The sequence below is a fragment of the Phytopseudomonas daroniae genome (assembly GCF_004327285.1).
GTDB classification, from domain to species: domain Bacteria; phylum Pseudomonadota; class Gammaproteobacteria; order Pseudomonadales; family Pseudomonadaceae; genus Aquipseudomonas; species Aquipseudomonas daroniae.
Genome location: NZ_QJUI01000008.1, coordinates 115,344 through 172,412 on the forward strand (window position 1 = coordinate 115,344; position 57,069 = coordinate 172,412).

Annotated in this window: 47 protein-coding genes, 1 pseudogene and 1 riboswitch; of the genes and pseudogenes, 21 read left to right on the forward strand and 27 right to left on the reverse strand. The window is 62.9% G+C overall.

The genetic code is table 11. The features are described 5' to 3' along the window. Nucleotides 1–20: 20 nt before the first annotated feature. From metW to DNK06_RS10670, 7 genes are all read right to left on the reverse strand, one after another. Entirely contained in the window at nt 21–641 is a 621-nt protein-coding gene (gene metW / locus DNK06_RS10640) for a methionine biosynthesis protein MetW (protein WP_131180006.1), read from the reverse strand. 2 nt (nt 642–643) lie between these two features. Continuing rightward, complete coding sequence (gene metX / locus DNK06_RS10645) at nt 644–1,783, reverse strand: homoserine O-succinyltransferase MetX (protein WP_131180007.1); 1,140 nt, start codon at nt 1,781–1,783, stop codon at nt 644–646. A 139-nt stretch (nt 1,784–1,922) separates the two neighbouring features. After that, entirely contained in the window at nt 1,923–3,905 is a 1,983-nt protein-coding gene (locus DNK06_RS10650; RefSeq protein WP_131180008.1) for a dynamin-like GTPase family protein, read from the reverse strand. Between the two features lie 108 nt (nt 3,906–4,013). Then, nucleotides 4,014–4,310 carry a DUF167 domain-containing protein gene (locus DNK06_RS10655; protein ID WP_131180009.1) on the reverse strand — a complete coding sequence of 99 codons (297 nt, stop codon included), beginning with the start codon at nt 4,308–4,310 and terminating at the stop codon, nt 4,014–4,016. Between the two features lie 238 nt (nt 4,311–4,548). Further along, nucleotides 4,549–5,139, reverse strand: coding sequence for a YggT family protein (locus DNK06_RS10660; protein WP_131180010.1), 591 nt, complete (start codon nt 5,137–5,139; stop codon nt 4,549–4,551). A gap of 11 nt (nt 5,140–5,150) precedes the next feature. Then, nucleotides 5,151–5,969, reverse strand: coding sequence for a pyrroline-5-carboxylate reductase (gene proC / locus DNK06_RS10665; protein WP_131180011.1), 819 nt, complete (start codon nt 5,967–5,969; stop codon nt 5,151–5,153). 37 nt (nt 5,970–6,006) lie between these two features. Beyond that, nucleotides 6,007–6,693 carry a YggS family pyridoxal phosphate-dependent enzyme gene (locus tag DNK06_RS10670; RefSeq protein ID WP_131180012.1) on the reverse strand — a complete coding sequence of 229 codons (687 nt, stop codon included), beginning with the start codon at nt 6,691–6,693 and terminating at the stop codon, nt 6,007–6,009. Between the two features lie 137 nt (nt 6,694–6,830). Between DNK06_RS10670 and DNK06_RS10675 the strand changes: the two genes are divergently transcribed. Then, entirely contained in the window at nt 6,831–7,865 is a 1,035-nt protein-coding gene (locus tag DNK06_RS10675; RefSeq protein WP_131180013.1) for a type IV pilus twitching motility protein PilT, read from the forward strand. A 99-nt stretch (nt 7,866–7,964) separates the two neighbouring features. Continuing rightward, a complete protein-coding gene (locus tag DNK06_RS10680; protein ID WP_131180014.1) occupies nt 7,965–9,110 on the forward strand; it encodes a PilT/PilU family type 4a pilus ATPase in 1,146 nt (381 codons plus the stop codon). Here the strand turns inward: DNK06_RS10680 and DNK06_RS10685 are convergent. Next, on the reverse strand, nt 9,076–9,957 hold the full coding sequence (locus DNK06_RS10685) for a TIGR03915 family putative DNA repair protein (protein WP_131180015.1): 882 nt from the start codon (nt 9,955–9,957) through the stop codon (nt 9,076–9,078). The two genes, DNK06_RS10680 and DNK06_RS10685, sit on opposite strands and share 35 nt — an antisense overlap. Further along, nucleotides 9,957–11,168 carry a putative DNA modification/repair radical SAM protein gene (locus DNK06_RS10690; RefSeq protein ID WP_131180016.1) on the reverse strand — a complete coding sequence of 404 codons (1,212 nt, stop codon included), beginning with the start codon at nt 11,166–11,168 and terminating at the stop codon, nt 9,957–9,959. Before DNK06_RS10690 ends, DNK06_RS10685 begins: the two co-directional genes overlap by 1 nt. Before the next feature lie 138 nt (nt 11,169–11,306). On the opposite strand from DNK06_RS10690, the gene DNK06_RS10695 reads away from it, so the two are divergent. Continuing rightward, a complete protein-coding gene (locus DNK06_RS10695) occupies nt 11,307–11,705 on the forward strand; it encodes an NINE protein (RefSeq protein WP_131180017.1) in 399 nt (132 codons plus the stop codon). Nucleotides 11,706–11,906: 201 nt separating this feature from the next. Here the strand turns inward: DNK06_RS10695 and DNK06_RS10700 are convergent, their stop codons facing one another. The 7 genes from DNK06_RS10700 to gshB all read right to left on the reverse strand — a co-directional run bounded on the left by DNK06_RS10700 (nt 11,907) and on the right by gshB (nt 17,786). Continuing rightward, nucleotides 11,907–13,178: a dihydroorotase gene (locus DNK06_RS10700; RefSeq protein WP_131180018.1), complete on the reverse strand. Its 1,272-nt coding sequence runs from the start codon at nt 13,176–13,178 to the stop codon at nt 11,907–11,909. After that, nucleotides 13,178–14,182 (reverse strand): aspartate carbamoyltransferase catalytic subunit, encoded by a 1,005-nt coding sequence (locus DNK06_RS10705; RefSeq protein ID WP_131180019.1) that lies wholly within the window; start codon nt 14,180–14,182, stop codon nt 13,178–13,180. The genes DNK06_RS10700 and DNK06_RS10705 overlap by 1 nt, the downstream gene beginning before the upstream one ends. Continuing rightward, nucleotides 14,179–14,700, reverse strand: a complete 522-nt coding sequence (gene pyrR / locus DNK06_RS10710; protein ID WP_131180020.1) for a bifunctional pyr operon transcriptional regulator/uracil phosphoribosyltransferase PyrR — start codon at nt 14,698–14,700, stop codon at nt 14,179–14,181. Before pyrR ends, DNK06_RS10705 begins: the two co-directional genes overlap by 4 nt. Nucleotides 14,701–14,727: 27 nt before the next feature. Then, nucleotides 14,728–15,171 carry a Holliday junction resolvase RuvX gene (ruvX, locus tag DNK06_RS10715; RefSeq protein ID WP_131180021.1) on the reverse strand — a complete coding sequence of 148 codons (444 nt, stop codon included), beginning with the start codon at nt 15,169–15,171 and terminating at the stop codon, nt 14,728–14,730. Beyond that, nucleotides 15,171–15,740: a YqgE/AlgH family protein gene (locus DNK06_RS10720; RefSeq protein WP_131180022.1), complete on the reverse strand. Its 570-nt coding sequence runs from the start codon at nt 15,738–15,740 to the stop codon at nt 15,171–15,173. The genes ruvX and DNK06_RS10720 overlap by 1 nt, the downstream gene beginning before the upstream one ends. A gap of 130 nt (nt 15,741–15,870) precedes the next feature. Further along, nucleotides 15,871–16,767: an energy transducer TonB gene (locus tag DNK06_RS10725; RefSeq protein ID WP_131180023.1), complete on the reverse strand. Its 897-nt coding sequence runs from the start codon at nt 16,765–16,767 to the stop codon at nt 15,871–15,873. A gap of 56 nt (nt 16,768–16,823) precedes the next feature. Continuing rightward, complete coding sequence (gene gshB, locus DNK06_RS10730; RefSeq protein ID WP_131180024.1) at nt 16,824–17,786, reverse strand: glutathione synthase; 963 nt, start codon at nt 17,784–17,786, stop codon at nt 16,824–16,826. A 230-nt stretch (nt 17,787–18,016) separates the two neighbouring features. Between gshB and pilG the strand changes: the two genes are divergently transcribed. From pilG to DNK06_RS10775, 9 genes and pseudogenes are all read left to right on the forward strand, one after another. After that, a complete protein-coding gene (gene pilG / locus DNK06_RS10735) occupies nt 18,017–18,424 on the forward strand; it encodes a twitching motility response regulator PilG (protein ID WP_131180025.1) in 408 nt (135 codons plus the stop codon). Nucleotides 18,425–18,473: 49 nt separating this feature from the next. Continuing rightward, on the forward strand, nt 18,474–18,839 hold the full coding sequence (pilH, locus tag DNK06_RS10740; protein WP_042552451.1) for a twitching motility response regulator PilH: 366 nt from the start codon (nt 18,474–18,476) through the stop codon (nt 18,837–18,839). A 42-nt stretch (nt 18,840–18,881) separates the two neighbouring features. Next, nucleotides 18,882–19,418, forward strand: coding sequence for a chemotaxis protein CheW (locus tag DNK06_RS10745; RefSeq protein WP_131180026.1), 537 nt, complete (start codon nt 18,882–18,884; stop codon nt 19,416–19,418). Nucleotides 19,419–19,503: 85 nt separating this feature from the next. Continuing rightward, nucleotides 19,504–21,552: a methyl-accepting chemotaxis protein gene (locus tag DNK06_RS10750; RefSeq protein ID WP_131180027.1), complete on the forward strand. Its 2,049-nt coding sequence runs from the start codon at nt 19,504–19,506 to the stop codon at nt 21,550–21,552. 68 nt (nt 21,553–21,620) lie between these two features. Then, nucleotides 21,621–22,469: a CheR family methyltransferase gene (locus tag DNK06_RS10755; protein WP_131180116.1), complete on the forward strand. Its 849-nt coding sequence runs from the start codon at nt 21,621–21,623 to the stop codon at nt 22,467–22,469. Between the two features lie 14 nt (nt 22,470–22,483). After that, complete coding sequence (locus DNK06_RS10760; protein ID WP_131180028.1) at nt 22,484–29,887, forward strand: Hpt domain-containing protein; 7,404 nt, start codon at nt 22,484–22,486, stop codon at nt 29,885–29,887. Then, nucleotides 29,884–30,903 (forward strand): chemotaxis protein CheB, encoded by a 1,020-nt coding sequence (locus DNK06_RS10765; RefSeq protein ID WP_131180029.1) that lies wholly within the window; start codon nt 29,884–29,886, stop codon nt 30,901–30,903. The genes DNK06_RS10760 and DNK06_RS10765 overlap by 4 nt, the downstream gene beginning before the upstream one ends. Before the next feature lie 46 nt (nt 30,904–30,949). Beyond that, nucleotides 30,950–31,420: a chemotaxis protein CheW gene (locus tag DNK06_RS10770; RefSeq protein ID WP_131180030.1), complete on the forward strand. Its 471-nt coding sequence runs from the start codon at nt 30,950–30,952 to the stop codon at nt 31,418–31,420. A gap of 184 nt (nt 31,421–31,604) precedes the next feature. Further along, a pseudogene (locus DNK06_RS10775) lies at nt 31,605–31,964 on the forward strand (ferritin-like domain-containing protein); the annotation flags it as partial. Between the two features lie 81 nt (nt 31,965–32,045). Here DNK06_RS10775 and DNK06_RS10780 read toward each other — a convergent pair. From DNK06_RS10780 to DNK06_RS10790, 3 genes are all read right to left on the reverse strand, one after another. Further along, the gene (locus DNK06_RS10780) at nt 32,046–32,765 is read right to left on the reverse strand and encodes a 16S rRNA (uracil(1498)-N(3))-methyltransferase (protein ID WP_131180031.1); all 720 of its coding nucleotides are present in this window, start codon (nt 32,763–32,765) and stop codon (nt 32,046–32,048) included. Nucleotides 32,766–32,894: 129 nt separating this feature from the next. Beyond that, nucleotides 32,895–34,199 carry an OprD family porin gene (locus DNK06_RS10785; RefSeq protein WP_131180032.1) on the reverse strand — a complete coding sequence of 435 codons (1,305 nt, stop codon included), beginning with the start codon at nt 34,197–34,199 and terminating at the stop codon, nt 32,895–32,897. 300 nt (nt 34,200–34,499) lie between these two features. Further along, nucleotides 34,500–35,906: an adenosylmethionine--8-amino-7-oxononanoate transaminase gene (locus DNK06_RS10790; protein ID WP_131180033.1), complete on the reverse strand. Its 1,407-nt coding sequence runs from the start codon at nt 35,904–35,906 to the stop codon at nt 34,500–34,502. 263 nt (nt 35,907–36,169) lie between these two features. Here DNK06_RS10790 and DNK06_RS10795 point away from each other — a divergent pair, with 263 nt between their 5' ends. Both DNK06_RS10795 and DNK06_RS10800 read left to right on the forward strand, forming a co-directional pair. Continuing rightward, complete coding sequence (locus DNK06_RS10795; protein ID WP_131180034.1) at nt 36,170–36,715, forward strand: cytochrome b; 546 nt, start codon at nt 36,170–36,172, stop codon at nt 36,713–36,715. Nucleotides 36,716–36,776: 61 nt separating this feature from the next. After that, nucleotides 36,777–37,355: a YceI family protein gene (locus tag DNK06_RS10800; protein ID WP_131180035.1), complete on the forward strand. Its 579-nt coding sequence runs from the start codon at nt 36,777–36,779 to the stop codon at nt 37,353–37,355. A gap of 332 nt (nt 37,356–37,687) precedes the next feature. Here the strand turns inward: DNK06_RS10800 and rhlE2 are convergent, their stop codons facing one another. Continuing rightward, the gene (gene rhlE2, locus DNK06_RS10805) at nt 37,688–39,532 is read right to left on the reverse strand and encodes an RNA helicase RhlE2 (RefSeq protein ID WP_131180036.1); all 1,845 of its coding nucleotides are present in this window, start codon (nt 39,530–39,532) and stop codon (nt 37,688–37,690) included. A gap of 252 nt (nt 39,533–39,784) precedes the next feature. Continuing rightward, nucleotides 39,785–40,531 (reverse strand): siderophore-interacting protein, encoded by a 747-nt coding sequence (locus DNK06_RS10810; protein WP_131180037.1) that lies wholly within the window; start codon nt 40,529–40,531, stop codon nt 39,785–39,787. 93 nt (nt 40,532–40,624) lie between these two features. Between DNK06_RS10810 and DNK06_RS10815 the strand changes: the two genes are divergently transcribed. The 3 genes from DNK06_RS10815 (at nt 40,625) to DNK06_RS10825 (ending at nt 44,567) form a co-directional block, all read left to right on the forward strand. Then, nucleotides 40,625–41,125 carry a sigma-70 family RNA polymerase sigma factor gene (locus DNK06_RS10815; protein WP_131180038.1) on the forward strand — a complete coding sequence of 167 codons (501 nt, stop codon included), beginning with the start codon at nt 40,625–40,627 and terminating at the stop codon, nt 41,123–41,125. A 2-nt stretch (nt 41,126–41,127) separates the two neighbouring features. Next, entirely contained in the window at nt 41,128–42,075 is a 948-nt protein-coding gene (locus tag DNK06_RS10820; protein ID WP_131180039.1) for a FecR domain-containing protein, read from the forward strand. A gap of 95 nt (nt 42,076–42,170) precedes the next feature. Continuing rightward, the gene (locus DNK06_RS10825) at nt 42,171–44,567 is read left to right on the forward strand and encodes a TonB-dependent siderophore receptor (protein ID WP_131180040.1); all 2,397 of its coding nucleotides are present in this window, start codon (nt 42,171–42,173) and stop codon (nt 44,565–44,567) included. A 119-nt stretch (nt 44,568–44,686) separates the two neighbouring features. On the opposite strand, the gene ppnN is transcribed toward DNK06_RS10825, so the two are convergent. The 3 genes from ppnN to ahcY form a co-directional block, all read right to left on the reverse strand. Next, nucleotides 44,687–46,060 (reverse strand): nucleotide 5'-monophosphate nucleosidase PpnN, encoded by a 1,374-nt coding sequence (ppnN, locus tag DNK06_RS10830; RefSeq protein WP_131180041.1) that lies wholly within the window; start codon nt 46,058–46,060, stop codon nt 44,687–44,689. Nucleotides 46,061–46,465: 405 nt separating this feature from the next. Then, nucleotides 46,466–47,308: a methylenetetrahydrofolate reductase [NAD(P)H] gene (gene metF / locus DNK06_RS10840; RefSeq protein ID WP_131180042.1), complete on the reverse strand. Its 843-nt coding sequence runs from the start codon at nt 47,306–47,308 to the stop codon at nt 46,466–46,468. Between the two features lie 97 nt (nt 47,309–47,405). Then, nucleotides 47,406–48,800: an adenosylhomocysteinase gene (ahcY, locus tag DNK06_RS10845; RefSeq protein ID WP_131180043.1), complete on the reverse strand. Its 1,395-nt coding sequence runs from the start codon at nt 48,798–48,800 to the stop codon at nt 47,406–47,408. Between the two features lie 22 nt (nt 48,801–48,822). Next, nucleotides 48,823–48,905, reverse strand: a riboswitch (S-adenosyl-L-homocysteine riboswitch). A 157-nt stretch (nt 48,906–49,062) separates the two neighbouring features. Here ahcY and DNK06_RS10850 point away from each other — a divergent pair. Continuing rightward, nucleotides 49,063–49,449: an MAPEG family protein gene (locus DNK06_RS10850; RefSeq protein ID WP_131180044.1), complete on the forward strand. Its 387-nt coding sequence runs from the start codon at nt 49,063–49,065 to the stop codon at nt 49,447–49,449. Between the two features lie 119 nt (nt 49,450–49,568). After that, nucleotides 49,569–49,958, forward strand: coding sequence for an acyl-CoA thioesterase (locus DNK06_RS10855; protein WP_131180045.1), 390 nt, complete (start codon nt 49,569–49,571; stop codon nt 49,956–49,958). 229 nt (nt 49,959–50,187) lie between these two features. Here DNK06_RS10855 and ligB read toward each other — a convergent pair whose 3' ends face one another. Next, nucleotides 50,188–51,855 carry an NAD-dependent DNA ligase LigB gene (gene ligB, locus DNK06_RS10860; RefSeq protein WP_131180046.1) on the reverse strand — a complete coding sequence of 556 codons (1,668 nt, stop codon included), beginning with the start codon at nt 51,853–51,855 and terminating at the stop codon, nt 50,188–50,190. 231 nt (nt 51,856–52,086) lie between these two features. Here ligB and DNK06_RS10865 point away from each other — a divergent pair, with 231 nt between their 5' ends. Next, nucleotides 52,087–52,419, forward strand: coding sequence for a hypothetical protein (locus DNK06_RS10865; protein ID WP_131180047.1), 333 nt, complete (start codon nt 52,087–52,089; stop codon nt 52,417–52,419). Between the two features lie 99 nt (nt 52,420–52,518). Here the strand turns inward: DNK06_RS10865 and metK are convergent, their stop codons facing one another. Both metK and DNK06_RS10875 read right to left on the reverse strand, forming a co-directional pair. Next, nucleotides 52,519–53,709 carry a methionine adenosyltransferase gene (metK, locus tag DNK06_RS10870; RefSeq protein WP_131180048.1) on the reverse strand — a complete coding sequence of 397 codons (1,191 nt, stop codon included), beginning with the start codon at nt 53,707–53,709 and terminating at the stop codon, nt 52,519–52,521. After that, nucleotides 53,706–54,734: an ArsR/SmtB family transcription factor gene (locus tag DNK06_RS10875; RefSeq protein ID WP_131180049.1), complete on the reverse strand. Its 1,029-nt coding sequence runs from the start codon at nt 54,732–54,734 to the stop codon at nt 53,706–53,708. Before DNK06_RS10875 ends, metK begins: the two co-directional genes overlap by 4 nt. A 270-nt stretch (nt 54,735–55,004) precedes the next feature. Between DNK06_RS10875 and tkt the strand changes: the two genes are divergently transcribed. Further along, nucleotides 55,005–57,002, forward strand: a complete 1,998-nt coding sequence (gene tkt / locus DNK06_RS10880) for a transketolase (RefSeq protein ID WP_131180050.1) — start codon at nt 55,005–55,007, stop codon at nt 57,000–57,002. Nucleotides 57,003–57,069 lie beyond the last annotated feature (67 nt).

A 57,069-nucleotide genomic window follows, 5' to 3' on the forward strand; every position in this document is an offset into this window, starting at 1 on the left:
CGCATGGGCGGCTCCGCTGCTCAGTTGGCGATGCGCACGTCGCGCGCATTGTGCCCGCTGATGCGGTAGATGCCGATCTCGCCCAGCAGGTTGGGCCAGGCGCGGCTGGCCCAGCCATGCCGGTGTTCATGGTCGACCGCCAGGCGCTCGAGTACCCGGGCGCTCTGCTGATGGCACAGGCGCTCGAAGTCCTCGAAGGTGCAGAAGTGGATGTTCGGCGTGTTGTACCAGGTGTAGGGCAGGAAGTCCGACACCGGCATGCGGCCTTTGCTGGCCAGGTACCAGCGGCAGCGCCAGTGGCCGAAGTTGGGGAAAGTGATGATGCAGGTCTTGCCGACGCGCAGCATCTCCGCCAGTACCTTGTCGGGGAAATGCAGCGCCTGCAGCGACTGGGTCATGACCACCACGTCGAAGCTGTCGCTGGCGAAGTTGCCGAGGCCTTCGTCGAGGTTCTGCTCGATGACGTTGACCCCCTTGACGATGCACTGGGCGATCTTTTCCGGGTCGATTTCCAGGCCATAACCGCTGACCTGCTTGTTGGCGCTCAGCCAGGCCAGCAACTCGCCATCGCCGCAACCAAGGTCGAGGACGCGGCTACCGGCGGGAATCCATTCCTGGATGATCTCTAGGTCGGCTCGCATGCTTACACCTCGATCCGTTTCATGTAGCTGCCGAAACCCTGCAGGTAGCGCGGAATCGGCATGAGGAAGGCATCGTGGCCCTGGGGCGCGTCGATTTCCAGGTAACAGACGTTCTTGCGTGCGGCGAGCAGGGCATCGACGATTTCTCGCGAGCGTGCCGGCGAGAAGCGCCAGTCGGTGGTGAACGAGATCACGCAGAAGTCCGCCTTGACCTGGCCAAGGGTCTTGGCCAGGTCGCCATCGTGCTCGGCGGCCGGGTCGAAATAGTCCAGCGCCTTGGTCATCAGCAGATAGGTGTTGGCATCGAAACGCCCGGAGAACTCCTCGCCCTGATAGCGCAGGTAGCTCTCGACCTGGAATTCCACGCTGTGGAAGTCGTAGTTGAGCTTCTCGTTCTTCAGGCCGCGGCCGAATTTCTCGCCCATGGCGTCATCGGACAGGTAGGTGATGTGGCCGACCATGCGCGCCAGCATCAGGCCGCGCTTGGGGATCACGCCCTGATCCTGGAAGTGCCCGCCGTGGAATTCCGGGTCGGTGAGGATGGCCTGCCGGGCGACCTCGTTGAAGGCGATGTTCTGCGCCGAGAGCTTGGGTGCCGAGGCGATGGCCAGGCAGTGCCGCACGCGCTCCGGGTAGCTGATCGTCCACTGCATGGCCTGCATGCCGCCAAGGCTGCCGCCGACCACCGCGGCCCATTGCTGGATGCCCAGCAGATCGGCCAGACGTGCCTGGCTGTTGACCCAGTCTTCCACGGTCATCACCGGGAAGTCGGCGCCGAAGGGCTTGCCGGTCGCCGGGTTGATGTCGGACGGGCCGGTCGAGCCGTTGCAGCCACCCAGGTTGTTGAGGCTGACGACGAAGAAGCGGTTGGTGTCCAGCGGCTTGCCGGGGCCGATGCAGCTATCCCACCAGCCCGGCTTGCGGTCGTCCACGCTGTGGTAACCGGCGGCGTGATGGTGGCCGGACAGCGCGTGGCAGATCAGCACCGCGTTGCTGGCGCTGGCATTCAGCTCACCATAGGTTTCGTAGGTCAGTTGGTAGTCGGCCAGGCTGCGCCCGCAGGCCAGGGCCAGGGGCTCGGCGAAATGGGCGATCTGCGGCGTGACCAGGCCAACGGAGTCTTGAGGAAAAACAGTCGGCATCGATCCTGCTCGGATAATGAAAGGTACGTAGGAAAGTGCAGCAGTCTAAAGAGCGCGCTGGTCAGCGGCAAGGAAAGCGCACGCCGCGATGCCCAGGCATCGCGTTATGTGGCGATTCTTGCTGAGCGCGAGTTACTGCCTAGTCTGCGTTGCCTTGCGGGCGCGGCATGGCGGACAGCGCCACCACCTTGCCCTGACGCTGGATCGGCGCGGGGCGGCGCATGCTGCGCAGCATGTCGCTGGCCTGAGCCAGTTGCTGTTTCAGCTCCTCGCCATACTGCGCCAGTTGCTGGCGGCGTTGGCGGCCGTGCTGGGTGTCCTGTGCCAGGGTCTTGAGGCGCAGCATGTGGCCTTCCAGTAACTGCTTGTGCTCCAGGGTGTGCTGCATCAGCGGCATCAGGGCTTCGTCGGCCCACTGCTCGGCGTCACGCCGCAGGCGGCGGTGCATGCCGATGACTTCCTGCACCAGAGTGGCGAAGAAGCGCCGGCTGAGGCTGCGTTGCTCGGTCAGCAGGGTCTTGAGACGCAGGCGGAAGCGATCGGCCTTTTTCTGCAGATGGCGCAGCTCGCGTATATAGCGCGCCAGCTCGAAGCTCGGCGCGTCGACGGCCTGCAGCGGATTCTCTTCATTGTGCCGACGGTAAATGGCGTCGACCATGCGGTTGGCCATTTCTGCATCGTGGGACAGGCTGTGCAGGTCGTCCTCGACGGCAGTGAAGAACTGCAGGATGGACTGGTTGATGCCCAACGTCGTCCAACTGCCGTTGAGCTGGCGGCGTAGCAGGTTGAGGTGAACGTCGAGTTTCTCTGGCTTCGCTGCGGCCTTCAGGCGTTCGCCCTGGTTGCGCATCAGGCGCTGGTTGGTTTTCAGGGCAACCAGGCGCTTGTGATGCACGCTGTGGTCTTCCTTGGTACGGGCGGTCAGCTCCAGCAGCATCTGTCCGTTGTCCTGGCGGCGTTCGTCGAGCAGCTCCAGCTGTTCGTTGACCTTGCTCAGGCGCAGGCCGAGCACGTGCTGGCTGTTGTTGAGCATGGTCAGCACCTGGTGTACCACGCGCTCTTCGAGCAGGCGTTCCTTCTGCGCCACGATGCGCTCGCAGAGCAGCGACTCCAGGCTGGCCATCTGGCTGCGGGCGAGCAATGCAGGATCCTTGCGCACCTTGGCGAGCAGCGCCTGCTTGGCCGAGAGCGGCAGAATGTCTTCGCTGTCGATGCCCAGGTGGCAGGCTGCCTGCATACGCACCCGCTCGATGGCGGTGGCGACGAAGGCATCGCCGGCAAGGTCGTCCCAGAGCACATCGATCTTGTTCAGCACGGCGAACAGGCAGCTCTGGGTTTCTTCGTCGAGGGGCTGGATGTGCTGTTGCCAGATGTCCAGGTCGCTGGCGGTGACCCCGGTGTCGGCGGACAGCAGAAAGATGATCGCCTGGGCGTTGGGTAGCATCGACAGGGTCAGTTCCGGCTCGCAACCCAGGGCGTTCAGGCCCGGCGTGTCGAGGATGCGCAGGCCCTGGCGCAGCAGCGGGTGATCGAAGCTGACGATGGCATGGCGCCAGGCCGGCACCAACACCTGGCCGGACGTGTCGGTGGACTCCAGGTTGTCCGGGTGAAACCCCAGGCCGATGGCTTTCTCCACCGCCATGGTCTTGCTGGCCGCCACCTGGGCGAAGGCCTTGGCCATGTTGTCCGGGTCGCTGGTGTCCAGCGGGATATTCACCCAATGGCGGGGCGTGCGTTTGAACTGTGCCACGCTGGCCTCGGCGATGCGCGTCTCGATCGGCAGCAGGCGGATGTAGGGGCGTTCGGCGCCTGGATCGAAAAGGATTTCCGTGGGGCACATGGTGGTGCGCCCGGCCTGGGAGGGCAGCATGCGCTGGCCGTATTCGGAGAAGAACAGGCTGTTGATCAGCTCGGTCTTGCCGCGGGAAAACTCGCCGACGAAGGCCAGGGTGATGTGGTCGGTGCGCAGCAGGCGCAGTGCCCGTTCCAGGCGCGCTTCGACGCCTTCACTGCTCAGCCGGTTGTGGGCCAGCCAACTGCGGTAGCGGGTGATCTCGAGAACCAGTTCGCGCTTCCAGGCGACGTAGGCATCTACCTGTTCACTGAGGCGTTCCATGCTCATGGGGGATTCCCTGACAGGGCATCGGGCGACGATGCGGGCTGCAGAGCATTATGCGAAGGGTGGTGTCGGCGTCAATGGGACGCGCGTGGCGATGGTACTGATGGTCGCTCAGGTGGGGCGAACGGTCAGATCGAGCTCGGTTGGCAGCCGCTTGGGAGCCTGGATGCGCACACGCTTCTGGCGGCTCTGCTGGCCGCTTTCCAGGGTGACCTGGCTCTTGGCGACGCCGAAGGCATCGGCCAGGAAGGCCAGCAGGTGCGCATTGGCCTTGCCGTCCACCGGCGGGGCGGTGAGGCGGATTTTCAGGCGCTCACCGTGCAGCCCGGCGAAGGCATCGTTGCTCGCCTTGGGCTGAAGATGACAGTCGAGGATCAGCGCGTCGCCGTCCCAGCGATGGAAACCCATGGGCTTAGAACCTGTTCACTATCTGCCGCGCGTCGCATGCAGACGTATCAAGGCGGTAGCAGCCGTAGGGTGGATCGGGGCGCGTAGCTGACGCTCTTTTCATCCACCATCGCGATTGCAGCCCGTAGGATGGGTGCAACCCATCAATTGCCGATGGGTTGCACCCATCCTACTGCTTCTGCCTTGTAGCGGTCTGTCAGGCAACCTTTGACTCTGGCTCGCTAGATCGTGAATAGGCTCAGATCGCCAGGCTCAGGCCGCTGAACATGCCGGTGCTGACCGCCAGGTTGCGGATTACCAGCATGTCGATCAGGTTGAGGATCAGGAACGCCACGATGGGCGACAGATCCAGGCCACCGAGGTTGGGCAGGATGCGGCGGATCGGCATCAGCAGTGGTTCGCAGATCTGATTGACCAGCAGGGCGGCGGGGTTGTGGCTGCCTTGTGCGACCCAGGAGAGGATCACGCTGATGATCAGGGCGAAGAAGAACACCTTGAGCAGCAGGGCGGTAACGCCAATGATCGACCAGACCAGAATCAGCAGCGGATCGCCGACGCCCACGCCCATCAGCATCAGGGTCAGCGCCATGAGCACGAACTGCACGATCAGCGCCAGCACCAGCGACGCCAGGTCGAGGCCGCCGAGGCTGGGGATTATGCGGCGCAGCGGTTTGAGCAGCGGATGGGTGGCGCGCACGATGAACTGGCTGAGCGGGTTGTAGAAGTCTGCTCGTACCAGTTGCAGGATGAAGCGCAGCAGCACGATCAGCAGGTAGAAGCTGCCGATGGTCTGCAGGATGTAAACGGCTGCGGTGTTCAGGCCGATCATTGATTGTCTCCTTATTGACCCAGTTGTTCGGCCAGTTCGGCCGAGCGGTGGTCGGCGGCCTTGACGGCCTGCTCGACCAGCGCTTCGAAGCCGCCGGCCTGGAATGTCTTGATGGCCGCTTCGGTGGTGCCAGCCGGTGAGGTCACGCGGCGGCGCAGCTCGGTGGCGTCCACATCGCTGTTCAGCGCCATTTGCGCGGCGCCCAGGGCCGTCTGCAACGTCAGTTTGGCGGCGACCTCGCGGGGCAGGCCGAGCTTTTCGCCGCTGGCGGTCATCGCCTCGATCAGCAGGAAGAAATAGGCCGGGCCGCTGCCGGATACGGCGGTCACCGCATCGATCAGTTTTTCCTCGTCCAGCCACACGGCCAGGCCGACGGCGCTGAGCAGTCGTTCAGCCTGCTGGCGCTGTTCGGCGCTGACTCGCGGGTTGGCGTACAGGCCGCTGGCGCCCAGGCGCAGCAGCGACGGCGTGTTGGGCATGCAGCGCACCACGGCGCGCGGGCCGAGCCAGCTTTCCAGGCTGGTGCTGGTGATGCCGGCGGCGATGGACACGATCAACTGACCGGACTGCAGGTGCGGCGCCAGGTCGAGGCACACGTCCTTCATCACCTGGGGTTTGACCGCCAGGACGATCACGTCGGCATCGCGGCAGGCCTCGGCATTGCTGGCCAGTACGTCGATGCCATGTTCCCGGGTGATCTTCTCGCGCTGCTCGGCGCCGCGGTCGCTGGCGCGGATCGCGCTGGCCGGCAGCCCCTGGGCGAGCATGCCGCCGATCAGGCTGGCAGCCATGTTGCCGGCACCGATAAAGGCGATGCGGGGAGTGGTCATGGTGAGGTTCCTATCTAGAGAGTCGAGATCGGGTGATTCAGGTCTTGCTGTAGTCACGTTCGCCGAACAGCGCCGTACCGATGCGCACCCAGGTCGCGCCTTCGGCGATGGCCGCTTCCAGGTCGTGGCTCATGCCCATGGACAGGGTGTCGAGATCGAGGTTCAGGCCGTCCCGCAGCGCGCGCAAGCGGGCGAATGCCGCACGCTGCTCGCTGGCATCATCGGTTGGCTCGGGAATTGTCATCAATCCGCGCAAACGCAGGTTGGGCAGTTGTGTAACCGCCTGTGCCAGTGCCGCCAGTTCGTCGGGCTGGCAGCCGGACTTGCTGTCCTCACCGCTGATATTGACCTGCAGGCAGATGTTCAGCGGTGGCAGATCGGGCGGGCGCTGGTCGCTCAGGCGTTCGGCGATCTTCAGACGATCCACCGAATGCACCCAGGCGAAGTGCTCGGCGATGGGACGGGTCTTGTTCGATTGGATGGGACCGATGAAATGCCAGGTCAGCGGCAGGTCGGCCAACTGCACCTGCTTGTCGAGAGCTTCCTGCAGATAGTTCTCGCCGAAATCATGCAGGCCGGCCGCCTGGGCCTCGCGGATGGCGTCGGCAGGCTTGGTCTTGCTCACCGCCAACAGGCCTATAGTGGCGAAATCTCGCTGCGAGGCTTGCGCCGCCTCACGGATACGCACACCGACCTTTGCAATATTCTCTACTATCGTGGACATTACCTGCGCCTGCCGCCTGAGCGTTTCTTGCGGGCTTGACGGTGGTCTCCAAAGGGCGTGCTCACGCAGCCGTATGGTGATCCCCCAAGACCCCCTATCCTGAGTTACGCGGCATTCTACCGTCATTAGGGAGTCCCATGGATATCACCGAGCTGCTTGCCTTCAGCGCCAAGCAAGGCGCGTCGGATCTGCACCTCTCGGCAGGCCTGCCGCCGATGATTCGGGTCGACGGCGATGTGCGCCGGATCAATTTGCCAGCCCTGGATCACAAACAGGTGCACGCGTTGATCTACGACATCATGAACGACAAGCAGCGCAAGGATTTCGAGGAATTCCTCGAGACCGACTTTTCGTTCGAAGTGCCTGGCGTGGCGCGTTTCCGGGTCAACGCCTTCAACCAGAACCGTGGCAGCGGTGCGGTGTTCCGTACCATTCCGTCCAAGGTGCTGAGCATGGAAGACCTGGGCATGGGCGAGATCTTCAAGAAGGTCTCCGACGTGCCACGTGGGCTGGTGCTGGTGACCGGGCCGACCGGTTCGGGCAAGTCGACCACCCTGGCGGCGATGCTCGACTACATCAACAGCAACAAGTACCACCACATTCTCACCGTCGAAGACCCTATCGAATTCGTTCACGAATCGAAGAAGTGCCTGATCAACCAGCGTGAGGTGCACCGCGACACCCTGGGCTTCTCCGAGGCCCTGCGCTCCGCGCTGCGGGAAGACCCGGACATCATCCTGGTGGGCGAGATGCGTGACCTGGAAACCATCCGCCTGGCGCTGACCGCCGCGGAAACCGGTCACCTGGTGTTCGGCACCCTGCACACCACCTCGGCGGCCAAGACCATCGACCGTGTGGTCGACGTGTTCCCCGCGGAGGAGAAGTCCATGGTGCGATCGATGCTTTCCGAGTCGTTGCAGGCGGTCATTTCCCAGACCCTGCTGAAGAAGATCGGCGGCGGTCGCGTGGCGGCCCACGAAATCATGATCGGCACCCCGGCGATTCGTAACCTGATCCGTGAGGACAAGGTGGCGCAAATGTACTCGGCCATCCAGACCGGCGGCGCACTGGGCATGCAAACCCTGGATTCGTGCCTGAAAACGCTCGTCTCCAAAGGGCTGGTCAGCCGCGAAAGTGCCCGAGAGAAGGCCAAGACACCTGAAAACTTCTGAGTCATGCCGGGCGATCCGTCGATCGCCCGTGCTCCTGGTCACCGGCGAAACACTCGCCTGGTAGCTGAACGTCGCTCCAGCGCATGTAGGTAGGCACCCATGGAATTTGAAAAACTGTTGCGCCTGATGGTCGAAAAAGGCGGCTCCGATCTGTTCATCACCGCTGGTGTGCCGCCGTCGATGAAGGTCAATGGCAAGATCATGCCGGTGACCAAGACGCCGCTATCGCCGGAGATGACCCGCGAAACCGTGCACGCGGTGATGACCGAGCAGCAACGCCGGGATTTCGCCGAGAACCACGAGTGCAACTTCGCCATCAGTGCCCGGGGTATCGGTCGCTTCCGCGTCAGCGCCTTCTACCAGCGCAACCTGGCTGGCATGGTGCTGCGCCGTATCGAGACCAACATCCCGACGCTGGATGACCTCAAGCTGCCGGAGATCCTCAAGAAGCTGGCGTTGACCAAGCGCGGCCTGGTGTTGTTCGTGGGCGCTACGGGTACCGGTAAATCCACCTCGCTGGCGGCGATGATCGGCTACCGCAACAAGAACAGCAGTGGTCATATCATCTCCATCGAAGACCCGATCGAGTACATCCACCAGCACCAGAGCTGCATCGTTACCCAGCGTGAAGTGGGCATCGACACCGACTCCTTCGAGGTGGCGCTGAAGAACACCCTGCGCCAGGCGCCGGACGTGATTCTGATCGGTGAGGTGCGAACCCGCGAAACCATGGATCACGCCGTGGCCTTCGCGGAAACCGGTCACCTGTGCCTGGCCACCCTGCACGCCAACAACGCCAACCAGGCGCTGGATCGGATCATCAACTTCTTCCCGGCGGATCGGCAGAATCAGGTGTGGATGGATCTGTCGCTGAACCTCAAGGCCATCGTCGCCCAGCAACTGATCCCCACGCCGGACGGCAAGGGTCGCCGCGCGGTAATCGAGGTACTGATCAATACCCCGCTGGCTGCCGACCTGATTCGCAAGGGCGAGGTGCACGAGCTCAAGAGCCTGATGAAACGCTCCACCGAGCATGGCATGCAGACCTTCGACCAGGCGCTGTACAACCTCTACAGTCAGGGCGAGATCACCTACGAAGACGCCTTGCTGTACGCCGACTCGGCGAACGACCTGCGCCTGATGATCAAGCTTGGCTCGGAAACCGATGGCGAGCATCTGACCAGCATGTCCCAGGGCCTGGCTCTGGAAATCACCGACGAGGATCCGGGCCGGCGCTTACTCTGACCTCATCCTGGCGAAGCGGTGGGCGCTGAATGCGCTTGCCGCTTTTCGCCGCCACCGCCTGGGCCTGCCCATCGGCCTGGGCACCTGCCCTGGCCTGGCTCATCAGCCTTGGAATCAACGGGCCTTCCGGCAGGTTGCGCCAGAAGCGTACCGGCATATTGGTTTCCAGCACGCTGCGATTGAGCCGCGCCGGGTTGAAGGTGCTGCCGTAATACGCCAGCCACATCGCTTCGTTGCGATCATCGGTGTCCTGCGCCAGTTGCTGCCATTCAGGCGGGCAGGGGTTGGCGTAATGCAGCTTGTCGCCATCCCAATATACGCCATCGTCGGGGGTCGCGATCATCCAGGTCTGCCGGCCCAGGCGCTCGGCGAAGTGCATGCTGGCACTGGCCAGGATGTCGTGCGCCGGCTCGTGCCAGGCTACCAGCTGCGGGCCTCCGGCAGCCGCATCCCGAGGTTTGAAGCGCAGGAACGCATGCAGGTGATGGGCTTCCCGGCGTACCGCCTTGAGGCGCATATGCAGCTCGCTGCCATCGATATCACCCGCCAGCATGGCGGCCTGATCGCCCTGGGCGACGCGCCAGAGAATACGGTACAGCAGCGCCCAGCGCTGAGCGCAGCGAAAGCGCGCGGCGCTTTCCAGCTGATCGAGCAGGACACGGGGCACGCGTACCGGGCGATCGGCGGTCGCGGCCGGTTGAGGCGCATCCAGTTGAGCGAACAGATCCTGATTTTCCTGGCTGTCCTGCACCCAGCTCAGTTGGTGCGGTGCCAGGCCGCGCTGCAGTTGCGCACGGGCGGCGTCGCGCCAGCCAGCGAAGCTGCCATCGAAGCGAACCTGGTGCATCACCACAGCCCCATCTGCCGGGGCGCATCGCTCAGTTGCTGGCGCAGCAGCAAGGATTCGCGAGTGGCCTGAAGTGGGCGGTAATCCTGGGTGACGATAAAAGGCTTGGCTTTCTCCAGGGCACAACGCAGGCGGCCGACATCCTCGAAACGGATGCGTTTCTGCCGACGCAAGGCGACCAGGCGCTGGGCGCTGAGCACGCCGATGCCGGGGATGCGGGCGATCAGGGTCACGTCGGCGCGATTCAGGTCGACGGGAAAGTGCTGGCGGTTGTTCAGGGCCCAGGCCAGCTTGGGGTCGATATCCAGGGCCAGGTTGCCGGGGCCATCGAGCAGTTCGGCGGCTTTGAAACCGTAACCGCGCATCAGGAAGTCCGCCTGGTACAAGCGGTGCTCGCGCAGCAGTGGCGGCGCCTCGAAGGGCACGCTCTTGGGGCTCTGTGGAATCGGACTGAACGCCGAGTAGTAGACGCGCTTGAGGCGGAAATCGCCATACAGCGACTGGGCGGTGTGCAGGATGGTGCTGTCGTCGGTGGCGTCGGCGCCGACGATCATCTGCGTGCTTTGTCCGGCCGGGGCAAAGGCTGGCGCACGTTTTTCGCTGTCCGCCTCCTCGACGCCGTCACGAATGGTGCCCATGGCCTGTTTGATCGGCGCCACGCTTTTCTCCGGCGCGAGGCGGATCAGGCTGCTTTCGGTGGGCAGCTCGATATTGACGCTGAGACGGTCGGCGTAGCGGCCTGCCTCGGCGATCAGTTCCGGCGACGCATCAGGAATGGTCTTGAGGTGGATGTAGCCGCGAAACTCGTGTTCTTCGCGCAGCAGCTTGGCCACCCGTACCAGTTGCTCCATGGTGTAGTCGGCCGAGCGGATGATGCCGGAACTGAGAAACAGCCCGCTGATGCAGTTGCGCCGGTAGAAATCCAGGGTCAGCGTGACCACTTCCTCGGGTGTGAAGCGCGCGCGGGGTACGTCGCTGGAGCGGCGATTGACGCAGTACTGGCAGTCGTACAGACAGAAGTTGGTCAGCAGCACCTTCAGCAGGGCGACACAGCGCCCGTCCGGCGTGAAGCTGTGACAGATGCCCATGCCGTCCGTGGCGCCCATGCCGCTCTGGCCTTTGGAGCTGCGCTTGGGCGCGCCGCTACTGGCGCAGGAAACATCATATTTGGCGGCGTCGGCGAGTACCGTAAGCTTGTCGATCAGTTCCATGGGCAGGATTCGATAACTGTATTTATGTACAGTATTCGACATGCTTGATTTGCATGCAAGATCGTCTCGTCGCTGTTTTGGGAAACCTGTGGCGTCGTTATTGATCCAAGCACTTGGAGCATTTCTCTGGAGGCCTCGATGCAGCGCCCTGACACTCACAGCAAGATCATCGGCTACCTGTTATGGATTTTCGGTTTTCTCGGCGCTCACCGTTTCTATTACGGTAAGCCGGTAACCGGCACCATCTGGTTTTTTACCCTGGGTCTGCTGTTCATTGGCTGGATCATCGACCTGTTCCTGATCCCGGCCATGGATCGTGAAGCGGATCTGCGTTTCACCGCGGGCAAGACCGATTTCAATATCGCCTGGATCCTGCTGACCTTCCTCGGCATCTTCGGTGTGCACCGCATGTACCAGGGCAAGTGGATCACCGGCATCCTGTATCTGTTTACCGGCGGGCTGTTTCTGGTCGGCGTGCTTTACGATTTCTGGACGCTGAATAACCAGGTATCGATCAAGAATGCGCGGGAGGGCTAGATCAGGGGGCGCTACAAGGCAGTAGCGGACGGTCGTAGGATGGGTGAAACCCATCGGAAATTGATGGGTTTCACCCATCCTACGGGCTGGTGGATGAAAAGAGCGTCAGCTACGCGCCCCGATCCACCCTATGTCCGCTAACGCCTTGCAGCCGTCGCTCGCGATCGCGACTCGGTAGGCTCAGGCGTCAGGCGTGGGGGCTCAGCCCTCGTAACTGATATGCCCATCGACCAGTGTGTAGCGCACCTGGCCTGGCAGGCAGTGACCGAGGAAGGGGCTGTTGCGGCCCTTGGAGTGCCAGGTTTCGCCGGCCATGGTGGAGGCCTGGGGATCGAAGAGCAGGATATCCGCAGCGCCGCCGACCTGCAGTTGGCCAACTGGCAGGCGCAGGGCCTGGGCCGGGCCGCTGCTGAGGCGAGCGAGCAGGGTGGGCAGGTCGAGCAGGCCGTCCTGCACCAGGGTCATGGCCAGCGGCAGTAGCAATTGCACGCCACTCATGCCGGGCTCGGTCTCGCCGAAAGGCGCCAGCTTGGCGTCGCGCTCGTGGGGCTGGTGATGGCTGGAGATGGCGCTGATCACCCCGCTCTTCACCGCTTCGCGCAGGCCGTCGCGATCAAAGCGGGTACGCAGCGGTGGTTGCACGTGGTAGAGGCTGGAGAAGTCGATCAGGGCTTCATCGGTGAGAATCAACTGATACAGCGCCACATCGGCAGTGACCGGCAAGCCACGCGCCTGCGCGTCGGCGATCAGTTGTGCGCCACGCGCGCTGGTGAGCTGGCTGAAGTGGGCGCGGACGCCGCTCTGCTCGACCAGCAGCAGATCACGGGCCAGGGCCACCGTCTCGGCGGTTTCCGGAATGCCCGACAGGCCAAGGAAGCTGGCCGTGGCGCCTTCGTGGGCCAGGCCGCCTTCGGCGAGGTCATGATCCTGGGAGTGAATGATTACCGTGAGGTCGAAGGTCGCCGCGTATTCAAGCGCGCGGCGCAGGGTGCGTGCGTTGCGGAAGTTGTTCAGGCCGTTGCCGAACGCCACGCAGCCGGCATCGCGCAGCGCGACCAGCTCTGCAAGCTGTTCGCCATCGAGCCCCTTGCTCAGAGCACCGATGGGAAACACCTTGGTATGGCCTGCCTCGCGGGCGCGGTCGAGGATCAACTCGGCAACCGCCGAAGTATCCAGCACCGGTTTGGTGATCGGTGGGCAGCACAGGCTGGTGACACCGCCGGCAGCGGCCGCCAGGGTTTCACTGGCGATGCTGCCTTTGCGGCTGTAGCCGGGCTCGCGCAGGGCGACGGACAGGTCGACCAGGCCGGGCGCGGCGATCAGGCCCTGGGCATCCAGCGTCTGGTCGGCCTCGAAGCCCGCAGGCGCTTGGCCGATGGCGCTCAGCTTGCCGCCTTGCACATAGAGATCCGCGACCTGATCGAAACCGCTGTTCGGGTCGATGACGCGGGCGCCGAGGATACGGGTACGCATCAGTTCTGCTCCTCGGAGTTGAGTTGTCGTTGCGCGTTCTGGCCGCTCATGGCCATGGACAGCACGGCCATGCGGATGGCGATGCCGTAGGTGACCTGATTGAGGATCACCGATTGCGGCCCGTCAGCGACGGCCGACTCGATCTCGACCCCGCGGTTGATCGGCCCCGGATGCATGACCAGGGCATCCGGCTTGGCCAGCTTGAGGCGTTGCTCGGTCAGGCCGAACAGGCGATAGAACTCACCTTCGCTGGGCAGCAGGCCGCCCGTCATGCGTTCGCGCTGCAGACGCAGCATGATCACCACATCGACATCCTTGAGGCCTTCGCTCATGTCGCTGTAGACCTTCACGCCGTATTGCTCGATCCCCACGGGCAGCAGGGTTTTCGGTGCGATCACGCGGATGTCCGGGCAGCCGAGGGTCTTCAGCGCGAGCATGTTCGAGCGCGCCACTCGCGAATGCAGGATGTCGCCGACGATGGCCACCGAGAGGTTCTCGAAGCCGCCCTTGTGGCGGCGGATGGTGAGCATGTCGAGCATGCCCTGGGTCGGATGTGCATGGCGGCCGTCGCCACCGTTGATGATCGCCAGGTTGGGGCACACGTGCTCGGCGATGAAATGCGCGGCGCCGGAATCGGCGTGGCGCACCACGAAGATGTCGGCGGCCATGGCTTCCAGGTTGCGCAGGGTGTCGAACAGCGTCTCGCCCTTGCTGGTCGAGCTGGTCGACACGTTCAGGCTGATCACGTCGGCCGACAGGCGCTGGGCGGCCAGTTCGAAGGTGGTGCGGGTGCGCGTGGAGTTCTCGAAGAACACGTTGCACACCGTCTTGCCGCGCAGCAGCGGGACTTTCTTCACCGCCCGGGCGCCGACTTCGAGAAAGGAATCGGCGGTATCGAGGATTTCCGTCAGCAGCTCGCGGGGCAGGCCGTCGAGGGACAGGAAGTGGCGCAATTGGCCTTGGTCGTTCAGTTGCAGCGGGCGCTTGGCATCGATTGGGGTCATTGCGGACGGCCTTGGTCGGAAAGCGTCTGAAGTTCGAGGGTGAAGGGGGCGGGGCCGGACAATTTTACCCGCTGATCGGCCGCCAGCGACAGGGTCGCGCCGACTACATCCGGGCGGATCGGCAGTTCGCGGGCATCCAGATCGAGCAGGCTGACCAGGGTCACGCTGGCCGGACGGCCGTAGTCGAACAATTCGTTGAGGGCGGCGCGGATGGTGCGCCCGCTCATCAGCACGTCGTCGATCAGCACCAGGTGCTGGCCTTCGATCTCGAACGGCAGCTCGGAGGGCTGTACCTGCGGGTGCAGACCGTTCTGGGTGAAGTCGTCGCGATAGAAGGAAACGTCGAGGATGCCCAGTGGCTCGTCGCGGCCCAGTTGTTCCAGCAGTGCCTGGGCGACCCATACGCCGCCGGTGCGGATGCCGATGAAGCGCGGCGTGAGGATCTGCCGCCGGTTCAGGTGGCTGATCAGCGAGGACGCCATCTGCGGCAGCAGCTCGGCGGGGTTGGGTAGGCTCATCGAAAGCTCCTTGTGGCCGTGGCTGGGTCAGCCCGGGCTGTTTTCTTCCAGCCAGCCCTGCAACAGCAAGGCGGCGGCCAGGGCGTCTACCGGGCGCTGGCGATAACCGCCGGTCTGGCCCTGTTGCAGGCGTTCGCCCTTGGCGGCGTAGGTGGTCAGGCGTTCGTCGTGGGTGAAAACCGGCAGGTTGAAGCGGCCGTTCAGGCGGCGGGCGAACTTCTCCGCGCGCTCGCTCATGTCGCTGGGCGTACCGTCCATGTTCAGCGGCAGGCCGACGACCAGGGCGTCAGGCTGCCACTCGCGGATCAGCGCTTCGACCTTCTGCCAGTCCGGCACGCCGTTCTGTGCCTTGAGGATGCACAGCTCGCGGGCCGAACCGATGATGGGCTGGCCCACGGCGACGCCGATCTGTTTGGTGCCGTAATCGAAACCGAGCAGCAGGCGCAGCGGTTTGCTGCTCGCCTCGGCCATCAGGCGTGCCCCGCCTGGGCGGTGAGCAGGTTGAGGTTGACCCCGAGCAGCGCGGCGGCGGCGCCAAGGCGCTGGTCGTACGGCGTTTCGAAGAGGATCGCCTGATCCGCCGGGCAGGTCAGCCAGACGTTGTCGGCCAGTTCTTCTTCCAGTTGGCCGGCACCCCAGCCGGCATAACCGAGGGCGATCAGGTGTCGGGCCGGGCCTTCGCCTTGCGAGATGGCGAACAGCACATCCTGAGAGGTTGACAGACCCAGGTCGCCCAGGTCGAGGGTCGCCTGGAACTGCGGGCCACTGGGGTGCAGCACGAAGCCGCGATCCGTCTGCACCGGGCCACCGCTGAAGATCGGCAGGCTCTGGCAGAGCACGGAAGGCTCGCTGTCGGGACGCAACTGTTCGAGCACATCGGCCAGGTTCAAGCCGTTGGGACGGTTGATAACCAACCCCATGGCGCCCTGATCGTTATGCTCGATCAGATAGATTACGGTGTGCGCGAAGTTCGGATCGGCCATATGCGGCATGGCGATCAAAAAGTGATGCTTGAGGATGCTCGGGGTAGCGTCTTTCATGGACGCTAGTTTGAAGCTGCAAGGCTCAAGCTACAAGCTGCAAGTGAGAGCGAAACGCGATTGATCGTCCGCTCGCCTCACCGGCCGAATTCTTGAGGCTTGAGGCTTGAGGCTTGAGGCTTGAGGCACTTCAGTTGCTCGACAGGCGGTCGCCGCGCTCGAAGCGCCAGGTACGGATGATTTCCAGGCGGTCGATGTCCGCCAGGTCGCCGGCGAATGGCGCGTAGGGCGCGGCCAGGCGGACGATGCGCATGGCGGCCTGGTCGAGCACCTGCTCGCCAGACGATTCCAGCACCAGTACTTCGTACAGGCTGCCGTCACGGTTGATCGATACCAGCAGCCTCAGGCTGCCGTAGATCTGTCGGCGTCGCGCATCGTCCGGGTAGTTGAGGTTGCCGATGCGTTCGACCTTCTTGCGCCACTCGTCCTTGTACCAGGCACCCTTGTCGCGCATGGTCGAGGCGGCGTTGAGGCGATGGATCTTCGGCCTTTTGGCGTACTGCTGCACCTCATTGGCCAGCTCCGCTTCCAGGCTGGCGATCTCGGCGGACAGCTGAGCGCTGTCGAAGGTGGGTGCTGCGGGGGCCGGTGGCGTGGGTTTGGTTTCCTCGGGCTTGGCCGGCGCCTTCTGGGCCTGGGGCGCTTTGCTGGTGACGACCGCCTTGGGCGCTTCCGGCTTGACCGCGGGCGGTGGCGGAGCGGCCGCTGGCGTCACCTTGCGCACTTCGGTGTCCTGGAACGGCGCCTGTTCGGTGGTGGTCGGCGCTGCCTTCTTTTCCAGGGTGCCGCTGCCCTGCTGGTTGTCCTGGGCAAGGAAGTCCGCCTCCTTGGGCTTTTCATCGCTCTTGAAGGTGGACAGGGTGATTTCCAGGGTTTTGCTGATCTGCCCGGGCTCGACGAACGTGAAGCCCAGGCCGAGGATCAGCGCGGCATGCAGCGCCGCCGCGAGGAACAGGGTAAACCCCAGGCGATCCGCCGGACGAACGCCGGAGGATGTGATATCGGGTGGGGTGGTTGCTGCGTTCATCGCGATTCTGTCGGTTCAGGATTGCCGCGCAGTCTGCCGAGGCGTCCGCGAAAAGTCTATGAAGCACTCCGCGCATTGAGCTTTTCGGCAATCTTGTCCATCAACTGTTCGCCGATGCGCGTATCGAAGGCCGCATCGATCTCGCGGATGCAGGTAGGGCTGGTGACGTTGATCTCGGTGAGGTGGTCGCCGATCACGTCGAGGCCGACGAACAGCAGGCCGCGTTCGCGCAGGCTGGGGCCGACCGCTGCGGCGATCTCGCGATCCCGATCGGTGAGTGGACGGGCTTCGCCGCGGCCACCGGCGGCCAGGTTGCCACGGGTTTCGCCGATGGCGGGAATGCGCGCCAGGCAATACGGTACCGGCTCGCCGTCGATCATCAGGATGCGCTTGTCACCATCGAGGATGGCCGGCAGGTAGCGTTGCGCCATGATCTGTCGGCTGCCATGAATGGTCAGGGCTTCGAGAATCACCGAGAGATTCGGGTCGCCTTCACGGTGACGAAAGATCATCGAGCCGCCCATGCCATCGAGGGGTTTGAGAATGATGTCACGGTGCTGTCGCGCAAAATCACGCAGAATGTCAGGTCTTCGGCTGACAATCGTCTCCGGCGTAAGCGTCGGGAAGCGGGTGGCGAAGAGTTTCTCGTTGCAGTCGCGCAGGCTTTGCGGTCGGTTGACCACCAGTGTGCCGGCTTCTTCGGCCTGCTCGAGCAGGTAAGTTGAGTAGACGAATTCGTTATCGAAGGGCGGATCCTTGCGCATCAGGATCACATCCAGTTCGGCCAGTGGCAGATCCTGCTCCTCGCCGAGCTCGAACCAGCGCTGCGGATCGGCAAATACCTGAAGGGCGCGCGTGCGGCCCCGGGCAACACCAGCGGCTTGGTAGAGATCCTTCTGTTCCATATAGAAGAGGCTCCAGCCGCGAGCCTGGGCAGCCAGCAGCATGGCCAGCGAGCTGTCCTTCTTGTAGGCGATCTGCGCGATGGGATCCATGACGATGCCGAGCCGAACGCTCATTGAGGTATCTCCGTGAAGGGCGGTAGAAAAAACCGCCGCAAAGGTAGCGGGGGTGGGCGCCAAGGTTGGCGCTGACAGGGCCGGTGGTCAAGGGGAACCGGGCCGATGGCTTGCATGAGGAGAGTGTGCTAAAAAGGCCCAGCGATGGGCCGGGCCCATTGATCTTAGGGCTTCCGGCACACTGGAAATGGCGTAACACAACGACTCACCGAAGTGGTGGCAGGGCAGACATGGAACAACATTCCGAAGGTTTGAGGGTGATGGTGATCGACGATTCGAAAACGATTCGTCGTACAGCGGAAACCTTGCTGAAAAAGGTGGGTTGCGAGGTGATCACTGCGGTGGACGGCTTCGATGCCCTGGCGAAGATCGCCGACACCCATCCGAACATCATTTTCGTCGACATCATGATGCCGCGTCTCGATGGCTATCAGACCTGCGCCCTGATCAAGAACAACAGTGCCTTCAAGTCCACGCCAGTTATCATGCTGTCGTCCAAGGATGGCCTGTTCGACAAGGCCAAGGGGCGCATCGTTGGTTCTGATCAATACCTGACCAAACCCTTCAGCAAGGAAGAGCTGCTCGGCGCGATCAAGGCCCACGTACCGGATTTCTCTCCGGTCGAGCAAGCATCCTGACGTCCGGCTGACGCCACTAACGCCTCTTCTTTATGTATTGGGAAACATCATGGCTCGAATTCTGATTGTTGATGACTCGCCGACCGAAATGTACAAACTGACCGCAATGCTGGAAAAGCACGGGCATCAGGTACTCAAGGCCGAAAACGGTGCTGATGGTGTTGCCCTGGCGCGCCAGGAAAAGCCCGATGCGGTATTGATGGACATCGTCATGCCTGGCCTCAACGGCTTCCAGGCAACCCGGCAACTGACCAAGGATGCCGAGACCAACCACATTCCGGTGATCATCGTCACCACCAAGGATCAGGAAACCGACAAGGTCTGGGGCAAACGCCAGGGCGCGAAGGATTACCTGACCAAACCGGTGGACGAAGCCACTCTGCTGAAAACCCTGAACGCGGTGCTGGCCGGCTGAACCCGGACAGCGCGCGACATACAGAAGAAGGTCACGGCAGGCATGTCTGAGACACGCACTCCTTTTCAGATTCTTCTCGGCATCGAGCAACGTTGTCGTGCGGTGGCGGCTGGCCTGCCATCGCAGCAGGTGGCGGTGCAGACCTGGAGCGGTATTGGTTTTCGCATGGGCGAACGGCTGTTCGTCGCACCGATGGGAGAGGTCGGTGAAGTACTGCACGAACCACGGCACACCTTGCTGCCCGGCGTGAAGAGCTGGGTAAAGGGCGTGGCCAACGTGCGCGGGCGATTGCTGCCGGTGATGGATCTGTGCGGCTTCTTCGGTAGCGAGCTGTCGCCGCTGCGCAAGCAACGGCGCGTGCTGGTAGTCGACCATCAGGATGTCTTCGCCGGCCTCACGGTCGACGAGGTGTTCGGTATGCAGCACTTCGCGGTGGATACCTTCTCCGAGCAGTTGCCACCGCTCGAAGCGTCCATCCAGCCGTTCATTCATGGTGTGTTCCAGCGCGAGCAGCCCTGGTTGGTGTTCAGCCCACACGCGCTGGCACAGGCTCCTGGGTTTATCGACGTTGCGTATTGAGAGCTTTTCGGTGGAGGCGGCGTAGCCAGCCTTCTGACGTTATATGGAATTCGAAGTGCGGTAGGGTCCAGGCGGGGGCCAGATAATGAAAAAAGTAACCTCAAACAATGTGCTGGCGGGGACACGTATTGGCGCCCTCGTAGCAGGGCTGTTCGTTGTCCTGATCATCTCGATCGTGATGCTGTTCGCCAACTTTGCGTACGTTAATACGCAAAGTAACTACGACACCGAGTACATCGGTCACGCGGGCGAGCTGCGCGTACTGTCCCAGCGTATCGCCAAGGATGCCACTGAAGCCGCCACGGGCACGCCCGCCGCCTTCGCCCTGCTGCGCGACGCGCGTAACGACTTCCAGGAGCGCTGGGCCTACCTGACCGATGGTAACGAGCAAAGCGGCCTGCCCGCAGCGCCTGCAGCGGTTCAGGCACAGATTGCTGCCGTGCAGCAAGACTGGGACGGCCTGCGGCAGAACGCCGATGCGATCCTGGCCGCCGAGCAGACCGTTCTGTCGCTGCACCAGGTTGCTGCCACGCTGGCGGAAACCATCCCGCAGCTGCAGGTCGAGTACGAAGAAGTGGTCGACATTCTGCTGGAAAGCGGTGCGCCGGCAGCCCAGGTTTCGGTTGCCCAGCGGCAGTCGCTGCTTGCCGAGCGGATTCTCGGTTCGGTGAACAAGGTTCTGGCCGGTGACCAGGATTCGGTACAGGCCGCCGACATGTTCGGTCGTGACGCCAGCCTGTTCGGTCGCGTACTGAGCGCCATGCAGGAAGGTAATGCGGCGATGGAAATCGCCAGGGTAAGCGACCCGGAAGCGCTCGAGCGTCTGGCGGAAATTTCCGAACTGTTCGAATTCGTTTCCGGTTCCGTGGACGAAATCCTCGAAACCTCGCCGGAACTGTTCCAGGTTCGTGAATCGGCCAACACCATCTTCACCCTGTCGCAAACCCTGCTGGACAAAGCCTCCGCCCTGTCCGAGGGTTTCGAAGACCTGGCTGCCGGTCGTGCGTTGAACACCATCGCCGGTTACGTGCTGGGTGCGTTGGCGCTGGGTTCGATTCTGATCATCGGCCTGGTGATGGTGCGCGAGACCAACCGCCGTCTCGCCGAAACCGCCGAGAAGAACGAACGTAACCAGACCGCGATTCTGCGTCTGCTCGATGAGATCGCCGACCTCGCCGACGGTGACTTGACCGTGGCCGCGACGGTAACCGAGGACTTCACCGGTGCCATCGCCGACTCCATCAACTACTCCATCGACCAGCTGCGTGACCTGGTAGCCACGATCAACCTGACCGCCGTTCAGGTAGCGGGCGCGGCCCAGGAAACCCAGGCCACGGCGATGCACCTGGCCGAGGCTTCCGAGCACCAGGCCCAGGAAATCGCCGGCGCCTCCGCGGCGATCAACGAAATGGCCGTGTCGATCGATCAGGTATCGGCGAACGCCTCGGAGTCCTCCGCGGTAGCGGAACGTTCCGTAGCCATCGCCAACAAGGGCAACGAAGTCGTACACAACACCATCACCGGCATGGATAACATCCGTGAGCAGATCCAGGACACCTCGAAGCGGATCAAACGCCTCGGTGAATCGTCCCAGGAGATCGGTGACATCGTAAGCCTCATCAACGACATCGCCGACCAGACCAACATCCTCGCACTGAACGCCGCGATCCAGGCCTCCATGGCCGGTGACGCAGGCCGAGGCTTCGCCGTGGTAGCGGACGAGGTACAGCGCCTCGCGGAACGTTCCTCGGGCGCGACCAAGCAGATCGAGGCACTGGTAAAAACCATTCAGACCGACACCAACGAAGCCGTTATCTCCATGGAACAGACCACCTCCGAGGTGGTACGTGGTGCTCGACTGGCCCAGGATGCGGGGGTGGCACTGGAAGAGATCGAGAAGGTATCGAAGACCCTCGCGGCGCTCATCCAGAACATTTCCAACGCTGCACGTCAGCAGGCGTCGTCCGCGGGTCACATCTCCAACACCATGAACGTGATTCAGGAGATCACCTCGCAGACCTCGTCCGGTACCACGGCCACCGCCAAGAGCATTGGTACCCTGGCCAAGATGGCCAGTGAAATGCGTCATTCGGTATCCGGTTTTACCCTGCCACAAGACGGCGAGCAGGCCTGACCGGCTGCCGGGCGGCGCATTGAACGATGTGCTGCGTGGCAGACGCAGGCGTGAGCGAGGTGCACGACATGCAGTCAGGCGTCTGGGCCCTGCAACCGCTGGCGGACATGTCCGCCACGGAGTTCCGCGACTGGCAGCAGTTGCTGGAGTCGCGGCTCGGCATGGTGCTCAACGAGCAGCGCCGGATTTTCCTGCAGACCAACCTCAGCGCCCGCATGCGCGAATTGGGTGTCGGTGATTACGCCAGTTATTACCGGCAGGTCACCGACGGCCCGCGCGGGGCGGTGGAGTGGGCGAATCTGCTGGATCGACTGACGGTACAGGAAACTCGCTTTTACCGGCATCCGCCATCGTTCGAGGTTTATCAGGCCTATGTCGCCCGTCGTGGCGAACAGGGACTGGACGAGCCTCTGGCGATATGGAGCGTGGGTTGCTCCAGCGGCGAGGAACCCTACTCGCTGGCCATTGGTGCCAGTGAAGTGCTGGGCTCTGAAGGGCTGTTCGGCGTCACCGGCACCGATATCAGCCGCAGTGCCCTGAGCAAGGCGCGTGACGGTCTGTATGACGTGCGCCGGTTGCAACAGATGGATGAAAGCCTGCGCGAACGTTACTTCCTGCAGCAGGCCGATGGACGGTTCAAGGTGGTACCAGGGCTTGCCGCGCGAGTGTGTTGCGCCAAGCTCAATGTGCTGGAGTTGGACAAAGCGCCAATGACCGGCATGGACGTTATTTTTTGCCAGAACTTGCTGATTTATTTTCGCCGCTGGCGGCGCCGCGAGATCCTCAACCGCCTGGCCGAGTGCCTGGCGCCTGGTGGCTTGCTGGTGGTCGGAGTGGGCGAGGTGGTCGGTTGGCAGCACCCGGATATGCTTCCGGTGGCCGATGAGCGAGTGCTGGCGTATACCCGCAAGGGCTAAGAGACGGAGTGTGTATGGGTGATCGGCACGACTATGTCGCCCTGGAGTGGGTCAAGGGTGAAATCGCAGAAACCCTGAAGCAGGCGCGACAGGCTCTGGAGGCGTTCGTCGAGAATCCGCAGGATTCGACACGCATGCGCTTCTGCCAGACCTATGTGCATCAGGTTCATGGCACTCTGCAGATGGTCGAATTCTTCGGCGCGGCATTGCTTGCCGAGGAAATGGAGCACCTGTCCCAGGCGCTGATCGACGGTCGTGTGGCCAACCAGGGCGAAGCGCTGGAAGTGCTGATGCAGGCGATCCTGCAACTGCCGGTCTACCTGGATCGCATCCAGACCGCCCGCCGCGACCTGCCGATGGTGGTACTGCCGCTGCTCAACGACCTGCGCGCCGCGCGGGGCGAGAAGTTGCTGTCGGAAACCAGCCTGTTCTCTCCTGATCTGTCCGCCCGAGCTGACGCCCTGTCGCCGGAGTCGCTGACCCAGTTGCGCACCGCCGAGCTGCCCGTTTTGTTGCGCAAGCTGCGGCAGATGCTCCAGGTCGCGCTGGTTGGCGTGATCCGCCAGCAGGATCTGGGCACCAACCTTGGCTACATGGCGCGGGTTTTCGCGCGCCTGGAAACCTTGTGCAAGGACTCGCCGCTGGAGTCGCTCTGGCAGATCGCCTCGGGCATGGTCGAAGGGCTGTCCAATGGCAGCGTGGCCAACGGTACGTCCGTGCGCACGTTGTTGCGCCAGGTCGACAAGGAACTCAAACGCCTGACCGAACAGGGCGCCGACGGCATCAACCAGCCCGCGCCGGACGAACTCACCAAGAACCTGCTGTTCTACGTCGCCAAGGCATCGGCGCAGTCGCCGCGCAATCGCGTGCTGCGCGACCGCTACAGCCTTGACGAGGCGCTGCCTGACCACGATGTCGTCGATGAGGAGCGCGCCCGTCTGGCCGGTCCGGATCGCGATGCGATGCGCTCGGTAGTCGGCGCCCTGTGCGAGGAGCTGGTACGGGTCAAGGACAGCCTCGATCTGTTCGTGCGCAGTGATCGTACCCAGGTCGCAGATATGGAAGCCCTGCTGGTACCGCTCAAGCAGATCGCTGACACCCTCGCCGTGCTCGGTTTCGCTCAGCCGCGCAAGGTCATCGTCGACCAGCTCGACGTGGTGCGCGCCCTGGCTCAAGGTACTCAGGAACCCAGCGATGCGGTGTTGATGGATGTCGCCGGCGCACTGCTGTACGTCGAAGCGACGCTGACCGGCATGGTCGGCCAGAACGACAACGCCAGGCGCGAGGAAAGCCACCTGCCCACCACCGATGTGGGGCAGATTCACCAACTGGTGATCAAGGAAGCGCGCAATGGCCTGGAACAGGCCAAGGACGCGATCATCGAATTCATCGCCTCGCAGTGGAATCACGAGCACCTGGCCCGTGTGCCGGGGCTGCTGACCCAAGTGCGTGGCGGGCTGGCGATGATCCCTCTGGATCGCGCCGCCGCACTGCTCAATGCCTGCAACAGCTACATCCAGGAGCAACTGCTGGCCCGCAAGGCTGTACCCAACTGGCAGAACCTCGACACCCTGGCCGATGCCATCACCAGCGTCGAATATTACCTGGAGCGCCTCTCCGAGGATCACGCGACCCAGGGCGACCTGATTCTCGATGTCGCCGAAGAAAGCCTCGCTGCGCTTGGCTATCCGCTGCAGGAAAAACCATCGATTCTCGATGCCGCGCCGGTCGACGAAAAACCGGCACCGCTGGACGATCCGCTGCACGATATCGACGTGCTGTCCGCGCCCGCTCTCGCTAGTGCTGTCGAAACCGAATCCGTAGAGCCGCCGAGCATCGAGGCGCAGCCATCTGGCGAGACGCGACTCGAACTCAGTGAATCCGATACCAGCTTTCAGACCGAGGACAGCTGGCCGCAGGCTGATGACGAGCAGCCGCAAGCGCTCCTTCACGCAGAGCCCGAGGCGTCGCCGTCATCCATTCCAGAAGTCATCGACCTTGGCGAGCTGAGCGGTGACCCCTACGCCGATGCGAGCGCATCGGTAGCAGACGACAGCTGGACGCTGGACGACAGTGATCTGCCCGCCGACAAACCCGATACCTTCGAGCCGCTGGCGCTGGATGACTCATCGCCGTCCTCAGCCGAACCCCTCGACCTTGGCCAGCTCGACGCGCCCACCGTAGCGGAGCAGGCACCCTCGCAGGCCGATGACGACTGGTCATTCGATCTCGACGCTGAACCTGCGGGTGCATCGCAAGCGTCCGATCCGGAGCAGTCGCAAGGCGCTGAAGATGACACTCTGTGGTCGCTCGAGGAGCTGGAACCCCGTCTCGACCTGGTTGATATCGAGCGTCCGGCGAGCGAATTGCCGCCTCTGGATCTACCTGCCGAGGGCTTTGAAAACCAGCCCGGGCAGCTGGAGTCCCTGAACTTCGATGCAGACAGCGACGTGCAGTGGGACGAGATCGACCTGACCGATCTGCAACTGCCGGAAGTCGAATTGCCCGGCATGCCCGAGCCAGCTGTGCTTGAAGAGCCGGCTGCCGAGAAAGCCATTTCCATGGCCGACGTGATGGCCGCTCCGGTGCAGGCGATCAATCCGCCAGCGCTGGACGTACCACCTAGCCTGCTGCCGCCTCCTGCCGACGAAGAACCGATCGACGAAGAACTGCGTGAAGTCTTTATCGAAGAAGCAGGCGAAGTGCTGGAAACCATCGCCGAATTCCTGCCGCGCTGGTGCGCCGATACCGAGGACAAGGACGCGCTGACCGAAGTGCGCCGCGCCTTCCACACCCTCAAGGGCAGTGGTCGCATGGTGCGCGCGCTGGTTATCGGCGAGCTGGCCTGGTCGATCGAGAACATGCTCAACCGCGTGCTCGACCGCAGCATCCAGCCGGATGCCGAGGTACAGCAGGTAATCGAGCAGGTCGTCGCCCTGATGCCGGAGCTGGTCGATGAGTTCGCCGCTCAGGCTCAACGCCAGCGTGATGACGTCGACCACCTTGCCGCCGACGCGCATGCGCTGGCCAAGGGGCTGAGTCTCCCAAAGCATGACGCCCCGGCTGCCGCGGTAGCCGAGCCCGCGGGCGAGATCGAGGCTGCCGCGCCCGTTGCCGAAGAGAGCGAGGGGCTGGATCCGCAGTTGCTGGAGATTTTCCGCAACGAAGCGGAAACCCACCTCGAGACCCTGTCCGCCTTTCTCGATGACTGCGCCCGGGAACTGCCGCAACCGGTGACCGACGACTTGCAGCGCGCCCTGCACACGCTCAAGGGCAGTGCCTATATGGCCGGCATCCTGCCGATGGCCGAGGTCGCTGCGCCGCTGGAGAAGATGGTCAAGGAGTTCAAGGCCAACCTGCTACCGCTGGATCTGGCCGAGGCCGAAGTGCTGGTCGAAGCCCAGGCGCTGTTCCGTCAGGGCCTGGCGCAACTGGAAAGCGATCCGTTGCAGCCGCTTCCCGGTGCCGATGAGTACCTGGAGCGCGTGCAACAGCTGCATGACAAGCGCCTCGAACATGCGGAGAGCCAGCGCCAGGATGTACAGGGCGAAAGCCGCGACCCGCAGTTGATCAGCATCTTCCTCGCCGAAGGCATGGACATCCTGCTGGACGCCGAAGACCTGCTGCACCGCTGGCGCGAGCATCCGTCCGAACGCCAGGAACTCAGCGCACTGCTGGAAGAGTTGACGACCCTGGGCCGCGGTGCGGAGATGGCCGAATTACCGCAGATCGACGAGCTGTGCGAAGTATTGCTCGATCTCTACGGCGCGGTGGAAGAGGGTCGCCTGGCTGTCAGCGAGCGTTTCTTCGATGAGGCCGAACAGGCCCATGAAGCGCTGGTCAGCATGATGGATCAGGTCGCTGCCGGCCTGGAAGTCAGTGCCAGTGCCGAGCGAGTCGCCGCGCTGCGCGCGCTGCTGGACGAAGCACTGGATCCTGCCAAGTTGGCACTGCTGTCGGGTGACGTGCCTGGCCTGCAAGTGGTCGACCTGGATGAAGCGACCCGTACCCTGGAGCAGTCGCTGGTCGCTGACGCGGCCAATGACGATGCCAGCCAATCCGCACAACCTGTAGACGCAGCCGACGACGAACTGGTGTCCATCTTCCTCGAAGAGGCCGTGGACATTCTCGACAGCGCCGGCCTCGCCCTGGAGCGCTGGTTGGCGGAGCCGGACAACCGTACCGCGCTGTCCTCGCTGCAACGTGACCTGCACACCCTCAAGGGCGGTGCGAACATGGCCGGGATCGCTCCGATCAGCGAGCTGGCTCATGAGCTGGAAGCGCTTTACGAAGGCCTGATGGATCGTCGTTACGACGTATCCTCCTTCGTCACCGGCAGCCTGCAGCAGGGCCATGCTCTTCTGGTGGCCATGCTCAACAGCCTGCAGGGTCGTCAGCCCGCACAACGTGCGGATGAGCTGGTCGCGACGATTCGCCTGTTCCGCCAGCGTGGTGGACAGGATGAGCAGCCCGTAGAAGCGGATGCTCCGCAGCCCGCCGAGTTGCCCGAGGTAACGGAGCCACAGCCGGACAGCGCTCCGCTGGCTGAAGTAGCGTCTTTTGAAGAGCCGCTCGTCGAACCGCTGAGTGTGAGCGAATACACCACGCCGACCCAACTGCAGCAACAGGCGCCGGTGGACGATGACCGTGATCCCGAGCTGGTGGAAATCTTCCTCGAAGAAGGTTTCGACATCATCGACAGTGCCGGTGCGGCGCTATCTCACTGGATGGATGACGTCGACAACAGCCTCGATCTGGAGTCGCTGCAGCGCGATCTGCACACCCTCAAGGGTGGCGCGCGGATGGCCGAGATCCGTGAGATCGGCGACCTGGCTCACGAACTGGAATTCCTCTACGAGGATCTCGGCAACGGCCGTCTGCGCGCCAGCCCGATGCTGTTCGAATTGCTCCAGGCTTGCCACGATCGCTTGGCGGAGATGCTCGATGCGGTGCGCGCCCATCGTCCAGTACCCGGCGGCGACGAACTGATCGAAACCATTCGCCGGCTGCGCGCCAACCCCGACGAACAACTGAGCATGCCCACGGCTGTTCCGCTGCGTGCCGTGCACGAAGAGGCGTTCGACGCCGAGGCGGATATTCTCGATATCTTCCTCGAAGAAGCCGACGATCTGCTCGAGACCATGGAAGCCGGCATTGGCCGCTGGGAAGAGCGTCGTGACGACGTCGGTGCCATCGATGAGCTGCTGCGCGTGCTGCATACCCTGAAGGGCGGTGCACGTCTGGCAGGTCAGAAACACCTGGGTGACCAGAGCCACGATCTGGAGCAGCACCTGACTGAAGCTCAGGCGCAGGGCGCACCCTGGCCAGAAAGCCTGTACCTCGACGTGCAGTCCGGTTTCGAAGGTTTGCAGAAGAGTGTCGACGAGTTGCGTCAGCGCCTGCAGCAACAGCCGCTGGACGAGCGTCCGGTCGAGCCGGAGCAGGTTCCCGTTCGTGCGGTCACCTCCATCGTCGCCGCCAGCGAGCAGCCGGCCGTGCAAGCGCAGCACCGTGTGCTGCCTTTCGTACAGCGCGCCGAGGTGGCCGCTGAAGAGGCCGCTGCCCGCCGTGCGCCGCAAGAGCTGGTCAAGGTGCCGGCGGATCTGCTCGAGGGCCTGGTCAACCTGGCGGGTGAAACCTCGATTTTCCGCGGTCGCGTCGAGCAACAGGTCAGCGATTTCGGTTTCACCCTGAGCGAGATGGAAGCCACCATCGACCGGGTGCGCGATCAGTTGCGGCGTCTCGATACCGAGACCCAGGCGCAGATCCTCAGCCGCTATCAGGCCGAGGCCGAGCGCGCCGGCTATGAGGACTTCGACCCGCTGGAGATGGATCGCCATTCGCAGCTGCAGCAGCTGTCGCGTGCGCTCTTCGAGTCGGCTTCCGACTTGCTGGATCTGAAGGAAACCCTGGCCTCGCGTAACCGCGATGCGGAAACCCTGCTGCTGCAACAGGCGCGGGTCAACACCGAGCTGCAAGAAGGCCTGATGCGTACGCGCATGGTGCCTTTCGATCGTCTGGTACCACGCCTGCGTCGTATCGTTCGGCAGGTCGCCAGCGAGCTGGGCAAGCAGGTCGAATTCATCGTCGGCAACGCTGACGGCGAGATGGATCGTACGGTGCTCGAACGTATCGTCGCGCCGCTCGAACACATGCTGCGCAACGCCGTCGACCACGGCATCGAAGGTAGCGCCGCACGCCGTGAGGCCGGCAAGCCGGAGCAGGGCAGCATCCGCCTGGGTCTGGCCCGCGAAGGCGGCGACATCGTACTGACCCTCAGCGACGACGGTGCCGGGATAAACCTGGACGCAGTCCGTCGCAAGGCCATCGAGCGTGGCCTGATGGATGCCGGTGCCGACCTCAGCGAGCACGAAATTCTGCAGTTCATCCTCGAGGCCGGTTTCTCCACGGCCGAGAAGGTTACGCAAATTTCCGGGCGTGGCGTCGGTATGGACGTGGTCAACGCCGAGGTCAAGCAGCTCGGCGGCTCCATGAGCATCGATTCCACCGCTGGCCAGGGCACCACGTTCCGCATCCGTCTGCCATTCACCGTGTCGGTCAACCGCGCGTTGATGGTGCTCTCCGGCGAGGATCTGTACGCCATCCCGCTGAACACCATCGAAGGCATCGTGCGGGTTTCGCCTTACGAGCTGGAGGAATACTACGGGCCGGACGCGCCGCGCTTCGAGTACGCCGGCCAGGTCTACGAGCTGCGTTACCTGGGGGATCTGCTGAACAACGGCCAGCATCCCAAACTGGTTGGCCAGAGCCTGCCGCTGCCAGTGATCCTGGTGCGTTCCAGCGAACACGCGATGGCCGTGCAGGTGGATTCCCTGGCCGGCTCGCGGGAGATCGTGGTGAAGAGCCTGGGGCCGCAGTTCGCCGCGGTGCATGGTATTTCCGGTGCGACCATCCTTGGCGACGGTCGCGTGGTGGTGATTCTCGATCTGCTGGCGACCATCCGCGAGCTGCATGCGCATCTGCAGTATCAGGTTCGGCCACGGCTGTCCGCCGACGCTGGCGCGGCGCCTGAAGTCGAGGTCGAGCGCCCGACGCTGGTCATGGTGGTCGACGACTCGGTGACCGTACGCAAGGTCACCAGTCGCCTGCTGGAGCGCAACGGCATGAACGTGCTGACCGCCAAGGACGGGGTCGACGCTATCGCGCAACTTCAGGAGCATCGCCCCGATATCATGTTGCTGGATATCGAGATGCCACGGATGGACGGCTTCGAGGTTGCCAACCTGATCCGCCACGACGAGGGCCTGAAGGATCTGCCGATCATCATGATTACCTCGCGTACCGGTGAGAAGCACCGTGAACGTGCGATGAGCATCGGCGTCAACGAATACCTCGGCAAGCCTTATCAGGAATCGCTGCTGCTGAGCGCCATCGAAAAGTGGACGAAGCGGCCATGAGCGAGCGCGGCGCGGCGCGTATCGCGGTGATCGCCGACACCTCGCTGCAGCGCCATGTGCTGCAGCAGGCGCTGAGCAGCAATGGTTATCAGGTGGTGCTCAACAGTGATCCGGCGCGGCTCGACGATGCGGCGCTGCAGGCCTGCGAGGCCGAGCTGTGGCTGGTCGACCTGGTGCAGTCCGATGATTTGCCGTTGATCGATGCGCTGATGGAGGATTCCAGGGTGCCGGTGCTGTTTGGCGAGGGGCATGCGCCCGAGCGCAGTTCCGAGAACTACCCGCGCTGGGAGCGACGCCTGGTCGGCAAACTGAAAAAACTGGTGGGTGATCCCGCTTTGGCAGTGGGTGCCGGCCTGGATGGTCTGCTCGCCGAAGTTCAGCGCCCTGGGCGCGTCGAGTTGCCTGCGGTGCTGGCCAATACGCCACTGCAAGCGGGCGAGCCGGCGAGGCAGATCTGGCTGCTGGCGGCGTCCCTTGGCGGTCCGGCGGCGGTGAAGGCCTTTCTCGATGCCTTGCCCGGCGGCCTGCCGGTAGGTTTCATTTACGCGCAGCATATCGACCCCAGCTTCGAGACGACGTTGCCCCAGGCAGTCGGCCGTCACAGTCAGTGGCGTGTTGGCACGGTGCGCGATGGCGACAGCGTGCGCTGCGGTGAGGTGGTCGTGGTGCCGGTCAGCAACGAGCTGGCCTTCAGCGATGACGGTGCCATGCAGGTCACTGCCCGACCCTGGCCAGAACCCTACAGCCCATCGATCGACCAGATGATGCTCAATCTGGCGCAGCGCTTTGCGGAGGGTAGTGGCGTTATCGCCTTCAGCGGCATGGGCAGCGATGGCAGCGCGGCAGCCGCCTATGTGAAGCGCCAGGGCGGCATGATCTGGACACAGCGCGCTGACAGCTGCGTCTGCTCGAGCATGCCCGACAGCCTGCGCGAGGGCGGCTACAGCAGCTTCAGTGCCGACCCGCGAGAGCTGGCTGCTGCACTGGTCGACCATCTTGCCGAGCAGTGCCGATAGGCCGCGGCTTCCCTTCATTGATTTCGCTGCATAACAGGACTTTTTCATGAGCCAAGCCGTCGTTACCCAGAACAGCGTCAGCAGCCTGACCGGTCTGGTCGTGCCGCTGGCCGATCGCACGTTGCTGCTGCCCAACGTGGCCGTGGCCGAGCTGATTCCCTATCGCGCCCCGCCAGCAATGCCTGGCCTGCCCGACTGGTTTCTCGGTCAGGTGGCCTGGCGTGACCTGAGCCTGCCCCTGCTGTCGTTCGAGGCCGCGTCCGGTGGCCAGGCGGTAGCTGGTGATGGCGCCCGTATCGCCATTCTCAATGCCCTAGGCGGGCGCCCGAACGTCAAGTTCATTGCCTTGCTGGTACAGGGCATTCCGCGTTCTCTGCGGGTCGCCGAGGATCTGCCGCGAGCCGATGTGCCGTTGGCGTCTTTGGAGCTGGCCGCGGTGAAGGTGGATGACACAGTGCTGCGCATCCCTGATCTGGAAGGGCTGGAGCAACTGCTTGCCGATGCCGAGCTGATCTGAACCTGCTCGCCTTCGGGCGGGCCTGGCCTGGTAGCATCTTGTAACAGGCCAAGCTTTTCTCTTTCGCCATGACTCCCAACTGAGTGTCGCCGGTCGCTAGAACCAGCGCATTCAACCGTTAGCCGATGGAGAAAAGACATGGCCACCCCGCTCACCGATATCAGCATTCTGCGTCAACGTGCCCTGGCATATGGCGAACGGGCTCAAGGCGAGCGTCGCGTCCGCTGAGTTTCTCGAACACGCTCAGCAGGAGTTGTAGCATTCGGATCAACTGGCCGAGCGCATCACCCAGCTCGGTGGCGAACCCGATTTCGACCCGTCCACGCTGACAGCGCGCTCCCACGCCGAATACGTCACCGGTGCGTCACTCAAGGAAATGGTCACCGAGAATCTGGTGGCCGAGCGCATCGCCATCGACAGCTACCGCGAGATCATCGCCTTTATCGGCAACGACGATCCCACTACTCGGCGAATCTTCGAAGAGATCCTCGCCCAGGAAGAAGAACACGCCAACGATATGGCCGATATTCGCGAAGACCTTTAGGTGCTCGGCTGGGCTAGGTTGTCGAAGAAGCAGCCGGCTTTCGATGGATTTCTGAAGTGAACGCGTTTACTGAGTCAGTGCTCAGAAATCGCCCCAGAGGTGCTGCGCGATCGCCAGCCCTGCCACGGGTGCCGTTTCCGTACGCAGCACCCGCGGCCCGAGACGCGCAGCATGGAAGCCGGCGGCTTGAGCCTGTTCGACTTCAGCATCGCTGAGGCCGCCTTCCGGGCCGATCAGAAAGGCCAGCGATTGCGGTTTGGCGTGGCTGGTCAGCGGTTCGGCAACCGGGTGCAGCACCAGCTTCAGCTCGGCTTCGCTCTGTTGCAGCCAGTCGTCCAGGGTGATGGGCGCGTGGATCATCGGGATCACCGAGCGCCCGCATTGTTCGCAGGCGCTGATCGCTACCTGGCGCCAGTGTGCCATGCGCTTGTCGGCGCGTTCATCCTTCAGGCGTACCTCGCAGCGAGCGCTGACGATCGGGCTGATGACCTGGGCTCCGAGCTCGGTGGCTTTCTGGATCGCCCAATCCATGCGTTCGCCGCGGGAAAGCCCCTGGCCAAGGTGAATGTGCAGGGGCGATTCGGCCTGACCGTCGAACTGCTCGCGCAACTCGACGCGCACCGCTTTCTTGCCGACTTCGATCAACTCGCCGCGAAATTCCTGCCCGCTGCCATCGAACAGCTGCACCACGTCGCCCGCGGCATGCCGCAGCACACGGCCGATGTAATGGGCCTGGGCTTCCGGCAACTGGTGCTGGCCGAGGGACAGAGGGGCGTCGATAAAGAAACGGGAGAGGCGCATGGCGGTAACGGGTATGACTTAGGACTTAGGGTTGGCAAGCATAACCGCGTGGTGTTTTTTCTGCAGGGCTGCCGCCGTTTACAGTGCTGTTGCCGTGTGGCTGGCCGGGATGCCCCCGGCCAGGTCGTATCAGAAGATATTCAGTGGGTATTCGACGATCAGGCGAACCTGGTCGGAGGAAACGTCCGACTTGCCATTGCCGATGCGGTGAGTGGCCTGGCGCAGACGCACCGACAGATCCTTGACCGAACCGCTCTGCACGACATAGCCAACGGCGAGGTCGCGCTCCCAGTGGTCTTCGCCGTCGGCGTAATAGGCATAGGGGCTGTTCTGATCCATCTTGCTGCCATCGACGTCGGTACCGCGGATATAGCGTGCGTGGAAGCTCAGGCCGGGTACCCCGTAGCTGGTGAAATCGAGGTCGTAGAACAGACCCCAGGACTTCTCGTTCGGGCCGTTGAAATCGACCAGTTGCGAGGAGTTGGCCAGGTAGATGGAGTCATGGTAGGTGCCCGGGCCCATTCCCAGGTAGTCGAACGGCTGGTCGCCGTCGATTTGCTGGTGAGTCAGTTTGAAGGTGTGCGCGCCGATGGTATAGGCCGCGGCGAACGACCAGGCCGTGACATCGATTTCACCAGCCAACTTGCGGCCTTCGTCATCCGAGCGATAGATGTTGAAGTCGAAGTTCAGGCTCTGCTCGTCGGTCAGTGCGTAGGTGTAGTTGGCGTTGGCATAGTACTGGCGCCAGATGTCCTTGTACTCGGCGCCGTAGAGGCTGACGCTGAGGTTGTCGTTGATCGTGTAATTGCCGCCGACGAAGTCCACCGTGTCGGTACTCACGCCCGCGTAAGCCGCGTAGAAGTCGTCGTCGTTGTTGGTGCTGTTAAAGTCCTTGGCTGCGGTGAAGTGGCCCGCTTCCAGAGCTAGGCCTTCCAGTTCGCTGCTCGTCAGCCAGAAGCCGGTGGCGGTACTGGGTACCAGGCGGGCGTCGGCCGGCGCGAATACCGGGTTGTAGGGACGCAGGTTGTTGCCATATTTCAATTCGGTGTTGGATAGGCGCATCTTCACCGCCGCCCCCGCCGAGCTGGCCTCGTCACGGCTACCCTCGCCGTCCGGCACCAGTACCCCGGCTCTGCCCGAGTAGCCTCGGCCGCCATCCAGCTTGATCAGCGCATAGGTACTCAGATCCACGCCAAAACCCACGGTGCCCTGGGTGTAGCCGGATGTGTAATCGAGGCGAAAGCCCTGGCCCCACTCTCGGTTGTCGGCACCGCCACCATGGCCGTCATGGTGCCAGTACAGGTTGCGGGTCAGGAAGTCCAGATGGCTGTCTTCGATAAAGCCCTGGCTTTCGGCCTGACTGGCCATGACCATAGGGGAGCCCGTAGTCGCAGCTATGGCTAGTGCCAGAAATGATTTTTTGCTGAATGACATTGCTTGCTCTCCATTTGCTTTTAGCTATCGTTGGCGGCAGAAAAAGAGTGTCGTTCCTTATTTAATGATTCAGGCGGGCTTGTCCGCTGGTTAAAAGTTGCGAGCCCTGGCCCAGCGAGACCATGCCTCAGCCTATGGTAAGGGCGCGTGGATATGGATGATAAGTGAGAGCGACAATCAGGCGTCTGAATCCGACCGATTCAGTGAGCAAACACGATCAGCAGCAACATGCTGACGTTGTTCCGGCTTGATGGATATCTGTTGTGCACCGGCGTGTTGGGCATCCTTGCCGCCACGCACTCAGCCCGGATCGCGAAAGCCTGGGTAGCGGTTATCACCGGTGGCCACGCTGATCGATGTACGGGTGGCCAGATCGATGCCCTCGCTGGCGACTTCGGCGAGAAAATCGATCTGTTCCTCGGTGATCACGTAGGGCGGCAGGAAATACACCACGCTGCCCAGCGGGCGCAGCAACGCGCCGCGAGTCAGGGCGTGCTGGTACACCTGCAGGCCGCGTCGCTCCTGCCAGGGGTAGGCGACCTTGCCGGCCTTGTCCTGCACCATCTCGATGGCCAGGGCCATGCCGGTCTGGCGCACCTCGGCCACGTGCGGATGATCCGTCAAGTGTGCGGTGGCGCTGGCCATGCGGCTGGCGAGTGCCTTGTTGGCCTCGATCACGCCGTCTTCCTCGAAGATATCCAGGGTCGCCAGGGCCGCCGCGCAGGCCAGCGGGTTGCCGGTGTAGGTATGCGAGTGAAGGAAGGCGCGCAGGGTGGCGTAATCGTCGTAGAAGGCGCTGTAGACATCGTCGGTGGTCAGTACCGCGGCCATCGGCAAGTAGCCTCCGGTGAGTGCCTTCGACAGCACCAGAAAATCCGGCGTGATGCCGGCCTGCTCACAGGCGAACATCGTTCCGGTGCGGCCAAAGCCAACGGCGATCTCGTCATGGATCAGGTGCACGCCATAGCGATCGCAGGCTTCGCGCAGCAGGGTCAGGTAGATCGGGTGGTACATGCGCATGCCGCCAGCGCCCTGGATCAGTGGTTCGACGATCACGGCTGCGACTTCGTGATGGTGTTCGGCCAGGGTCTGTTCCATCAGGGCGAACAGGGTGCGCGAGTGGTCTTCCCAGGTCACGCCGTCCGGGCGCAGGTAGCAATCCGGGCTGGGTACCTTGAGGGTGTCGAGCAGCAATGCCTTGTAGGTGTCGGTGAACAGCGCCACGTCGCCTACCGACATCGCTGCCACGGTTTCGCCGTGGTAGCTGTTGCTCAGGGTGATGAAGCGCTTTTTCGCCGCTTTTCCGCTATTGAGCCAGTAGTGGAAGCTCATCTTCAGCGCCACCTCGATGCCCGAGGAGCCGTTGTCGGCGTAGAACACCCGGTTCAGCCCTGGCGGGGTGATACGCACCAGGCGCTCGGACAGCTCGACCACCGGCTGATGGCTGAAGCCGGCCAGCATCACGTGTTCGAGCGTATCGACCTGCTCCTTGATGCGCTCGCCGATACGCGGGTTGGCATGGCCGAAGACGTTGACCCACCAGGAGCTGACCGCATCGAGGTAGCGCTTGCCTTCGAAGTCTTCCAGCCAGACGCCTTCGCCGCGGCGGATTGGAATCAGCGGCAGGCGCTCGTGATCCTTCATCTGTGTACAAGGGTGCCAGAGGACTTCCAGGTCACGCTGCATCCAGTGGTGGTTCAGGCTCATCAAGGTGTTCTCCCAATCATCAGCGGGCAAGCCTATCAGATGAACCGGGTCTTCGTTTTGTGATCGCGCCTTCCGCTGATCCATTGAAATCGACCGCTTACGACGAGCCGTTGAACTCTGTGATGGCAGATTTCACTAATGCGATTTGGCTGCAATATGCCATTCGAGATATCGTTTTTCTCGATATTTCAAAGCAGTAATTTCTGCTTTTAGTCGATAGGTTTGTTGCTAATCTCTCTCCACTCACTTTCCGGGATCAGGCCATGCAGTGGCGTAATTCGGCGTTTCGTTACGGTTTTGTCAGCATTTCCCTGCATTGGCTGGTCGCCATTGCCGTATTCGGTCTGTTCGGCCTCGGCTACTGGATGGTCGGGTTGAGCTACTACAGCGGCTGGTACCAGACCGCGCCGAACATCCACAAAAGCATCGGCATCCTGCTGTTCATTGTCATGGCAGCCCGTTTGCTGTGGCGCTGGATCAGCCCGCCGCCGCCAGCGCTGCCTGAGCATGGCCGGCTGACGCGGATCGCCAGCAAGCTGGGCCACGGCTTTCTCTACCTCGGCCTGTTCGTGCTGATGATCTCCGGTTACCTGATCTCCACGGCCGATGGCCGGGCCATCAGCGTTTTCGGTCTGTTCGACGTGCCGGCAAGCGTGACCAGTATTCCCAACCAGAGCGATGTCGCCGGCTTGATCCATGAGTACCTGGCCTGGGCTATCGTGATTTTTGCCGTCCTGCATGGTCTGGCTGCACTGAAGCACCATTTCATCGACCGTGATCGTACTCTGGTGCGTATCTTCGGGCGTTGATCCTCCAGCTGTTTCGGCGTTGCACCGCTACGCCGTCCATTTCATCTCACAAGGAGTTCCCATGTTGAAGAAGACTTTCGCTGCACTGGCGCTGGGTACCGCACTGCTGAGTGCAGGCAATGCAATGGCTGCCGATTACGCTATCGACAAGCAAGGCCAGCACGCCTTCGTCAATTTCAAGATCAGCCATCTGGGCTATAGCTGGCTGTACGGTACGTTCAAGGATTTCGACGGCAGCTTCAGCTTCGATGAGAAGAACCCGGAGGCCAGCAAGGTCAACGTTACCCTGAAGACCGAAAGCGTCGATACCAACCACGCCGAGCGCGACAAACACATCCGTAGCGCCGACTTCCTCAACGTCAGCAAGAACCCGACCGCGACCTTCGAGTCGACCGCGGTCAAGTCCACCGGTGAAGGCGCAGCAGACATCACCGGCAACCTGACCCTCAATGGCGTGACCAATCCGGTGGTGATCGCTGCCAAGTTCATTGGTCAGGGCGACGACCCGTGGGGCGGTTATCGCGCTGGTTTCGAAGGCAGCACCAAGCTGAAGCTGAAAGACTTCGGCATCGAGAAGGATCTGGGCCCTGCTGCGCAGGAAGTCGAGCTGATCATCTCCGTGGAAGGTGTGCGCAAGTAAGCCTGACGCGAGTTACGACAACGCCGGCTCCCAGCCGGCGTTGTCGTTTCCGGGCTTCGCACATGAAAACGCCGGCACTTGGCCTAATGCCAGTCAGTTAAGCGTTTGGCCCGCAAAACGGCGGTTTGTCCTGGCCCTGTAGGAGCCGCGACCCCGCGGCGAATAGTGAGCACGCCGCGGATTTTGCAGGATGGCCACCATCGTATCGCGCCGAGGACGACGCTCCTACACGGGCGGCGGTTTGCCGCTCATCTGTAGGTGCCCCCGGCTCCATACAAAACCTTATCTGATCGGCATCAGGCACTTGGCCGGCGTTTTCAATGAGCCAATGCTCAGCTGTCGCGGTTGCGCGTCAGCAGGGCTGGCTTCTCGCCGCGTGGGCGGCTGCTTTGTAGCTGATCGAGCTGCTCAGGCGTCGGCAGGCGGTCGCTGCGCGAAGTCTTGTGCACGATGACCGGCTGCTTGTCGCGGTTGCTGCGTACGGCAGGTTCCTGACGCGGCAGTTCATCACGGTTGAGCGAGGTAGTGGTATCGCGCTGCTGGCCGCGACCACGGCTGCCCGCACCGCCACGACCCTTGCCAGCGCCCTGGCCTTGGCCCTGACGTTTGCCCGCACCTGCACCGCCGCTACGCGGGCCTTTACCCTGACCACGAGGGCCCTGGCCAACACCGTTGCTGGCGCTTGGGCCGCTACCGGCGGTACCGGGACGACGACCACGGCCCTGACCATTGTTCTGGTTCGGGCTTACGTAGTCGACACGGTTACCGAAATTGTCGATCTCGTCATCGCGGAACTCGTCCGGCGCGCGATCCGGAGGCAACGTAGGCACGGTTGGCGCGTTGGCACTGGCCGAACCACGCGGTTGTTGTTCACGAGCGGGCCTGGCTTTGCTCTGGGTCTTGGCTTTGCCGCCATCCTTGCCCTTGTCCTTGCGGCCGCCGCCGTGGCGTTCGCCATCCGGCTTGGCGCCGCGTGGCGGGCGTGGTTTCTGCGGCTCGCGCACTTCAGGGCGCTCGGCCTCGACCTTGCTGGCATCGAAGCCCAGCAGATCGCCGTCCTGGATCTTCTGCTTGGTCATCCGCTCGATGCCCTTGAGCAGCTTCTCCTCGTCCGGCGCGACCAGGGAAATCGCCTCACCGCTGCGCCCGGCACGGCCGGTACGGCCGATACGGTGCACGTAGTCTTCCTCGATGTTGGGCAACTCGAAGTTGACCACGTGTGGCAACTGGTCGATGTCCAGGCCGCGGGCGGCGATATCGGTGGCGACCAGGATGCGCACCTTGTTCGCCTTGAAGTCGGCCAGGGCCTTGGTACGGGCGTTCTGGCTCTTGTTGCCATGAATCGCCACGGCCGGCAGGCCATGCTTGTCCAGGTACTCGGCCAGGCGGTTGGCGCCGTGCTTGGTACGGGTGAACACCAATACCTGTTCCCAGGCGCCGGCGGTGATCAGGTGTGCGAGCAGGGCGCGCTTGTGACTGGCCTGCAGGCGGAATACGCGCTGCTCGATGCGCTCGACCGTGGTGTTCGGCGGCGTGACTTCGATGCGTTCCGGATTGTGCAACAGCTTGCCGGCCAGATCGGTGATGTCTTTCGAGAAGGTTGCCGAGAACAGCAGGTTCTGCCGTTTGGAGGGCAGTTTGGCGAGCACCTTCTTCACGTCATGGATAAAGCCCATGTCGAGCATGCGGTCGGCTTCGTCGAGCACGAGGATTTCCACGTGCGAGAGGTCGATGGCGCGCTGGTTGGCCAGGTCGAGCAGGCGGCCCGGGCATGCCACCAGCACGTCGACACCCTTGGCCAGGGCTTGTATCTGCGGGTTCATGCCAACGCCGCCGAAGATGCAGGCGCTGACGAATTTCAAATCGCGGGCATACAGCTTGAAGCTGTCGTGCACCTGGGCGGCGAGTTCGCGGGTGGGCGTAAGCACCAGCACGCGTGGCTGTTTCGGGCCGTGGCGCTGTTCGCGATCCGGGTGACCGTTGGGGAACAGTCGCTCGAGAATCGGCAGGGCGAAACCGCCTGTCTTACCTGTACCCGTCTGGGCCGCCACCATCAGGTCGCGACCTTGCAACGCGGCGGGGATGGCCCGCTGTTGCACCGGAGTGGGCTGGGTGTAGCCGGCGGCTTCGACCGCGCGGACCAAAGCCTCGGAGAGACCGAGGGAGGCAAAGGACATGTGCAATCCTGTCTGGTGAGGGCGTGGCCCTATAGGTGTAGTGCCTGGCTTGAATCGCACGTGGGGCGCGCAATCCCGTCCGGTACTGCTGGCCTCTGGGGGCAGCATCCGGGCGCAAGCCTGGCGGGAAGGCCCGAGTGTAACAGGATTGCGGGCAATGGGCACAACTTGCCGCCGACCGGCTTCCGTACGCCTCGGCCACCTGCCTGGATACGGGTATCCGCCGGTATCCAGAGTGAGTGGCGATATGGGTCATTCGCCCAGGGCGTCGGCATCCTCGCGTTTGGCCAGTTTGTGCTGATCTTCGCTGCTGCCGAGCTTCCAGTAGCTGGAGATATACAGGCTCTTGCGCTCGACCTGGCGCTCCTCCCTGAAATGCTGACGCAGGGCACGCATGGCAGTGAACTCGCAGGCGGCCCAGATGCTTGGCTGGCCCGGTAGCCAGTCCAGTTGGCGTACCTGGTTGACCAGTAACTGGCTGTCTTCGCCGGGGTGCGGGTTGACCAGCCAGTGCAGGCGGACTCCATCCGGGTGGCGTAGCGGCTGGATGTCGTGTTCGTCGATCACCTCGATCACGGCATGGCCGCGGGCGTCGGCCGGCAATTGTTCGAGGTTGACGCTGATTGCCGGCAGTGCGGTCATGTCGCCGACGACGAGGAACCAGTCGGCACTGTTGTCCACCAGCTTCTTCGGGCCGGGGCCGCCAACCACGATGCTGTCGCCCGGCCTGGCGTTCTTCGCCCATTCGGCAGCGGGGCCAGCGTCATGGTGCAGCACGAAGTCGACGTCGAACTGGTCAGAGCGTTGGTGGCGCACGGTGTAGGTGCGCATCAGTGTCCTGTCGCTGTCCGGGGCGGGGAAGATCAGTTTGATGTAGGCGCTTTCCTGATCGGCGGGGAAACTGTCTATTTCCGTGCCGCCCAGGGTGATGCGCAGCATGTGCGGGGTGACTGGAGCGGATGAAATGACCCGCAGGGTGCGGGGAGCAGGGCGTGGCATTGAATTCTCCTGTTGCGACGGCAGTGATCGCTGCCGATTGATGTGAGAATTATTATCACTTAATGTCTTCGCCTTCCAGCATGGGGGTAACGGATGAGCGACGACATCGTGGGCGGGTTGTACCGCGAGCACAGTTCCTGGCTGCAGGGCTGGCTGTACCGGCGAGTCGGCAATTCCAGCCAGGCTGCCGATTTTGCCCAGGACGTGTTCGTGCGCCTGCTCAGCGTCCAGCACAAGGCTGGTGCACTGCCGGATTTGCAGCGCCCGCGCGCTTATCTGGCGACCATCGGTCGCCATCTGGTACATGATCATTTTCGCCGCCAGTCGCTGGAGCGCGCCTACCTGGAGGCCCTGGCCGCCTGGCCTGAAGAGGTGGCGCTGTCCGCCGAGGAGCTGGTGCTGATTCAGGAAACCCTGGAGCAGGTCGACCGACTGCTCGCCCGTTTGCGCCCGCTGGTGCGCCAGGTGTTCCTGCTGTCCCAGCTCGAAGGCCTGAACTACGCGCAGATCGCCCGGCGCCTGGACATTGGCGAGCGCTCGGTCAAGCGCTACATGGCCCAGGCCTTCGAGGCCTGTGTGCTGTACGTGGAGTGAGCATGGACGCCGGAATCGATCGCGAGGTCGCTCGCCAGGCCGCACACTGGTTGATGCTTCTGCACAGTGGCGAAGCGGCCGAGCAGCAACTGCGCGACTGTGAGCGCTGGCGCCAGGCCAACCCCGAGCATGAGCGGGCCTGGCAGCGCGTGCGCCAGGTCCAGAACCGGCTCGGCCTGCTGCCACCCGCGCTGGCGATGAACACCCTGGGTCGTGAACGGCGTCGGGCGCTGAAGAGCCTGCTGTTGCTGGCGGCGGCTGCGCCGCTCGGCTATGCCTCCTATCGGTTGAGTGATCGCCAGCCATGGCTCGCCGACCAGCGTACCGGCGTCGGCGAGCGTCGCCGTCTGGTGCTGGAGGACGGCAGTCAGGTTCACCTCAACAGCGGCAGCGCCATCGATGTACGTTTCGACCGGGAGCAGCGACTGATCGTATTGCGCCAGGGTGAGGTTCTCGTCGACAGCGGTGCCGATGCGCAGCATGTCAGCTTTCGACCGCTGCGCGTCGAAACCGACCAGGGGATGATGCAGGCGCTCGGCACACGTTTCTCCGTTCGGCGCCTGGAGGAGCAGGGTCTGACCCGGCTCGCGGTGTTCGACGGTGTGGTACGCATCGACCAGCAGCGAGGAGGCAGCCTGACGCTCACTGCCGGGCAGCAGGTGAGCTTCGGTGGGCAAGGCCCTGGCCTGATCAGCGCAGTCAACGAAGATGCCGTCGGCTGGACGCGTGGGCAATTGATCGCCGATGACATGCCACTGGAGGATTTTCTCGGCGAACTGAATCGCCACCGCTCCGGCTGGCTGCGTCATGCGCCCGAGGTGGCGAATCTGCGCATCAGCGGCACTTTCCAGCTGAGCAATATCGACGCCATTCTCGCTGCCTTGCCGCACACGTTGCCGGTGCGGGTCGAGCAGCGCACGCGTTACTGGGTAACGGTAAGCGCCCGCTGAGCATCTCGATGCGAATACGAAACATTGTTGGCCCCTTTTTTCGTCTCGTCAGTCCTGAACAGATAAATCTGCTCACAACACAGGATGTCGATGCGATGAAACACACCAAAGGAGCCCGGCAGTTGCTGGCGCTTTCCCTGCTGGCCGCCGCCCTGGGCGCTCACTCATCGAGTGCGCTCTCCCAGCAGCCAGCTCATTATCAGATCGAGGCAGGCAGCCTGACCCAGGCGCTCAACCGTTTCGCTGCCGAAGCCGGTGTGACCCTGCAGTTCGCGCCCGAACTGACCCGAGGCCTGAGTGCCCCAGGGTTACATGGCCAGTTCAGCATCGAGGAAGGGCTTGCCGCCTTGCTGGCCGGTTCCGGTCTGCAGGCGCTGCGACATGGTGATGGCATCTACGTGCTGAGCCCTCGGGCAGAGAGCGGTGCACTGGAGCTGGGGGCGACGAATGTCAGCAGCACCTCGATCCATGATTCCTCGACCGAAGGCACCGGCAGCTACACCCAGGTAGGCCCGAGTAGCACCGCCACCGGCCTGAACCTCAGCCTGCGCGAAACACCGCAGTCGGTCACCGTGATGACGCGCCAACGGATGGACGACTTCAAGCTGGAGACCCTGGCCGACGTGATGGCGCAAACGCCAGGTGTGACGGTGGAGCGCCAGGCCGAGATGACCAACTTCACTGTGCGTGGCTCCAGCGTCAACCTGCAGACCGACGGCAATCGTCAGCTCACCAGCGGCTGGGGCTGGAACAGCCACATCATGTATTCCCTGGACGACATGGCGGAAATCGACCGTATCGAGGTGCTCAAGGGCTCGTCCGGGCTGATCAATGGTGACGGTGCCTATGGCGCCACGATCAACCTGATCCGCAAGCGACCGACCGCTGATTTCCAGGCCAACGTGCGGGCTGGCGCTGGCAGCTGGGATACCTATCGCAGCGACGCCGATGTGTCCGGCCCGCTGAGTGCCGATGGTAGCCTGCGTGGACGCATGGTCGCCGCTTACAAGGATGGCAACAGCTTCCTCGACCACCGTACGAACCGCAATTCGCTGTTCTACGGTACGCTGGAGTACGATCTCACGCCCGATACTCTGCTCGGCGTAAGCGTCACCTACAAACAGCGCGAGCTGCGCGGCGCGGCCGGCACCACGCCAATCCAGGCCTTCGACGGCAACGGTAACGCGGTGCCACGTATGTCGCGATCCTTCAACATCGGGGCGCCCTGGGCCGGTTACGAACAGGATTCGCTGAACCTGTTCGCGCGCCTGGAGCACAGTTTCGCCAATGGCTGGACGGCCAAGCTGCAGGTCGCTCAAGAGCGCATCGAGACGCCCGAGATGCTCATCGGCTCGCTGCGCTTCGCCTTGCCCGGCCAGGTTCAGTACGGCGCCTACAAGGACATCGAGGATCGCAACGAGAGCGTCAGCCTCGATCTGCAGGGGCCGTTCCAGCTGTTCGGCCGTGAGCATGACCTGCTGGTGGGTGCTGGCCTGTCGAAGAACCGCACGACCCTGCTGCGCGGTGCGGGCAGCAACGTGTCGCTCGGTGCGCTTGGCATCGAATATGCCCAGGGCGGCGGCGCCATTCCGCAGATCGACTGGGGCAGCCTGACCTATTCGGATGACCGGTTCAGCCGCAAACGCCGCTATGCCTACAGTGCCGCCCGTTTCAGCCTGGCCGACCCGGTCAAGCTGATCGTCGGTGTGCGCACCACCGACTACCAGCAGAAGGATGTCACCGATATCAGCTGGTACAACTACGACATGCGTGAAACCGGCGTGGTGACACCCTACGCCGGTCTGGTCGTGGATGTCAGCCCCCATGTTTCCCTCTATGCCAGCTACGCCAGCATCTTCGAGGCGCAAAGCAGCAAGGACATGAACGAAAGCTCGTTGCCGCCCAAGGAGGGGCTGACCTACGAGGTCGGCGCCAAGGGCGAGTTCTTCGACAGGCGTTTGAATGCCAGTATCGCCCACTTCTGGATGCGGGTGGACAACGAAGCCGAAGTGGTGGGTCTGACGCCCTCTGGCGAAACCGCCTACCGCGCCGTGGCCGGCGCCATAACGCGCGGCTACGAGGTGGAGTTGTCCGGGGAGCTGGCACCCGGCTGGCAGGCGCAGGGCAGCTACGTGATGAACAGCAGCACGCTGGATAGCGCCAGCAGCAATCCACAGCACCAGTTCAAGCTGGGTAACACCTATGCCTTCGAAGATGGTGCCCTGCAGGGGCTGACCGTCGGCGCCGCGACTCGCTGGCAGAGCGGCATTTCCACCAGCCGAGACCAGGCCAGGCTGCAGCAGGAGGCCTACTGGTTGTTCGATCTGATGAGTCGTTACCAGGTCAGCGAGCAACTGAGTGTCAGCGCCAACGTCAACAACCTCTTCGACAAGCAGTACTTCTCCGGCGTGACCAACTTCAACGCTCAGGGGCTGTTCTATACCTGGGGTGAGCCGCGCAATTTCAACCTGAGTGCGCGCTACGACTTCTGAGCTCGATCGCGCGCGGTTTTCGGCTTGGAGTAACGTTTCGTTCATCCAGGTTACGGGCTGGCTGACCGCTCAGCGGTGGACAAGCTTCGCGTTGTCCACCCTACGGTCTTATGCCGCTGTCAGCTGACTACCCGATAGCACGGCTCGTAGGCAGTGCCGCCGGGCAGTTTCATGCGGTGCTGCTCGACGAAGGACTGCAGCAGGCGATCCAGAGGCTGCATGATGCTTTTTTCACCGCGCAGTTCGTAGGGTCCATGCTCCTCGATCAGGCGGATGCCCTTGTCCTTGACGTTGCCCGCGACGATGCCGGAGAAGGCGCGGCGCAGGTTGGCGGCCAGCTCGTGTACCGGCTGCTCGCGGGTCAGGTTGAGGCTGGCCATGGCTTCGTGGGTCGGCTCGAAGGGGTGCTGGAAGCTCTCATCGATCTTCAGCAGCCAGTTGAAGTGGAAGGCATCGTTACGCTCGCGGCGGAACTGCTCCACCGCCTTGATGCCAGCCGCCATATGGCGGGCCACTTCAGTTGGGTCGTTGGGGATCAGCACGTAGCGGTTCTGCGCCTCGACACCGAGGGTCTCGCCAATGAAGGCATGCAGCTGCTGCAGGTAGGGCTCGGCGCTCTTCGGCCCGGTCAGCACGAGCGGGAAGGGCAGCTCGGCGTTGTCCGGATGCATGAGGATGCCGAGCAGGTAAAGAAACTCTTCGGCCGTGCCCGCGCCACCGGGGAAGATGATGATGCCGTGGCCGACGCGGACGAAGGCCTCCAGGCGCTTTTCGATATCCGGCAGAATCACCAGTTCGTTGACGATCGGGTTCGGTGCTTCGGCGGCGATAATGCCCGGCTCGGTCAGGCCCAGGTAGCGGGCGCCGATGATGCGCTGTTTGGCGTGAGAAATAGTGGCGCCTTTCATCGGCCCTTTCATTACGCCCGGGCCGCAGCCGGTGCACACGTCCAGGGCGCGCAGGCCCAGCTCGTGGCCGACCTTCTTGGTGTACTTGTATTCTTCGGTGCTGATCGAGTGGCCGCCCCAGCACACCACCATCTTCGGCTCGGCGCCGGCACGCAGGGTGCGAGCATTGCGCAGCAGGTGGAAGACGTAGTCGGTCAGGCCGCTGGAGCTGTCCACGTCGACACGTTTGTTTTCCAGCTCGCTCTGGGTGTAGACGATGTCGCGCAGGGCGCTGAACAGCATCTCGCGGGTACTGGCGATCATCTCCCCGTCGACGAAAGCATCGGCCGGAGCGTTGATCAGCTCCAGGCGAATGCCGCGATCCTGCTGGTGGATCTTCACTTCGAAGTCCGGGTAGGCCTCGAGGATGGTCTTGGCGTTGTCGCTGTGCGAGCCGGTGTTGAGAATCGCCAGGGCGCACTGGCGGAACAAGGCGTAGACGCTACCGGATCCGGTTTCGCGAAGTTGCTGGACTTCACGCTGGGAGAGGGTTTCCAGGCTGCCTTTGGGCGAGACCGAGGCGTTGATTTTCTGGCGAGTGAGCATGCAGGCATCCCGTGGTAGCGCGACAACTCGAGCCGATCCTGGCTGATCGCGCGGTAAAGAATTCAGTCCCGGTAATAGTGACCCATTATGGGGCGTCCGGATAATGGCGCTGTACTGTCGACCAGCGGAGGACTCCGGGTCAACGGGTACCGAGTTAACAGGCTGTTGAAAGCGATGGCGTTGCCGCTGCCTCGCCCGAGTTTTCAGCAGACTGTTAGAACCTGTTTACGATCTAGCGAGCTAGAGTCATGCAAGGCAAAAACAGGCGAGGAAGCGGAGTTTACTGATGTAAATGAGCATTCCGAGCCTGTTTTTAACGCAGCAGGGCCGACGCGCAGCAGATTGTGAACAGGTTCTTGGGAAAGACGCGGGCCGCGAAAGTTCTAACATTCGCGGCCCTGGCAATCAGCCTTGCAGGTTCTTCCACACCGCCAGGCTGGGGGCGGCCTGGTTGAGGGTATAGAAGTGCAGGCCCGGTGCGCCGCCTTCGAGCAGGCGTTCGCACATGCCGGTGATCATCTCTTCACCGAAGCGCTGGATGCTGTCGGTGTCGTCACCATAAGCCTCCAGTTGCTTGCGTACCCAGCGTGGCAGCTCGGCGCCGCAGGCGTCGGAGAAGCGCGCCAGTTTGCTGTAGTTGGTGATCGGCATGATGCCCGGTATCACCGGGATGTCGACGCCCAGTTTGCGCACACGTTCGACGAAGTAGAAGTAGCAGTCGGCGTTGAAGAAATACTGAGTGATCGCACTGCTGGCGCCGGCCTTGGCCTTGCGCACGAAGTTGGCGATATCGTCTTCGAAGTTGCGTGCCTGTGGGTGCATCTCCGGGTAGGCAGCCACTTCGATATGGAAGTGATCACCGGTTTCGTGACGGATCAGCTCGACCAGGTCATTGGCATGGCGCAGTTCGCCGCTGGACATGCCCATGCCCGAAGGCAGGTCGCCACGCAGGGCGACGATACGGGTGATGCCCTTGCTCTTGTACAGATTGAGCAGCTCGATCAGCTCGGCCTTGCTGTCGCCGACACAGGACAGGTGCGGTGCGGTCGGCACCTTCACTTCGCCGTCGAGTTGCAGCACGGTATTCAGCGTTCGGTCGCGGGTGGAGCCGCCTGCGCCGTAGGTGCAGGAGAAGAAGTCCGGGTTGTAGCCGGCCAGCTCCCGAGCGGTATTCAGCAGTTTTTCGTGTCCGGCATCGGTCTTCGTCGGGAAGAACTCGAAACTGACATTGGTTTTTTTCTGGGTCATGGAGAAGGTTCCCTTCTCAGCGGCAAGCCTCAAGCCTCAAGCTGCAAGTGGAGTCGGCTCCCTCTTGCAGCTTGTAGCTTGTGGCTTGTAGCTGTGGTTAGTAGCGGTAGCTGTCCGGCTTGAACGGGCCTTCGACGGTGACACCGATGTACTCGGCTTGCTTGGGAGTCAGTTGGGTAACCACGCCACCGAAGCCTTTCACCATTTCCAGCGCCACTTCCTCGTCCAGCTTCTTCGGCAGTACTTCGACGGTGATGCGCGAAGGTTTGTCGCCAGCCGGCAGCCTGGCGAACTTGCCGTTGAACAGGTGGATCTGCGCCAGCACCTGGTTGGCGAAGGAACCGTCCATGATGCGGCTCGGGTGGCCCGTGGCGTTGCCCAGGTTCACCAGACGGCCTTCGGCCAGTAGGATCAGGTAGTTGTCATTGCGCGGGTCGAACTGGCCGGCGCCGGTGCGGTGGATCTTGTGCACCTGCGGTTTGACCTCTTCCCACGCCCAGTTCTTGCGCATGAAGGCAGTGTCGATCTCGTTGTCGAAGTGGCCGATGTTGCAGACCACGGCGCGCGCTTTCAGCGCCTTGAGCATGCCGGCGTCGCAGACGTTGGCGTTGCCGGTGGTGGTGACGATCAGGTCGATCTTGCCCAGCAGGGCCTTGTCGATGCTGGCGTCGGTGCCGTCATTGCAGCCGTCGATGTATGGCGAAACGAGTTCATAACCATCCATGCAGGCCTGCATGGCGCAGATCGGGTCGATCTCGGAAACCTTGACGATCATGCCTTCCTGACGCAGCGAAGCAGCCGAGCCCTTGCCCACGTCGCCGTAGCCGATGACCAGCGCCTGCTTGCCCGACAGCAGATGGTCGGTGCCGCGCTTGATGGCATCGTTGAGGCTGTGACGGCAGCCGTACTTGTTGTCGTTCTTGCTCTTGGTGACCGCGTCGTTGACGTTGATCGCCGGGACTTTCAGGGTGCCGGCCTTGAGCATGTCGAGCAGGCGGTGCACGCCGGTGGTGGTTTCCTCGGTGATGCCGTGGACGTTCTCCAGCACCTGTGGGTACTTGTCATGCAGGATCTGGGTCAGGTCACCGCCGTCGTCGAGCACCATGTTGGCGTCCCACGGCTGGCCGTCCTTGAGGATGGTCTGCTCGATGCACCACTCGTACTCTTCTTCGGTTTCACCCTTCCAGGCGAATACAGGCGTACCGGCAGCGGCGATGGCGGCAGCGGCCTGATCCTGGGTGGAGAAGATGTTGCACGACGACCAGCGCACTTCGGCACCCAGGGCGGTCAGCGTCTCGATGAGTACGCCGGTCTGGATGGTCATGTGGATGCAGCCGAGGATCTTCGCGCCTTTCAGCGGTTGCTCGCTGGCATATTTGCGGCGCAGGCCCATCAGTGCCGGCATCTCGGATTCGGCGATGATCAGCTCTTTGCGGCCCCAGTCGGCCAGGGAAATATCAGCGACTTTATAGTCGGTAAAAGCAGCGCTCATACAAAGCTCTCCATTCGTTGTCTGCGAATGGGCGCCGTTGATGCGTTTGGTTAACGCCCCATCCGAGCCTGACAGGTCAACCCTGCTGCAGCGCCCCTCGGACAGGTGGCGGGCACGACCGGGCTGTGCCGGGCGCGTGAAACCCGGCGATTATAGCGGCGCCGGCACGCGAGCCCAAGGTTTTCCGTCGAGATGTAGCGGGTATTCGTGCACGGGTTACCGGCAGGCTACAGTCTCCTTTCATCTCTGTTGGAAAGTTGCCATGACACTGGCCTATTGGTGCGTCCTGATCGCCATCTTCCTGCCCTATCTCGGCACTGTCGCGGCCAAGGCTCTGGGAGGCGGTTTCACGCCGAGAAACAACCATCATCCACGGGCATTCCTCGGTACGCTGAAAGGCCGCGCGGCCCGCGCCAACAGCGCTCAGCTCAATGGCTTCGAAACCACGCCGGCCTTCGCCGCGGCGGTGATCATCGCTCACCTGGCCGGCGGCGCGGCGCAAGCGACCCTGGATACGCTCGCAGTCGTCTTCATCGTCAGCCGAGTGCTGTATCTGATCTGCTACCTGGCTGACTGGGCGTCGCTGCGTTCGCTGATCTGGTTCGTCGGCATGGGCATCATCGTCAGCCTGTTCGTGGTGGCGGCCTGAGTGTTTGATCGTGGGCATGGTCTTTCTTTATCGAGCCGATTGAAGCACCTGCCGCGACAAGGGGGGCCGCCCTTTGCGATCATGACTCGCGAACCGATAGCGATGTACAAGGAGTACGTATGAACTTCCACACACGCAAGTGGGTAAAGCCCGAAGACCTCAACCCCAATGGCACCCTGTTCGGTGGCAGCCTGTTGAAATGGATCGATGAAGAGGCGGCGATCTACGCCATCATCCAGCTTGGCAGCCAGCGCGTGGTGACCAAGCTGATCTCGGAGATCAACTTCGCCAGCTCGGCGCGGCAGAGCGACATCATCGAGCTGGGTATCACCGCGACCGACTTTGGCCGCACCTCGCTCACCATGCGCTGCGAAGTGCGCAACAAGATCACCCGCAAGAGCATCCTTACCATCGACAAGATGGTCTTCGTCAATGTCGACGAAAGCGGTCAGCCAGCACCCCATGGCAAAACCGAAATCACCTACATCAGGGATCAGTTCAAGGAGTGAGCCTTGCGACAACGACAGGTCTTGGCCGCTGGTGCAGCACTGGTGATACAGGATTTTCCCGAAACCGATGACGTACGCTTTCCTTCCTGTTGTTGACGTGCCTGCTACTCAGCGCCTGCGCAGATGTCGATCCCGAATCGCCGGAAGCTCGGCGTCAGGTACTTGCTTACCGGTAGTGAAGAGATGGACGGCAGGCAGTGTGGGCGACTGACCTTCAATGCTTACTGATTCAGAAGCCCTCGACGCCAGCCAGGCGCAAGCGGTCTGCCAGGGCTACGACCTCCTCGTGCTGGAAAAATGCCTGCAACTGAGCGGCTCGGGTTGGGCCTATCCCCGGTAGCTTCTGCCACTCGGCCAGGTTGCGCTGTTGTAGCTGCGCCCAGTCGTTGGCGGCCAGGTTATCCGGGTCGATCGGCGTGCCCAGGGCGCGAAGCCAGTCTCTGAAAGGCCGTTGCCGGGCTTCGGCAAAGCGACGGTTGAGAGTGGCGGCGCTCTGTTGGCCGATGCCTGGCACCGTGAGCAACTGCTCTTCACTGAGCTCAAGCCAGTCGAGCAGGCTGTCGATATGTTGGGCCTGTAGTAGTTTCTCCCACGTGCCGGCACCGATACCGGGCAGATTCAGTGCCTGCTTGCTGCTGAGCCAGTTCAGGCGGGCTTGGAACTGGCTGGCGCAACTGTCGGATGCTCGCAGGCAGCTCAGCGGGTGGTAATCGTCACGACGCGGAATGTCGAGTTCTGGGCGGGTTGCCGTTTGCACTATCACGCTGTCCAGTTGCGGGATGGTTTGTCCGGCAAGGCGAATGGCGACCTGGTCGCCCGGGCGGATATCCAGTTGCTGCCAGCGTTCCAGTGAACCGACGCTGACGACGCGAATGGTACGGTCGTCCAATTTCACCGGATGCAGATGCAGTAGCGGAGTAATTCGGCCACTGCGGCCGATGCTGAACTCGACCTTTTCGACCAGCGCCAGGGCCTCGCTGGCCGGGTGTTTCCAGGCGGCAGCCCAGTGTGGCGGCTCGGCCCGCCAGCGTTCGCCGGAGGGACGCTGGCCTTGGCGTAGCACCACGCCATCGGTGGCGAATGGCAGTGGGGCGCGGTACCAGCGCTCGCGCCATTGCCGGGCTTCGGCAATGCTGCTGACCGGCTGGCTGTAGTGGCGGCTGTCGTGAAAGCCCAGCTGTTCCAGGCGATCGAGACGCTCCTGCATATCGGCCGGGCCATTGGGCCAATCCCAGACGAACAACCCGATACCGTTCGCCTGGGTGACTTGCAGATCCTGGCGTGCCATCAACCCCGCGACCGTACTGCGTGCCGAAGCGCCGCCGTGTTTGGCCTGAATATGCTCCGGGCGCTGCAGGTACAGCTCGCCTTGCAGCACGAGTTCAGTGTTATCGGTGAGGCGCTTGGGAATGGCGGCGATCCGGCTGGCTTGCGACGTCCAGTCCTGGCCCGTATTGCCGTCCCCGCGGCTGATCACCTGCTGCAGGTGGCCGCCTCTGTAAACCAGTGTGACTGCCACACCATCGACCTTGGGTTGAATCCACAAGGCCTGGCGTGAAGCCATCCAGCGCGTCACTGCGCGTTCATCCGCCAGCTTGCGCAGGCCGGTCTGGGTGACCGGATGCCGCACCGGGCCACCCGCGCCGCTCAGTGGGTTGGCCGTGGGTGTGTCGCTCAGGCAGCTTTGCCAATGCTCCAGGCGGGCGCGGGCCTGGTCGTAGAGTTCATCGCTGACCAGCGAGCGACCCTGGCGATGGTAGGCATCGTCCCATTGGGCTACCCGGGTGGCGAGTTCACTGAGTTGGCGATCGTGTGCGGTTGTCGGTTCAGGGCATGTGTCGGCGCGGGCAAGCGCGACCAGCAGGGCGGGAAGGGCGGCAGCTATCCAGCATTTCATGGGCGGAGCATCCTTGCTCGGGCGATGATTTCTGCAGGCTAGTCGCAGAACCTGCAGGCCGCAACTGCCGGTTTTCCCGAGGCGAAATGGGGACTGGACGACATTTCCGAAAGCATGAGTTTGTCGATACAGCAAAGGCAGTGATAAGGTTTCACACCCCGCACATCAAATGGACTTGCCCGGCGGCGGGAACGGCATAGCCGGGCCTCATTTCTGAAGGTCTAGAGTCTCATGCGTCTTTCTATCCTGTTCTGCTCTGCTGCCCTGGCCCTCGCCAGCACCTTCGCTCACGCCGCTGAAGATGCTCAGCTCAAGTGCCAGCAGAAGCTTTCGGCCAATGCCGAGAAGATCGCTCAGGTCAAACAGCTGGCCGGCCTGCTGGGTAACCAATCCGTCAACGACACCGTTGCCCAGGTCGACGGTAGCTGTGACCAGTTGGGTGCCAATGCCACCGCTTCCGCGCAAGCCGCGCCGCAAACCCAGGGTGATTCGACTGCTGACGGTATTACCGCCGCTGCCGAAACCCTGAAAGGGCTGGGCTCGCTGTTCGGTAAGCAGCAATAAGAAAACCTGCCTTGCAGGTGTGAAAAAGCCTCCGTGGACATCGCGCCCACGGAGGCTTTTTTGTGCCCATTGCCCGGCTCTCGCCGGGCATCTCGGGTTTCAGAGGCCGGCAGCGGCGCGCAGCTCGGCGGCCTTGTCGGTTCTTTCCCAGGTGAAGCTGGTGAAGCTGTCGTCACCCACGGTCAATTGCTGCGGCTCGCGGCCAAAGTGGCCGTAAGCGGCGGTCGGCTGATACATCGGGTGCAGCAGGTCGAGCATCTTGGTGATGGCGTAAGGACGCAGGTCGAACACGTCACGCACCAGTTTGATGATGGTCTCGTCCGCCACCTTGTTGGTGCCGAAGGTATTGATCGAGATGGAGGTCGGCTGGGCTACGCCGATGGCATAGGACACCTGGATCTCACAGCGCTCGGCCAGGCCGGCGGCAACGATGTTCTTGGCCACGTAGCGACCGGCATAAGCGGCGCTGCGGTCGACCTTGGAAGGATCCTTGCCGGAGAAGGCGCCACCACCGTGGCGGGCCATGCCGCCGTAGCTGTCGACGATGATCTTGCGGCCAGTCAGGCCGCAGTCGCCCACTGGGCCGCCGATCACGAAGTTACCGGTCGGGTTGATGTGAAACTGGGTGTCCTTGTGCAGTAGCTCGGCTGGCAGGGAGTGCTTGATGACCAGCTCCATCACCGCTTCACGCAGATCGCTCAGGCTGACGTCCGGGTTGTGCTGGGTGGACAGCACCACTGCATCGATGCCGACTACCTTGCCGTTCTCGTAACGGCAGGTGACCTGGCTCTTGGCGTCCGGGCGCAGCCACGGCAGCAGGCCGGATTTGCGGGCCTCGGCCTGGCGCTCCACCAGAGCGTGGGAGAAGCGGATCGGCGCAGGCATCAGCACGTCGGTTTCGTTGCTGGCGTAACCGAACATCAGGCCCTGGTCGCCAGCACCCTGGTCTTCCGGCTTGGCGCGGTCAACGCCCTGATTGATGTCCGGGGACTGTTTGCCAATGATGTTCATCACGCCGCAGGTAGCGCCGTCGAAGCCGACGTCGGAGCTGGTATAGCCGATGTTGCAGATCACGTCGCGAACGATCTGCTCCAGGTCGACCCAGGCGCTGGTGGTGACTTCGCCGGCGATGATCGCCACGCCGGTCTTGACCAGCGTTTCGACGGCCACGCGGGCGTGTTTGTCCTGGGTGATGATGGCGTCGAGAACGGCATCGGAAATCTGGTCGGCGATCTTGTCCGGATGACCTTCGGACACGGACTCGGAGGTAAACAGGGAGTATTCGCTCATCTATCGGTTGTCCTGGCGAGTGAGGGCCTGTCGGCCACGTGCGTGAGTGGATGAGTGCGCTGGAAGTGCCGCACCTGAATTTGAAAGCCATTGCGCAGGCCGACGTACAGGCTTTCGCCTGGGGTCAGTCCGGCGGAGACGGCCCAGTGGGCCAAGTCGTCCTGTTCGAAGCCTAGCCAGAGATCGCCGCAGGTATCGCGGGCCCAGCCCTGGTTGTGACTGCACAGTTCGGTGATCAGCAGGCTGCCGCCACTGTTGACCTGGCTGGCGAGTTTGCGCAGTGCCTGGGCCGGCGCAGCAAAATGATGCAACACCATGTTCAGTACTACGCAGTCGGCGCTGGGGTAATCGTCGAGCAAGGCGTCGGCCAACTGCAGCTGGACGTTGCCCAGACCGTCCTTCTCGCAGCGCTGGCGCGCCAGTTCGAGCATGGCCGGGCTGTTGTCCAGGGCGGTGACCTGTTCGAAGCGGCTCGCCAGCTCGGGCAGGAAACCACCATCGCCGGGGCCGATTTCCAGCGCGTGGGCGGTCGTGGCGAAATCCAGTGAGTCGAGCAGTGCCAGCACGCTGTCGCGGTATTGCGGCAGCCCGGCGATCAGATCCTGCTGGGCCTGGAAGCGTTCGGCGCTGCGCGCGAAGAAGTCCTGGCTGGCAGTGGCTCGCTGCTGATGCACCTGGGCGATGCGTTCGCGCACCTGTACCGGCAGGGTCAACCGGTCGACTTCCTGGAGCAGGGCGCCATGCAGTGTGCCGCCAACGGTTTCTGCGTGAGCCAGGGCGCGACGATAGAAGATCGCATTGCCTTCCCGGCGTGTCGCCACGAGCCCTGCCTGGGCCAGCACCTTGAGATGATGGCTGATGCCCGACTGGCCGATCGCGAATATCTGCGCCAATTCCAGCACGCCGAACGAGTCATTGGCCAGGGCGCGCAGGACGTTCAGGCGCAGGGGATCGCCCGCGGCCTTGCACAGGGCGGAAAGAGCGTCGGCGGGCTCGAAATCGAGCTGGGAGGCACGCAGAGTCATAGGTTGCGCAGTCTAGTCGGTCATTTTTAGTGCAGCAAGGCCAATATCAAAAAGTTTTGATATTGGTATCTGCCGAGGTTGTTTTTGAATCGCTGCCGAACGGTCTTGATCAGGCCCCATTCGCCTGGCAGGACGGTTTTCTCCCGGAAATCCGCCGGAATCGTTCGACTAACGACCATCTGTGATTGCCCCGCGGGGGGTGGCTGGGCGAAAATGGCCGCCTTTTTCCGACCTAGCTGCCCCGGCAGCCACCCCGCAGGAGATTCAGCGATGCCCAGCCGTCGTGAGCGTGCCAATGCCATTCGTGCCCTGAGCATGGATGCCGTGCAAAAAGCCAACAGCGGCCACCCCGGTGCCCCGATGGGCATGGCGGATATCGCCGAAGTGCTGTGGCGTGACTACCTGAAACACAACCCGGCCAACCCGAAATTCGCCGACCGTGACCGCTTCGTGCTGTCCAACGGCCACGGCTCGATGCTGATCTATTCGCTGTTGCACCTGACCGGCTACGACCTGTCCATCGATGACCTGAAGAACTTCCGTCAATTGCACAGCCGCACGCCGGGTCACCCGGAATACGGCTATGCGCCGGGCGTCGAGACCACCACCGGTCCGCTCGGTCAGGGCATCGCCAATGCCGTGGGCTTCGCCCTGGCGGAAAAAATCATGGCGGCGCAGTTCAACCGCGACGGCCACAACATCGTCGATCACTACACCTACGCCTTCCTGGGCGACGGCTGCATGATGGAAGGCATCAGCCACGAAGTCTGCTCGCTGGCCGGCACCCTGGGCCTGGGCAAGCTGATTGCTTTCTATGATGACAACGGCATCTCCATCGATGGCGAAGTGCACGGCTGGTTCACCGACGATACTCCGGCACGCTTCGAAGCCTACGGCTGGCAGGTGATCCGCAACGTCGACGGCCACGATGCCGATGAAATCAAGATGGCCATCGATACCGCGCGCAAGAGCGAGCAGCCGACCCTGATCTGCTGCAAGACCATCATCGGTTTCGGCTCGCCCAACAAGCAGGGCAAAGAAGAATCTCACGGCGCCGCGCTGGGTCATGACGAAATCGCCCTGACTCGCGCTGCCCTGAACTGGAACCACGCGCCGTTCGAAATCCCGGCCGACATCTATGCCGAGTGGGATGCCAAGGAAGCCGGTCTGGCCGCCGAAGCCGAGTGGGATCAGCGCTTCGCTGCCTATTCCGCTGTCTACCCGGAACTGGCCAACGAGTTCGTCCGCCGTATGGCCGGTGATCTGCCTGCCGATTTCTCTGCCAAGGCCAGCGAGTTCATCCGCGCCGTGGCCGAGAAGGGTGAAACCATTGCCAGCCGCAAGGCCAGCCAGAACTGCCTGAATGCCTTCGGCCCGCTGCTGCCGGAACTGCTCGGCGGCTCCGCCGACCTGGCCGGTTCCAACCTGACCCTGTGGAAGGGCTGCAAGCCGGTGGTCGCCGAGGATGCCTCGGGCAACTACATGTACTACGGCGTGCGCGAATTCGGCATGAGCGCGATCATGAACGGCGTCGCCCTGCATGGCGGCCTGGTGCCTTACGGCGCAACTTTCCTGATGTTCATGGAATACGCCCGCAATGCCGTGCGCATGTCCGCGCTGATGAAGCTGCGCGTGCTCTACGTGTTCACCCACGACTCCATCGGCCTGGGCGAAGACGGCCCGACTCACCAGCCGGTCGAGCAACTGACCAGCCTGCGCACCACGCCGAACCTGGATACCTGGCGCCCGGCGGATACCGTCGAAGCCGCGGTGGCCTGGAAGCATGCGGTCGAGCGCAAGGATGGCCCGAGCGCGCTGATCTTCTCGCGCCAGAACCTGCCACATAACCTGCGTGACCACGAAACCGAGAGCGCCATCAGCCGCGGCGGTTACGTGCTCAAGGACTGCGCCGGCGAGCCGGAGCTGATCCTGATCGCCACCGGTTCGGAAGTCGGCCTGGCCATCCAGGCTGCCGACAAACTGAGCGAGCAGGGCCGCAAGGTACGTGTGGTGTCGATGCCGTCGACCAACGTCTTCGACCAGCAGGACGCCGGCTACAAGCAGTCGGTGCTGCCACTGCAGGTCACGTCGCGGATCGCCATCGAGGCGGCCCATGCGGACTTCTGGTACAAGTACGTCGGCCTCGAAGGTCGTGTTATCGGCATGGAAACCTACGGTGAGTCGGCCCCGGCCGGCGAGCTGTTCGAGCACTTCGGTTTCACCGTCGAGAACATCATCGGCACCGCCGAAGAACTGTTCGACGCCTAAGTGAGAACGACGCCGTAGGGTGGATCGGGGCGCGCAGCCGATGCGTTTTCATCCACCGTTACAGCGC

Coding starts and splice junctions, on each gene's coding strand:
- metW (WP_131180006.1), bottom strand. CDS start 641: ATGCGAGCCGACCTAGAGATCATCCAGGAATGGATTCCCGCCGGTAGC.
- metX (WP_131180007.1), bottom strand. CDS start 1,783: ATGCCGACTGTTTTTCCTCAAGACTCCGTTGGCCTGGTCACGCCGCAG.
- DNK06_RS10650 (WP_131180008.1), bottom strand. CDS start 3,905: ATGAGCATGGAACGCCTCAGTGAACAGGTAGATGCCTACGTCGCCTGG.
- DNK06_RS10655 (WP_131180009.1), bottom strand. CDS start 4,310: ATGGGTTTCCATCGCTGGGACGGCGACGCGCTGATCCTCGACTGTCAT.
- DNK06_RS10660 (WP_131180010.1), bottom strand. CDS start 5,139: ATGATCGGCCTGAACACCGCAGCCGTTTACATCCTGCAGACCATCGGC.
- proC (WP_131180011.1), bottom strand. CDS start 5,969: ATGACCACTCCCCGCATCGCCTTTATCGGTGCCGGCAACATGGCTGCC.
- DNK06_RS10670 (WP_131180012.1), bottom strand. CDS start 6,693: ATGTCCACGATAGTAGAGAATATTGCAAAGGTCGGTGTGCGTATCCGT.
- DNK06_RS10675 (WP_131180013.1), top strand. CDS start 6,831: ATGGATATCACCGAGCTGCTTGCCTTCAGCGCCAAGCAAGGCGCGTCG.
- DNK06_RS10680 (WP_131180014.1), top strand. CDS start 7,965: ATGGAATTTGAAAAACTGTTGCGCCTGATGGTCGAAAAAGGCGGCTCC.
- DNK06_RS10685 (WP_131180015.1), bottom strand. CDS start 9,957: ATGCACCAGGTTCGCTTCGATGGCAGCTTCGCTGGCTGGCGCGACGCC.
- DNK06_RS10690 (WP_131180016.1), bottom strand. CDS start 11,168: ATGGAACTGATCGACAAGCTTACGGTACTCGCCGACGCCGCCAAATAT.
- DNK06_RS10695 (WP_131180017.1), top strand. CDS start 11,307: ATGCAGCGCCCTGACACTCACAGCAAGATCATCGGCTACCTGTTATGG.
- DNK06_RS10700 (WP_131180018.1), bottom strand. CDS start 13,178: ATGCGTACCCGTATCCTCGGCGCCCGCGTCATCGACCCGAACAGCGGT.
- DNK06_RS10705 (WP_131180019.1), bottom strand. CDS start 14,182: ATGACCCCAATCGATGCCAAGCGCCCGCTGCAACTGAACGACCAAGGC.
- pyrR (WP_131180020.1), bottom strand. CDS start 14,700: ATGAGCCTACCCAACCCCGCCGAGCTGCTGCCGCAGATGGCGTCCTCG.
- ruvX (WP_131180021.1), bottom strand. CDS start 15,171: ATGGCCGAGGCGAGCAGCAAACCGCTGCGCCTGCTGCTCGGTTTCGAT.
- DNK06_RS10720 (WP_131180022.1), bottom strand. CDS start 15,740: ATGAAAGACGCTACCCCGAGCATCCTCAAGCATCACTTTTTGATCGCC.
- DNK06_RS10725 (WP_131180023.1), bottom strand. CDS start 16,767: ATGAACGCAGCAACCACCCCACCCGATATCACATCCTCCGGCGTTCGT.
- gshB (WP_131180024.1), bottom strand. CDS start 17,786: ATGAGCGTTCGGCTCGGCATCGTCATGGATCCCATCGCGCAGATCGCC.
- pilG (WP_131180025.1), top strand. CDS start 18,017: ATGGAACAACATTCCGAAGGTTTGAGGGTGATGGTGATCGACGATTCG.
- pilH (WP_042552451.1), top strand. CDS start 18,474: ATGGCTCGAATTCTGATTGTTGATGACTCGCCGACCGAAATGTACAAA.
- DNK06_RS10745 (WP_131180026.1), top strand. CDS start 18,882: ATGTCTGAGACACGCACTCCTTTTCAGATTCTTCTCGGCATCGAGCAA.
- DNK06_RS10750 (WP_131180027.1), top strand. CDS start 19,504: ATGAAAAAAGTAACCTCAAACAATGTGCTGGCGGGGACACGTATTGGC.
- DNK06_RS10755 (WP_131180116.1), top strand. CDS start 21,621: ATGCAGTCAGGCGTCTGGGCCCTGCAACCGCTGGCGGACATGTCCGCC.
- DNK06_RS10760 (WP_131180028.1), top strand. CDS start 22,484: ATGGGTGATCGGCACGACTATGTCGCCCTGGAGTGGGTCAAGGGTGAA.
- DNK06_RS10765 (WP_131180029.1), top strand. CDS start 29,884: ATGAGCGAGCGCGGCGCGGCGCGTATCGCGGTGATCGCCGACACCTCG.
- DNK06_RS10770 (WP_131180030.1), top strand. CDS start 30,950: ATGAGCCAAGCCGTCGTTACCCAGAACAGCGTCAGCAGCCTGACCGGT.
- DNK06_RS10780 (WP_131180031.1), bottom strand. CDS start 32,765: ATGCGCCTCTCCCGTTTCTTTATCGACGCCCCTCTGTCCCTCGGCCAG.
- DNK06_RS10785 (WP_131180032.1), bottom strand. CDS start 34,199: ATGTCATTCAGCAAAAAATCATTTCTGGCACTAGCCATAGCTGCGACT.
- DNK06_RS10790 (WP_131180033.1), bottom strand. CDS start 35,906: ATGAGCCTGAACCACCACTGGATGCAGCGTGACCTGGAAGTCCTCTGG.
- DNK06_RS10795 (WP_131180034.1), top strand. CDS start 36,170: ATGCAGTGGCGTAATTCGGCGTTTCGTTACGGTTTTGTCAGCATTTCC.
- DNK06_RS10800 (WP_131180035.1), top strand. CDS start 36,777: ATGTTGAAGAAGACTTTCGCTGCACTGGCGCTGGGTACCGCACTGCTG.
- rhlE2 (WP_131180036.1), bottom strand. CDS start 39,532: ATGTCCTTTGCCTCCCTCGGTCTCTCCGAGGCTTTGGTCCGCGCGGTC.
- DNK06_RS10810 (WP_131180037.1), bottom strand. CDS start 40,531: ATGCCACGCCCTGCTCCCCGCACCCTGCGGGTCATTTCATCCGCTCCA.
- DNK06_RS10815 (WP_131180038.1), top strand. CDS start 40,625: ATGAGCGACGACATCGTGGGCGGGTTGTACCGCGAGCACAGTTCCTGG.
- DNK06_RS10820 (WP_131180039.1), top strand. CDS start 41,128: ATGGACGCCGGAATCGATCGCGAGGTCGCTCGCCAGGCCGCACACTGG.
- DNK06_RS10825 (WP_131180040.1), top strand. CDS start 42,171: ATGAAACACACCAAAGGAGCCCGGCAGTTGCTGGCGCTTTCCCTGCTG.
- ppnN (WP_131180041.1), bottom strand. CDS start 46,060: ATGCTCACTCGCCAGAAAATCAACGCCTCGGTCTCGCCCAAAGGCAGC.
- metF (WP_131180042.1), bottom strand. CDS start 47,308: ATGACCCAGAAAAAAACCAATGTCAGTTTCGAGTTCTTCCCGACGAAG.
- ahcY (WP_131180043.1), bottom strand. CDS start 48,800: ATGAGCGCTGCTTTTACCGACTATAAAGTCGCTGATATTTCCCTGGCC.
- DNK06_RS10850 (WP_131180044.1), top strand. CDS start 49,063: ATGACACTGGCCTATTGGTGCGTCCTGATCGCCATCTTCCTGCCCTAT.
- DNK06_RS10855 (WP_131180045.1), top strand. CDS start 49,569: ATGAACTTCCACACACGCAAGTGGGTAAAGCCCGAAGACCTCAACCCC.
- ligB (WP_131180046.1), bottom strand. CDS start 51,855: ATGAAATGCTGGATAGCTGCCGCCCTTCCCGCCCTGCTGGTCGCGCTT.
- DNK06_RS10865 (WP_131180047.1), top strand. CDS start 52,087: ATGCGTCTTTCTATCCTGTTCTGCTCTGCTGCCCTGGCCCTCGCCAGC.
- metK (WP_131180048.1), bottom strand. CDS start 53,709: ATGAGCGAATACTCCCTGTTTACCTCCGAGTCCGTGTCCGAAGGTCAT.
- DNK06_RS10875 (WP_131180049.1), bottom strand. CDS start 54,734: ATGACTCTGCGTGCCTCCCAGCTCGATTTCGAGCCCGCCGACGCTCTT.
- tkt (WP_131180050.1), top strand. CDS start 55,005: ATGCCCAGCCGTCGTGAGCGTGCCAATGCCATTCGTGCCCTGAGCATG.